Annotated in this window: 49 protein-coding genes (1 of these 49 only partly in view); 21 read left to right on the top strand and 28 right to left on the bottom strand. The window is 39.8% G+C overall.

The window, feature by feature from the left end; translation table 11 throughout:
* Window positions 1-264: the beginning of a 3'-5' exonuclease gene (locus H6G83_RS01820; RefSeq protein WP_190466081.1), read on the bottom strand. The gene continues 318 nt to the left of window position 1, outside the view; only the first 264 of its 582 coding nucleotides appear in the window; the start codon lies at window positions 262-264; the stop codon falls past the left edge of the window.
* Window positions 265-333: 69 nt separating this feature from the next.
* Window positions 334-792: a hypothetical protein gene (locus tag H6G83_RS01815; RefSeq protein WP_190466078.1), complete on the bottom strand. Its 459-nt coding sequence runs from the start codon at window positions 790-792 to the stop codon at window positions 334-336.
* Between the two features lie 269 nt (window positions 793-1,061).
* Here H6G83_RS01815 and petN point away from each other — a divergent pair, with 269 nt between their 5' ends.
* The 3 genes from petN (at window position 1,062) to H6G83_RS01800 (ending at window position 4,938) form a co-directional block, all read left to right on the top strand.
* The gene (gene petN, locus H6G83_RS01810) at window positions 1,062-1,151 is read left to right on the top strand and encodes a cytochrome b6-f complex subunit PetN (protein WP_010998401.1); all 90 of its coding nucleotides are present in this window, start codon (window positions 1,062-1,064) and stop codon (window positions 1,149-1,151) included.
* A gap of 7 nt (window positions 1,152-1,158) precedes the next feature.
* On the top strand, window positions 1,159-1,320 hold the full coding sequence (locus H6G83_RS01805; RefSeq protein WP_190466075.1) for a hypothetical protein: 162 nt from the start codon (window positions 1,159-1,161) through the stop codon (window positions 1,318-1,320).
* Window positions 1,321-1,857: 537 nt separating this feature from the next.
* On the top strand, window positions 1,858-4,938 hold the full coding sequence (locus tag H6G83_RS01800; protein WP_190466072.1) for a GAF domain-containing protein: 3,081 nt from the start codon (window positions 1,858-1,860) through the stop codon (window positions 4,936-4,938).
* Between the two features lie 210 nt (window positions 4,939-5,148).
* Here the strand turns inward: H6G83_RS01800 and H6G83_RS01795 are convergent, their stop codons facing one another.
* From H6G83_RS01795 to H6G83_RS01780, 4 genes are all read right to left on the bottom strand, one after another.
* Entirely contained in the window at window positions 5,149-6,735 is a 1,587-nt protein-coding gene (locus tag H6G83_RS01795; RefSeq protein ID WP_190466070.1) for a glucose-6-phosphate isomerase, read from the bottom strand.
* A gap of 104 nt (window positions 6,736-6,839) precedes the next feature.
* A complete protein-coding gene (locus H6G83_RS01790; RefSeq protein WP_190466067.1) occupies window positions 6,840-7,097 on the bottom strand; it encodes a cytotoxic translational repressor of toxin-antitoxin stability system in 258 nt (85 codons plus the stop codon).
* A 249-nt stretch (window positions 7,098-7,346) separates the two neighbouring features.
* Window positions 7,347-7,544 (bottom strand): hypothetical protein, encoded by a 198-nt coding sequence (locus tag H6G83_RS01785; RefSeq protein WP_190466064.1) that lies wholly within the window; start codon window positions 7,542-7,544, stop codon window positions 7,347-7,349.
* 80 nt (window positions 7,545-7,624) lie between these two features.
* Window positions 7,625-8,875 (bottom strand): RNA-guided endonuclease InsQ/TnpB family protein, encoded by a 1,251-nt coding sequence (locus H6G83_RS01780; RefSeq protein WP_190466062.1) that lies wholly within the window; start codon window positions 8,873-8,875, stop codon window positions 7,625-7,627.
* A 38-nt stretch (window positions 8,876-8,913) separates the two neighbouring features.
* Between H6G83_RS01780 and H6G83_RS01775 the strand changes: the two genes are divergently transcribed.
* The 10 genes from H6G83_RS01775 to H6G83_RS01730 all read left to right on the top strand — a co-directional run bounded on the left by H6G83_RS01775 (window position 8,914) and on the right by H6G83_RS01730 (window position 16,750).
* Window positions 8,914-9,063 (top strand): CopG family transcriptional regulator, encoded by a 150-nt coding sequence (locus tag H6G83_RS01775; RefSeq protein ID WP_190466059.1) that lies wholly within the window; start codon window positions 8,914-8,916, stop codon window positions 9,061-9,063.
* A gap of 232 nt (window positions 9,064-9,295) precedes the next feature.
* Window positions 9,296-10,432: a branched-chain amino acid ABC transporter permease gene (locus tag H6G83_RS01770; protein WP_190466054.1), complete on the top strand. Its 1,137-nt coding sequence runs from the start codon at window positions 9,296-9,298 to the stop codon at window positions 10,430-10,432.
* On the top strand, window positions 10,422-11,201 hold the full coding sequence (locus tag H6G83_RS01765) for an ABC transporter ATP-binding protein (RefSeq protein ID WP_190466051.1): 780 nt from the start codon (window positions 10,422-10,424) through the stop codon (window positions 11,199-11,201). The genes H6G83_RS01770 and H6G83_RS01765 overlap by 11 nt, the downstream gene beginning before the upstream one ends.
* A 264-nt stretch (window positions 11,202-11,465) precedes the next feature.
* Window positions 11,466-11,840, top strand: coding sequence for a tetratricopeptide repeat protein (locus tag H6G83_RS36200; RefSeq protein WP_190466047.1), 375 nt, complete (start codon window positions 11,466-11,468; stop codon window positions 11,838-11,840).
* A gap of 269 nt (window positions 11,841-12,109) precedes the next feature.
* Window positions 12,110-12,391 carry a hypothetical protein gene (locus tag H6G83_RS01755; RefSeq protein ID WP_190466044.1) on the top strand — a complete coding sequence of 94 codons (282 nt, stop codon included), beginning with the start codon at window positions 12,110-12,112 and terminating at the stop codon, window positions 12,389-12,391.
* 275 nt (window positions 12,392-12,666) lie between these two features.
* Entirely contained in the window at window positions 12,667-13,308 is a 642-nt protein-coding gene (locus H6G83_RS01750) for a MotA/TolQ/ExbB proton channel family protein (RefSeq protein WP_190466040.1), read from the top strand.
* A 136-nt stretch (window positions 13,309-13,444) separates the two neighbouring features.
* Window positions 13,445-13,651 (top strand): glycogen debranching protein, encoded by a 207-nt coding sequence (locus H6G83_RS01745; RefSeq protein ID WP_190466037.1) that lies wholly within the window; start codon window positions 13,445-13,447, stop codon window positions 13,649-13,651.
* Window positions 13,652-13,941: 290 nt separating this feature from the next.
* Window positions 13,942-14,526, top strand: a complete 585-nt coding sequence (locus H6G83_RS01740) for a methylmalonic aciduria and homocystinuria type D protein (RefSeq protein WP_190466034.1) — start codon at window positions 13,942-13,944, stop codon at window positions 14,524-14,526.
* Between the two features lie 89 nt (window positions 14,527-14,615).
* Window positions 14,616-15,614 carry a heme-dependent oxidative N-demethylase family protein gene (locus H6G83_RS01735; RefSeq protein ID WP_190466030.1) on the top strand — a complete coding sequence of 333 codons (999 nt, stop codon included), beginning with the start codon at window positions 14,616-14,618 and terminating at the stop codon, window positions 15,612-15,614.
* 530 nt (window positions 15,615-16,144) lie between these two features.
* Window positions 16,145-16,750, top strand: coding sequence for a GNAT family N-acetyltransferase (locus H6G83_RS01730; protein WP_190466027.1), 606 nt, complete (start codon window positions 16,145-16,147; stop codon window positions 16,748-16,750).
* A 12-nt stretch (window positions 16,751-16,762) separates the two neighbouring features.
* On the opposite strand, the gene H6G83_RS01725 is transcribed toward H6G83_RS01730, so the two are convergent.
* Window positions 16,763-17,827, bottom strand: coding sequence for a potassium channel family protein (locus tag H6G83_RS01725; RefSeq protein ID WP_277876270.1), 1,065 nt, complete (start codon window positions 17,825-17,827; stop codon window positions 16,763-16,765).
* A gap of 240 nt (window positions 17,828-18,067) precedes the next feature.
* Between H6G83_RS01725 and H6G83_RS01720 the strand changes: the two genes are divergently transcribed.
* Window positions 18,068-19,351, top strand: coding sequence for an aspartate aminotransferase family protein (locus H6G83_RS01720; RefSeq protein ID WP_190466022.1), 1,284 nt, complete (start codon window positions 18,068-18,070; stop codon window positions 19,349-19,351).
* Here H6G83_RS01720 and H6G83_RS01715 read toward each other — a convergent pair.
* From H6G83_RS01715 to tsaB, 6 genes are all read right to left on the bottom strand, one after another.
* On the bottom strand, window positions 19,331-19,471 hold the full coding sequence (locus H6G83_RS01715) for a hypothetical protein (protein ID WP_190466019.1): 141 nt from the start codon (window positions 19,469-19,471) through the stop codon (window positions 19,331-19,333). The genes H6G83_RS01720 and H6G83_RS01715 overlap by 21 nt on opposite strands.
* Window positions 19,472-19,529: 58 nt before the next feature.
* Window positions 19,530-24,182, bottom strand: coding sequence for a GAF domain-containing protein (locus H6G83_RS01710; protein ID WP_190466015.1), 4,653 nt, complete (start codon window positions 24,180-24,182; stop codon window positions 19,530-19,532).
* A 29-nt stretch (window positions 24,183-24,211) separates the two neighbouring features.
* Window positions 24,212-24,325, bottom strand: coding sequence for a DUF3131 domain-containing protein (locus H6G83_RS36335; RefSeq protein WP_206758976.1), 114 nt, complete (start codon window positions 24,323-24,325; stop codon window positions 24,212-24,214).
* A gap of 150 nt (window positions 24,326-24,475) precedes the next feature.
* Entirely contained in the window at window positions 24,476-24,946 is a 471-nt protein-coding gene (locus tag H6G83_RS01700) for a DUF3131 domain-containing protein (protein WP_242044384.1), read from the bottom strand.
* A 722-nt stretch (window positions 24,947-25,668) separates the two neighbouring features.
* Window positions 25,669-26,370, bottom strand: coding sequence for a Uma2 family endonuclease (locus H6G83_RS01695; protein WP_190466010.1), 702 nt, complete (start codon window positions 26,368-26,370; stop codon window positions 25,669-25,671).
* Between the two features lie 235 nt (window positions 26,371-26,605).
* Window positions 26,606-27,259 carry a tRNA (adenosine(37)-N6)-threonylcarbamoyltransferase complex dimerization subunit type 1 TsaB gene (gene tsaB / locus H6G83_RS01690; RefSeq protein WP_190466005.1) on the bottom strand — a complete coding sequence of 218 codons (654 nt, stop codon included), beginning with the start codon at window positions 27,257-27,259 and terminating at the stop codon, window positions 26,606-26,608.
* Between the two features lie 382 nt (window positions 27,260-27,641).
* On the opposite strand from tsaB, the gene H6G83_RS01685 reads away from it, so the two are divergent.
* Window positions 27,642-33,632, top strand: a complete 5,991-nt coding sequence (locus H6G83_RS01685) for a hybrid sensor histidine kinase/response regulator (RefSeq protein ID WP_190466002.1) — start codon at window positions 27,642-27,644, stop codon at window positions 33,630-33,632.
* Between the two features lie 21 nt (window positions 33,633-33,653).
* Entirely contained in the window at window positions 33,654-35,621 is a 1,968-nt protein-coding gene (locus H6G83_RS01680) for an ATP-binding response regulator (protein ID WP_390821110.1), read from the top strand.
* A 254-nt stretch (window positions 35,622-35,875) separates the two neighbouring features.
* On the opposite strand, the gene H6G83_RS01675 is transcribed toward H6G83_RS01680, so the two are convergent.
* The 5 genes from H6G83_RS01675 to H6G83_RS01655 all read right to left on the bottom strand — a co-directional run bounded on the left by H6G83_RS01675 (window position 35,876) and on the right by H6G83_RS01655 (window position 42,267).
* Window positions 35,876-36,625, bottom strand: coding sequence for a hypothetical protein (locus H6G83_RS01675; protein WP_190465995.1), 750 nt, complete (start codon window positions 36,623-36,625; stop codon window positions 35,876-35,878).
* A gap of 1,057 nt (window positions 36,626-37,682) precedes the next feature.
* Window positions 37,683-38,678 (bottom strand): alpha/beta hydrolase, encoded by a 996-nt coding sequence (locus H6G83_RS01670; protein WP_190465992.1) that lies wholly within the window; start codon window positions 38,676-38,678, stop codon window positions 37,683-37,685.
* Window positions 38,679-39,003: 325 nt separating this feature from the next.
* Window positions 39,004-39,840, bottom strand: coding sequence for an alpha/beta hydrolase (locus tag H6G83_RS01665; protein ID WP_190465991.1), 837 nt, complete (start codon window positions 39,838-39,840; stop codon window positions 39,004-39,006).
* 177 nt (window positions 39,841-40,017) lie between these two features.
* Window positions 40,018-41,601 (bottom strand): histidine kinase N-terminal 7TM domain-containing diguanylate cyclase, encoded by a 1,584-nt coding sequence (locus H6G83_RS01660; RefSeq protein WP_242044382.1) that lies wholly within the window; start codon window positions 41,599-41,601, stop codon window positions 40,018-40,020.
* 417 nt (window positions 41,602-42,018) lie between these two features.
* A complete protein-coding gene (locus H6G83_RS01655) occupies window positions 42,019-42,267 on the bottom strand; it encodes a Ycf34 family protein (RefSeq protein ID WP_190465988.1) in 249 nt (82 codons plus the stop codon).
* Window positions 42,268-42,354: 87 nt separating this feature from the next.
* Between H6G83_RS01655 and H6G83_RS01650 the strand changes: the two genes are divergently transcribed.
* Window positions 42,355-43,623, top strand: a complete 1,269-nt coding sequence (locus H6G83_RS01650; protein ID WP_190465986.1) for a tRNA nucleotidyltransferase/poly(A) polymerase family protein — start codon at window positions 42,355-42,357, stop codon at window positions 43,621-43,623.
* A 283-nt stretch (window positions 43,624-43,906) separates the two neighbouring features.
* The gene (locus H6G83_RS01645) at window positions 43,907-44,824 is read left to right on the top strand and encodes a polysaccharide pyruvyl transferase family protein (RefSeq protein ID WP_190465985.1); all 918 of its coding nucleotides are present in this window, start codon (window positions 43,907-43,909) and stop codon (window positions 44,822-44,824) included.
* 182 nt (window positions 44,825-45,006) lie between these two features.
* On the opposite strand, the gene H6G83_RS01640 is transcribed toward H6G83_RS01645, so the two are convergent.
* Entirely contained in the window at window positions 45,007-45,264 is a 258-nt protein-coding gene (locus H6G83_RS01640; protein WP_242044380.1) for a hypothetical protein, read from the bottom strand.
* Between the two features lie 1,089 nt (window positions 45,265-46,353).
* Between H6G83_RS01640 and H6G83_RS01635 the strand changes: the two genes are divergently transcribed.
* The gene (locus H6G83_RS01635; protein WP_190465983.1) at window positions 46,354-48,291 is read left to right on the top strand and encodes a transglycosylase domain-containing protein; all 1,938 of its coding nucleotides are present in this window, start codon (window positions 46,354-46,356) and stop codon (window positions 48,289-48,291) included.
* A 248-nt stretch (window positions 48,292-48,539) separates the two neighbouring features.
* On the opposite strand, the gene H6G83_RS01630 is transcribed toward H6G83_RS01635, so the two are convergent.
* The 8 genes from H6G83_RS01630 to H6G83_RS01595 all read right to left on the bottom strand — a co-directional run bounded on the left by H6G83_RS01630 (window position 48,540) and on the right by H6G83_RS01595 (window position 54,886).
* Entirely contained in the window at window positions 48,540-49,346 is an 807-nt protein-coding gene (locus H6G83_RS01630) for an alpha/beta fold hydrolase (RefSeq protein WP_190465981.1), read from the bottom strand.
* Window positions 49,347-49,520: 174 nt separating this feature from the next.
* Complete coding sequence (gene fdhD / locus H6G83_RS01625) at window positions 49,521-50,363, bottom strand: formate dehydrogenase accessory sulfurtransferase FdhD (RefSeq protein WP_190465980.1); 843 nt, start codon at window positions 50,361-50,363, stop codon at window positions 49,521-49,523.
* A gap of 15 nt (window positions 50,364-50,378) precedes the next feature.
* Window positions 50,379-50,672 (bottom strand): helix-turn-helix domain-containing transcriptional regulator, encoded by a 294-nt coding sequence (locus H6G83_RS01620; protein WP_190465978.1) that lies wholly within the window; start codon window positions 50,670-50,672, stop codon window positions 50,379-50,381.
* Between the two features lie 329 nt (window positions 50,673-51,001).
* A complete protein-coding gene (locus tag H6G83_RS01615; RefSeq protein WP_190466494.1) occupies window positions 51,002-51,151 on the bottom strand; it encodes a hypothetical protein in 150 nt (49 codons plus the stop codon).
* A 34-nt stretch (window positions 51,152-51,185) separates the two neighbouring features.
* Window positions 51,186-51,461, bottom strand: a complete 276-nt coding sequence (locus H6G83_RS01610; RefSeq protein ID WP_190465976.1) for a DUF5615 family PIN-like protein — start codon at window positions 51,459-51,461, stop codon at window positions 51,186-51,188.
* Complete coding sequence (locus tag H6G83_RS01605) at window positions 51,458-51,751, bottom strand: DUF433 domain-containing protein (RefSeq protein ID WP_190465974.1); 294 nt, start codon at window positions 51,749-51,751, stop codon at window positions 51,458-51,460. The genes H6G83_RS01610 and H6G83_RS01605 overlap by 4 nt, the downstream gene beginning before the upstream one ends.
* 99 nt (window positions 51,752-51,850) lie before the next feature.
* The gene (locus H6G83_RS01600; RefSeq protein ID WP_190465972.1) at window positions 51,851-52,639 is read right to left on the bottom strand and encodes an ADP-ribosylglycohydrolase family protein; all 789 of its coding nucleotides are present in this window, start codon (window positions 52,637-52,639) and stop codon (window positions 51,851-51,853) included.
* Between the two features lie 21 nt (window positions 52,640-52,660).
* Window positions 52,661-54,886: an FdhF/YdeP family oxidoreductase gene (locus H6G83_RS01595; protein ID WP_190465970.1), complete on the bottom strand. Its 2,226-nt coding sequence runs from the start codon at window positions 54,884-54,886 to the stop codon at window positions 52,661-52,663.
* A gap of 210 nt (window positions 54,887-55,096) precedes the next feature.
* On the opposite strand from H6G83_RS01595, the gene H6G83_RS01590 reads away from it, so the two are divergent.
* Window positions 55,097-55,483: a hypothetical protein gene (locus H6G83_RS01590; protein WP_190465968.1), complete on the top strand. Its 387-nt coding sequence runs from the start codon at window positions 55,097-55,099 to the stop codon at window positions 55,481-55,483.
* A 219-nt stretch (window positions 55,484-55,702) separates the two neighbouring features.
* Complete coding sequence (locus H6G83_RS01585; protein WP_190465966.1) at window positions 55,703-56,533, top strand: hypothetical protein; 831 nt, start codon at window positions 55,703-55,705, stop codon at window positions 56,531-56,533.
* A gap of 88 nt (window positions 56,534-56,621) precedes the next feature.
* On the opposite strand, the gene H6G83_RS01580 is transcribed toward H6G83_RS01585, so the two are convergent.
* Window positions 56,622-57,104 carry a HetP family heterocyst commitment protein gene (locus H6G83_RS01580; RefSeq protein ID WP_190465964.1) on the bottom strand — a complete coding sequence of 161 codons (483 nt, stop codon included), beginning with the start codon at window positions 57,102-57,104 and terminating at the stop codon, window positions 56,622-56,624.
* Window positions 57,105-57,671 lie beyond the last annotated feature (567 nt).

Genomic DNA, 57,671 nt, shown 5'->3' with positions numbered 1-57,671 from the left:
AGACATAGCCTCTGAAAATTGTGGCGCTTGGTCAACATCCTGTTGGCTAATGCTAGTTAATTCGGTACAAAATTTTGTCAGGCGTGGATGTCTGACTGGTTGAATAAATTGTTGAAATTCTGAATCAATTTCCCATGTTTTTCGATTGAGCATCACTGCACCAATTTCGATTATTTCCATTTCCTGACGCGGAATACTACCATCATCAGAGCAAGTCGCTTCTAAATCAACAATTAAAAAATATGATTTTTGTTTAGGCTGCATATTCTTGTGCAAAAAATTTTGAGGTTTTTATATTATTTATACTACATTGTAATATATTAACCTATGAATTTAGGTTGATGGGAAAGATTTCACCCAACCAAGTAGGATAGCGATATCAACTGCGATCGCCGCAATTGCAAACCACAATATACTTTCACCAGCTAGCACAAAAAAGGGTAAAACCGTACTACTGTTCAATCCCATTTCCACCAGAGTTAAACCCCGTACCAAAGCAAAAGCCATCACAGCACCAGTTTTCAGTTGGGGATTTTTGTCAGTGCGGATGATATAGCGGTAAGTGACACCAAATAGTAAACCAGAGAAGCCTGCAATCGCCCCACGGCACAACCAAAGCCAGTTAAAATCTATATGCAGGCTGACAAGTGTAGGAAAATACCTCGCCAATAATACAGTATTGAGCAAACTGGTAATGACAAAAGCCAAACCGAGAGAAAACCCGCCTATAATACCAGCCTTAAGGGACTCGACACGTTCAGCCATTAATTGCGGATCAGAAATTTCTTTCATAGTCAGGGACTGGGGAAATGAGGGAGTAACCCACCCCTAACCCCTAAGAGGAGGGGAACAGGGAGATGAGGGAGATGAGGGAGAGTAACCATAACTATGGACTATGGACTATAGACTGTTGACTCTGGACTATTGACTATGGACTATGGACTGTTGACTAATGACAACTGTCATATTTCTTAAGAATTGCCCAATACCCAATCCCCAGTACCCAGTCCCCAGTATGATAAATATTAGAGACATTTTGTAATAAATTCCAAAGAGAAACTATGGCGATTTTGACACTGGGTTGGGTATCACTGTTAGTTGTGTTTACTTGGTCGATTGCGATGGTAGTTTGGGGACGTAACGGACTGTAGGGGAATCGTGGAAAGTCCATTCCTGAGTATTCTGGCTTTAGTAGCCTTAGTGCTATTAGTCGCTGTTACAGGCGGCGTTGGTTATCTAACAGTAGCAGATTGGCGCGATCGCCGTCTGCGAGAAAACGAAAAGCGCGAACTCCGACGCAGCACAACCAAACGGCGCTAATGCTTGTCATTGTTAGGGTAGGTTCACCAAGATCATCATGAATCATGGTAGATATTGGTCAACCCGCCCCTACTCAATCACTAATGACCACTGACAAAAAATGCTTTTATTGGGGAGGCGATATCATCGTGTCCCTAAATTTTTTACCAGATGACTCATTTGTGTATTCAATTTAACTTAAAAATTACGCAGAAAAATGATTTGGGACTTTCAGAAATTAAACTATTCAATAAGTAAAAGTGAATAATTTTCTAAAATTCTTCCTCCTACGCTGTTTCGCCTCGCTATTGGATATATTTTTAGCTGCAAGTCTTTTTTGGCGGATGAGTGTAAGGGTTTTAAATACCTACACTTCATACCCCTAAACCCTTCTACCCTTGGCAAAAACATCAATTTTTATTGCTCATGCTTAATTCCTATTAAATGTATCATTTTCTATTGAATTTAGTATAATAATTGCTAATATATTGTCATATTTTCCTACCATTTGGGAACGATAAGATAGAAGACTTTTTTAAAATTTAAGTCGGAACGGGAATGGAACAATCTCATCATCAACAAACTCTACAAATAGTTACCGAGGGAGAACGCCAACTAGACATGAAAACAGCTTTGTCTATGGTAATCGCTCGGATTCGTCAGTCCCTGGATGTAGAAACGATATTTCAAATTACTGTGACAGAAGTACGACAACTATTACAGGCTGATCGAGTGGGAGTGTTACGGTTTTCTCCTGAGTTGGGATGGGAAGGTGAATTTATTTATGAGGATGTAGGTTGTGAATGGAGTTCTATTCTCACAGCTAAACTAGGCGATCGCTGTTTTGATGAGGAGTTTGCTAAACCCTATCAGCAAGGTCAAATAAATGTAATAGCTGACATTGGCGCAGCCGAAATCAGCGATTGTCAAATTCAGATATTCAAGAAATTCCAAGCACGTTCTATTGTCACTGCTCCCGTAATGAAAGGAAAAGATTTATGGGGATTACTATGTATTCATCAATGTGGTAGACCTAGAGATTGGGAGGCATCAGAAATTAAGTTCATACAATTAATTGCCGAACATTTGGGAGTCGCTTTACAACAAGCAGAATATTTAGAAAAATTTAAATTACAATCAGCACAATTAGCACAAGCACAAGCCAGAGAAAAAGCCGCACAATGGCAAAGAACAATTGCTATTACTATTGAGAAAATTCGCCAGTCCCTTGATTTAGAAAGTATTTTTCATACTACTACTACAGAAATCAGAAAACTCTTAAATGCTGATCGCGTAGCTATTTATCGCTTTAATCCAGATTGGAGTGGAGAATTTGTTTTTGAATCTGTAACTGAGGGTTGGATTTCCCTCATGAATAAACAGTTAGAGCAACCAGACTTAAAAGACAACGCTAGCGAATGTAGCATCAAAGATTTAGCCACTAGCCCAGTAGTAGATACTTACCTACAAGATACAGGAGGTGGTCGTTTTACTAAAGGAGAAGTGTACCGTGTCTGTAATGATATTTATAATTCAGGCTTTAGCGATTGCTACATTAAAGTATTAGAAAATTATCAAGCTAGAGCCTATGTAACTATTGCTATTTACCACGGTCAAAAACTGTGGGGCTTACTAGCCATCTATCAAAACACAGGCACACGCGAATGGCAAGAAGATGAAGTATACCTACTTACCCAAATTAGCACCCAACTGGGTGTAGCCTTGCAGCAAGCCGAATATTTACAACAAGTGCAAACTCAAGCCGCAGAACTTACCAAAGCGGCGGAAAGACAAAGGGCGTTAGCTAACACCGTAGAAAAAATTCGTCACTCCCTTGATATTGATACCATTTTTACAACTGCTACTCAAGAAGTTTTAGGTTTGTTAGAAGTAGAAAGAGTAGCAATTTATCGTTTTTATCCTGACTGGAGTGGTGAATTTGTCGCTGATTCCATTGTTGATGGTTGGACACCAATAGTTAAACCACAGCCTGTCACAGAAAGGCTACTGCTGCAACGAACTCAAGCAGGTAAATACGCACGTAATGAAGTTTTTGTGCCTATTTCCCAAGGTGATAAGTTGTGGGGTTTATTAGTAGCTTACCAAAACTCCCAACCTCGTTATTGGCAAGATGAAGAAATTAACCTACTCGCTCAAGTTGGGGTGCAGTTAGGAGTAGCCTTACAGCAAGCAGAAACATTAAAACAGGTTCAAGTACAAGCCGCACAATTAGCTAAAGCCGCAAAAAGAGAAAAAACATTAGCCGCCACAGTAGAAAAAATTCGCCGTTCCCTTGATTTAAATACTATCTTTGCTACAACTACCCAAGAAGTTCGGCGACTGTTGGAAGTAGATCGGGTGATTATATATCGTTTTCAGACTGACTGGAGTGGCGAATTTGTTGCAGAATCTTTAACTGAAGGTTGGACACCAGTTAAGCAACTTCAGCTTGTAATTACAGATGATTATCTACAAAAAACTCAAGGTGGATATTTTGTTAACGGCAAAACTCTCGTTGTTAAAGATATTTATGGCAATGATTATTCTCCATCTCACATTGCTTTTATTGAAGCAATGGAAGCAAGAGCATATATAGTTGTACCAATTTTTCAGGGTGATAAACTCTGGGGATTACTTGGTGCTTATCAAAATACTAAACCTCGCGATTGGCAAGAAGATGAAGTAGATTTATTAGTGCAGATTGGTACTCAATTAGGGGTAGGTATCCAGCAAGCCGAATTACTCCAACAAACACAACGCCAAAAAGAAGAAATTACTCAGACTCTAAAAGAATTACAAGCAACTCAAAGCCAGTTAATTCAAAGTGAAAAAATGGCAGGTTTAGGTCAATTAGTGGCTGGAGTAGCCCATGAAATTAATAATCCCATTAGTTTTATTTACGGGAACATTGCCTACGTTAACGAACATATCGATAATTTATTCAAATTACTAAACTTTTACCAGCAAAACTCCCAAAAATCAACAGTAGACATTCCAGAATTAAAAACAATTGATATAGATTACATTGCTGAGGATTTACCAAAAATTCTTGGTTCTATGATGACGGGTGCAAAAAGGATTTCTCAGTTAATCTTATCTTTACGCACTTTTTCCCGGCTTGATGAAGCGGAAATGAAGCCTGTTAGTTTGCATGAAGGTATAGATAGTACACTATTAATAGTACAACATCGTTTGCAAGAAAAGACCAACTATCCAGCAATAGAAGTAATTAAAGAATATGGTGATTTACCGGAAGTGACTTGTTATGCTGCTCAGATGAATCAAGTGTTTATGAACATTCTGAATAATGCCATTGATGCTATAGAGAAATCAATAAATTTGGGGACAATAATTGAAAAGCACCAAATTAAAATCCGCACAAAAATAGAGCAGCAGATAATTACTATTTCTATCATTGACAATGGTTGTGGGATTTCCGAAGAGATGCGATCGCGCATTTTTGAACCCTTCTTTACTACCAAACAACCTGGACAAGGTACTGGCTTAGGCTTATCTATTAGCTATCAGATTGTAGTAGAAAAACACTGCGGACAAATTAAATGTATTTCCGAACTAGGTAAAGGTTCTGAATTTTTAATAGAAATCCCCGTCAGAGGATGTTTGAAAAGTCCTTCATGATGTATCAAATACTTTTATAAACCCTAAATCCCCTTTTTAAGGGCAACCAAATTCAAAATTGTCCTAATTCTGCCAAATAAATTATGTAGAGACGTTGCACGCAACGTCTCTACATAAAAGAATCAAGACCTCTTGTAAAAATAACTTGCCTTTGCGTGAGCCTTTAATAATATGTTCGGCAACACCAAAGTATTCATGCAAGAGGTCTAATCAACCAAGAGAAACCTTCAAACTGCTTGGTTGTCCCAGATTTCCCTGAAAAACCACACCGCGTTGATTCGCTTGTAGATGGCGTAAAATCTTGTAAATTGCTTCAACTTGGTCGGCTGCGCCCACTTTATCAGCAATTTGCTCTAAAGATAAGGCTGTTTTCTCTTTTTGTAGTAATCCAACCACTTTGGTTTGCAAATCAAGAATAGCAGCAGCAGCTTTCTTACCTGCTTCTACACCCGGTTGATGGTAAGCATTAATGTTGACCAAACTAGCATAGAAACCCACAGCACGTTCATACAAAGCAATTAAAGCCCCTACTGTACGGGCGTTAACTTGGGAAATCGTGACTGTAATAGAATCACGTTGATTTTCATACAATGCTTGACGAGTTCCTTGCAGAAAACCGGATAGATAATCACCAGATGTTACACCAGGGTCGATTTCTGGCGATGGGCCGTTACGGTCTTCCAAAACTTCGATGAGGGTAGCAAAGAAATTAGGTACACCTTCGCGCAACTGCTGGACGTAAGCGTGTTGGTCTGTTGAGCCTTTGTTACCATAAACGGCAATACCCTGATAAACAGTTTTACCGTCTAAATCTTTTTCTTTACCTAAAGATTCCATGACTAGCTGCTGTAGGTAACGGCTAAATAACAGCAAGCTGTCCTTGTAAGGTAGGACTACCATATCTTTTTCGCCCTTACCGTTACCAGAGTAATACCAAGACAAAGCCAGTAACGCCGCCGGGTTCTTTTTCACATCTGGGACGCGGGTAGCGTCATCCATCTCTTTCGCACCTTCTAGCATGGCACGAATGTCGATGCCTTGTAATGCCGCAGGAACTAGCCCCACAGTAGACATTTCTGAGGTACGTCCACCCACCCAGTCATACATGGGAAATCTAGCTAGCCAGCCTTCTGATTTGGCTAATTTGTCTAGGTTGCTATCGGCGCTAGTAATAGCTACTGCATATTGGGCAAAGTCTAAGTTTTGTCCAGCATAGGCTTTTTTGACTTCAATCATACCGTTGCGGGGTTCTGGTGTACCTCCAGATTTGGAGATGACTAAAACCAAGGTGCTAGCGAGATGATTACGCAATTGGGTAAGAATGCGGTCAATACCTGCGGGGTCAGTATTGTCGATAAAGTGAATTTTGAGCGGGGGAAATTCCGGGGAGAGGGCTTCAGCGACAAACTGAGGGCCGAGGGCGGAACCACCAATACCAATGGAAATGATATCTGTGAAGCGGTTTGCTTTGGGAGGATGAATTGCACCCGTTTGCACTTTTTCTGCAAAGGCTTCGATTTGTTCTAGGGTTTGAACAATTTCCTGTGTAAGTTCTGGTGTAGGCGCTAAGTCTGGGTTGCGTAGCCAATAGTGTCCCACCATGCGGTTCTCGTCGGGATTGGCGATCGCACCCTTTTCTAATTCCGCCATATCCGCAAACGCTTTGTCAAATTTCGGCAGCAACGACTCTACGAAGGCATTATCAAAACGCATCCGACTGACATCTAGGTACAGTCCTAGTCCCTCGTGGAAATATAACCATTCTTGGTATCGTTGCCAAAGTGCCTTCGCATCCATAGGGAAATCTCTAGTAAAGTGTCCTTCAAAAACAAGTGTAATGTAAGGTTAGAGCCATCCCTGCTTAGTCTTATACAGTTTTAAGTGTTGAAAATTTCTTCACCTCAAACATCCGGCATAGGTATGACCCGTAGAAATTTTACAATCTCACCCCTGATTTCTATGCCAACTAAATAATTATCTATAGTAAACCGATGAAAGATCCCTTCTTCATCCAACTGACGCAATTCAGGCAGATAATGTAAAGGCCACTTTTGGGCAAACTCAAAAAACACAAAATCATATACTCGCTGATAAGCAACAGGTTCTAAACTTTTCAGGTCTATTAAAAACGACCTAGCATAACGTGTTTCTACACTCACTGGAGTCACCTTAATAGGGGTTGGGGACAGTTGACAGTTGACAGTTGTCAGTTGACTGGGACGCAAACTATATTATTTTCCCAATCTTTAACAGTGAACAGTGAACAGTTATCAGTTAAATACGTTGGTGAAACACCACACCAATTGGTGGAAGGCTTAGGGAGGCGCTTTTTTATCCCCCAGCATACGCCTTGGCTGACTGATAACTGATAACTGATAACTGATTCAATTCCCAGTACTCAATCACCTCTACACAAACATCAACATCCGTATTGCTTCTTCCTGAGTTAAGATGTCCCACGGTTGCTGCGATCGCTTAACTTGTTGTATGGCATCTAACATATAAAAGTCACAATGTAAAGCGTGAATATCATGCCATACACTTTCAAGTTCTTCATCGCTTAACTGCTCAATTAAGTGATGGATTCTAATTCTCAGTAAGTTCATAGTTCAGTTTTGTATAGTCAAATATAGTCAGACATGGCTTTCTATGGACTGCCACTTCGTTCACAAAACTTTTAAGGTATCTAAAATGGGGTCAAGCTTTTGGCTTTAAAACCAGATAGATTTACCCGAATTGGGTCAACTAAAACCTCTCTATTCCCTGTCTGGAAAGCATGGGGAAATTCTTTGACCAGTATGTTGTAACTGGCGTTGACATCAGCATTGCACAACCGTCCTGCTTTTGTCCTGTACAACCCCCTAAATATTCTCCTTCCAGATGGTTGCCAGTTTTTTGGTTTACTCCCATACTCAGGAATAAAATCCCCATCAAGAAAGCTGGATTGACTGGTGTAGGATTCTTCCCGAACAATCACTTCAATACCCACTTCTTTACCTTTATAAGTGAGCATATCAATTAGCTGTCCATGTGGGATGGAAACAAAGGACTGATTATTTTTGCCACCGATGTTAACACCACGCTTCCAATCAGGATTTTCACCGATAACTAACTTCGTCACTCCCAGGTGTTTAAGCAACTGGATCACATAACTAGATGCGCGGTGCAAATAATTTTTGACTTTCAAGTTACGTTTAGTCGTTAAATGCTGAATCCTTTGAGAAGTTATAACTTGGCTGCGGCGTTGCAATGTCGCACGTTTTTTGTTGAAGAATTGATTGATACTTTTTACTGGACGACCGTTAACGAGAACAGGTTGAAACCCTGGCACATTTGATGTCATCGCCATTAAGTTATCAATCCCCAAATCAATCGCGGCAATATTTTGTGTGTTTTGACTGGCTAATTCATGCTCATTTACCTCGTAAACTATTTCTAGAACATAATGGTCAATCTTGGGGACAATTCGAGATTGACAATACTGCGACTGTTCAATGTGAGTATCAAAACAGTAATCAATGTTGCTGAGTTTGATTTGCCCAGAATCCTGAAAAACTTTTTTTGAAGTTGACTGCTCACTGAAAATTAAAACACAGCGTCCATCTTTTGGCTTATATCCAGGGATTTTTGGTCTGCCTGTAAAACCAGTATTATCTGATTTATACAAGGCGATCGCTGCAAAGTACCCCTTCCAAGATTTATCTAACAATCTTAAGACTTGCTGCGCCACCTTTGCTGGCAATGCTTTGTATTGCTGTGTTGGTTGCATTAATTTGTCCATCTGATTGTCAGACGGCACACCATGTCCATACAAGAATGATTGCCGAATGCAGTAGTTAGCAGCGTTCCATAGGTTTTTCGCAGCAAATGACATTACATCTATCTGCTCCCACGCTTGATGGCTTTTCTTGATAATTCTCTGCTCTACTAACTGCATTGCGCTATGCTTAATGTCTGTACAAATGGTAACACACAATGAGAGACAAAAGGTTAGTTGTCAGAGTAACAGAATATGAATTGTTACAACTGCAACAGGAGGCAGATCGCCGAGGGGTTTCCAGTTCTGATGTAGTTAGAGCGTGGATTGCACAATTACCAAAGCCAAAAAAGACTACATCTGACTAGACTTGAATATATTTTCAGTAAAGTTTTTCAATACATTCTCTGTATTACCCAAAACACAAACATATTGTTCCCAAAAATTGGCGATACTTAACGGTAATATATTTCAGTCGCGTCGGGATAAAATGTCGGGGACTGGGGACTGGGGACTGGGAGATGGGGGAGATGAGGGAGTGGGGGGAGATGAGAGAGAATAACTTGTGACTGTGGACTATGGACTATTGACTAATGACCTATGATTGAATATCTAATTTTTCTAGCAATTTCTACAGCAACTTTTGCCCTGTTTAGTTTGGGACTCAACTTACAGTGGGGTTTTACAGGGTTAATTAACTTTGGTCACATCGCTTTTATGACGTTGGGTGCTTATACTACAGTTTTGTTAAGCCTCAAGGGTGTGCCTTTATTGATATCGGCTATTGTTGGCGCGGTTGCTGCGGCTTTGTTGGGGCTGGTGATTGGTTTTGCTACTTTGCGTCTGCGGGAAGACTATCTAGCCATTGTCACCATTGGGACGGGGGAACTAATTCGTTTGGTGGTGAATAACCAACAGTTACCTGTGGGTGATACTTGGGTAGATGGGGCTTTTGGGGTGCAAAGTTATCGTATCCCTTTCTTCACTCCACCAAGTTTATTTTTCCGCCTGTTGATGATTGGGCTTTTAACGTTGCTGTTTGCTGTGACAGTGTTTTCGTTGTGGCGTTGGATCAGTAGCGCCCGAAAATCACGTATTACTGATGCGGCGGTTTATAAGACTGGTAGTCAACAAGAGTTTGCCTCTCGTTTGGGTGTAGGTATTATTTTAGGGTTATTAGCAACGGCAATTTATATTTCTGGGGTCATCACACTTTATAATTACATCCCCAAAGCTGGTTTAATGCTTGTCTCGTTGTTGGTGTTAGCGTTTGTATTTTGGCGCTTGGAATATTTGGTGCGATCGCCTTGGGGTCGTGTACTCAAAGCTATCCGCGAAGATGAAGAAATACCTAGAGCGATGGGGAAAAATGTCTTTTGGTATAAGCTCCAGTCTCTCATGTTGGGTGGGGCGATCGCCGGGGTCGCCGGGGCTTTTTTTGCTTGGCAACTCAGCGCTATTTACCCTGATAATTTCCAACCACAACTCACTTTTGACTCTTGGATTATGGTGATTTTAGGGGGTTCTGGTAATAATATTGGCACTATTTTAGGTGCTGTAATATACTTCGCTTATGATGCAGTGACTCGTGAGCTTTTACCGCGAATTATTCCCCTAGATGAAGCGCGTTTAGGTGCATTCCGTATCATGGTAATTGGTTTAATTTTAATGGTGCTGATGATTTGGCGACCTCAAGGTATCTTAGGGAAAAAGGAGGAACTTACCCTTGGCAAATGATCAGTCATCCCCACTTCCATTATTAGCAGCTAGCGGACTTTGTAAAAGTTTTGGCGGAATTCAAGCTGTTAAAGAAGCCAGCATCGAAGTTAGACAAGGTAGTATCACGGGTTTAATTGGGCCTAATGGTGCTGGTAAAACTACTTTATTTAATCTTCTTTCAAACTTCATTCGCCCAGATAAAGGACGTGTGATTTTTGATGGTGAACCCATTCAGCATTTACAACCACATCAAATCGCCCAACAAGGGTTAGTACGTACTTTTCAGGTGGCGAGAACCCTTTCTAAGCTGTCGGTGTTAGAAAATATGTTACTAGCCGCCCAAAAACAAACAGGGGAGAATTTTTGGCAAGCACAGTTACAACCCCATGTGGTAGCGAAAGAAGAAAAGCAATTGCAAGAAAGAGCCATGTTTCTGCTAGAATCTGTAGGATTAGCGAAAAAAGCTGACGACTATGCTGGCGGTTTGTCTGGGGGACAACGCAAGCTGCTAGAAATGGGTAGGGCTTTGATGACTAATCCCAAGTTGATTTTGCTAGATGAACCAGCAGCCGGAGTTAACCCCAGATTAATCGATGATATTTGCGATCGCATCCAAGCCTGGAATCGGGAGGGTATGACCTTTCTGATTATCGAACATAATATGGATTTGGTCATGTCCTTGTGCGATCGCGTTTGGGTACTGGCTGAAGGACAGAATTTAGCTAACGGAACCCCGGCTGACATTCAAACTAATTCCAGAGTTTTAGAAGCCTACCTGGGAAAATGATTGATCTAATCAGCCAAGTTAAAGGTAAGGTAAATTACCGAAAATGGGAAAAATCACTCCAGTAGAAGTAGTTTTTTTCACAAAACTGTGAGAAATTCAATAAAAGTAAAAAATCTTGACTTATTTCTCCAAAAATACTGACGACTAAAAAAAATGCAGTTAACCTAAGAAGATAACAGCAATAAAGCAGTTGCCAGATAGATTATTTTCAGCCTGTTCTTTACTCTCTGCTGTAACTAACCCTCACTTGGGAACCTAAAAAAAGTGAATAGCGATCGCCAGTACCCCAGTTCAATAGAAATACCAGAAATCAACCGATATATTCAACAGGCTTATACTCGTTTTGCCCAAGGAGATATCGAAGGAGCGATCGCGCATTTTCATGCAGCAATATTTCTTCATCCCAACTGTGCAGAACTTTACACCGCAAGAGCGCAGTTTCGCAAGAAAAATTTAGGTGACTATCACGGGGCATTAGAAGATTATACTCAAGCAATTTATATAAATCCTCGTAACGCCTTCTATTATTATTGGCGCAGTCAAACTTATCAAGAACTGGGTAATCAGCAAAAAGCCATTGAAGATTACAACACCGCTATGAATTTAGCGCCAGAAGGTACTATATACCATATTTTTTGATGCTAGGGAAAGGGTAAAGGGGAAAGACTGTCTCCTCATATCCCTGTTCCCCTCCAGGGAGCAGGGTGGTTTCATAAAGAAAAAGAAAAATTTATAAGTTCTGATTTCTGGTGTTGTAGCAGAGATTTTGCTTTCAAGGGTAGGTTTTTTGAAGAATCAGATGTTAATATATATAGCTTCTTCCCTGAATCTTGGAGAAGCCCCACCGCTTTCTCTTCTGCTTAAACAAAAAACCTGCCCTTGAAAGTCACTCCCCACTCCCCACTTCCATGCTCTCCGAAGTTCATTACCTGATACGCTCAAAAGCTGATGGTCGTTATTTAACTGCTCGTCCTAGTGAGGACACATCAGGTTATTTGCTGTTGTTTAGAGAACATTTTGATGCTTTAAGCTATCTCAACACCCATGCAGCAGATTTAGCAAATCGCTTCACTGTCGAATCTCTTCCGGGTACACAGTTGGGAGGCTTGCTGAAACGCTGGGGTTTTACAGGTGTCGCTGTTGTTACAGATCCTTTAGTACCTAAAGTAGAGTTTTTGCAGCATAGTTAGAGGAAGAGGGGGAAAGGGGAATAATTTATTACCACGTCATGTGGAAAAGCTAACTTCAAACCTAACCCCCCCAGTTAGTAGGGTGCGTCAGGGTAAATATTTTTTTGGTGTAGCAAAGGTTTGTCAAACTGACACACCCTACATTTTGAATATTTTTGATCTGGAAGTCCCTAATTTCCGTTAACTAACCCTTTTTCCCTATACTTTCACTGTTGACTATGGACTATGGACTATGGACTAATGACTAATGACCAATGACCAATGACCAATGACCAATGACTATTACTAATCTATTTACAGCCGGTGGTGTGGTTATGTGGCCACTGCTGGCGTTTTCTTTATTAGCAGTGGCTCTAATTATAGAGCGTGTGATTTTCTGGTTGAGAGTTACGGGGAAGCAAAACCGTGTAGCGCAGGGAGTTATCAAGCTTTATCGTTTAGATGATGTAGTTAGCTCTGTAGAACTATTACGAAATAATGCAGATTTACCCATCGCTCGCATCTTTCTAGCCGCTTTAGAATTAGAGGAGCCAACGCCAGAGGAATTTCGATTAGCTTTAGAAAGTGAAGCTCAAGCGGAAATTCCTGTACTCAAACGCTTCCAAAATATTTTCGACACAATAATCGGTCTGTCACCGTTATTAGGTTTGTTAGGTACTGTTTTGGGTTTAATTAATTCCTTTGCTTCTCTCAATCTTGGTGATGTGGGAGGTACTAAGACTGCTGGTGTAACTGCTGGTATTAGCGAAGCTTTGGTGTCTACTGCAACTGGTTTGATTGTGGCTATTTTTACTCTGTTTTTTGCTAATAGTTTCCGAGGATTATACCAGCGTCAAATTGCCTGGATTCAGGAGTATGGGGGACAGTTGGAATTACTGTACCGCCGTCGTTATGAGCGCAAAGGTAAGCAGGGTTGAATGCCCACACAGAGCATTCTTGATTAGTAATTGTGTCTTATTGTTACTAATTACTAATGTTAACCTGGATGTTTGCTGTAAAATTTTTAATTCTATTAGTTTTTCAAAAATTAAATCGTTTTTGTAAGGTTAGTTTATGAATATCTGGGTAAATGAGCAGATTGATCCATCGGGAATGATTCATGCCTGTATTGCCAGTTGTAACGAATCCCAAGCTCAGGATTGTCATGAGTCTTTTCAGAAGAACTTGACTGAGAATCAAAAAGCATCTGGTTGGGTTGCACGCTTACGAATAGTCGATTCTTGGGAGCAAGTACCAGTTAATGCTTTGAAACTCGACTAGTTGGTAGTGTATAGCCATTAAATGGAAGAGTGTAAATGATTCAAGGTTCGTAGTCAGGACTTTAGTCCTAAAAGAAGGACTAAAGTCCTGACTACGAACTAAATCTTTACAGGGTGGGCAGTGTTCGCCACATCTAGAGTTAATGTGAGATGAGGTTAATGAACGATAAAAAATAGTTTAAAAATTAATAATTTATTGCTTTTTAGGGAAATTTTATAAGTTTTTGGAAGTATTAAGAGTTATCATCAATTCTAAAGAATAAATTAAAAACTTGCGAACACCGAATAAATGTGGTGAACTATCCCAGAATCTATACTGCGGAACAAAGCCGTCCCATTAATTTGGTTGGCAAAAAGGGACAAGCGGTTCAAATTTCTATTCATTCACCCAGTCAGTATATCTGTGCCAACTGCGAACGGATATTACCAGACTGGCAAGAAGAACCTTTATTTTGGGTGGTGATTGTTTTACAACAATCACAATATCCTTTGGTAATCACTACGGCGGAAATTGAGCGAGAAAAGGAACATTTACGAGAAAAGTTTATGCGGTTTGGTTGCGATTTAGCTTTTAATTTACGCGATCGCGGTTACTTAGCAGACCTGATAGATCCCCGCACTGGCTACCCTCTGCTTTCTCGTCCTGGGGAAATTCCCCATAACGATACAGCAGTTGTCAAAGCTTTACTTAATTACCCAGTCTTAAAAAATAAGTGTTGTGTGCTAGTTCATCCCACTTGGGGAACGGCTGTTTATCCCAGTATTTTTATCTGTGCCGCACCCCCTATGATTGTAGAGTGGGAGATTAAAAACATAGCATCTATGCACGGGTGGCAAGAAGTTACAGAAGGTTCAGTGGTCAGTAGTCAGGGCTAAAGACTAGTAAGCAAGTAAATTGATAAACTGATAATCAAATCTATTTCCTAACCTGTAACCTGTAACCTGTAACCTGTTACCTCTAACCAATGGAAGCTCAAACAATCGACATCTTTGATGGTGCTGCTGTTTACTTTCCTCTGATGAATGGGAGGTATGAAGTTAAACCAGGGATGCTACCTTTTGGCTGTGATTTAGGTAATGGTCAAGCAGATAAGCAGATATTTCAGATTGATGATAATTTTCATAATTACAGACAAGCTAAACTTTTAGCCCGTGGGGAAAGGTTGAGTAAATATTACCAGACTTGTAATTATAGTCAGGCTGTAGCAGGTGCGATCGCTCGTTTAATTATTCAGCGTCTCATTCACGAACACCCACAAAATTTTGAGTTTCAACAAACGGCTAACACCTGCAAATTCCACAGTCATTTGACTCAAGAAACTCTCTACCTTAATTCAGACTGGGAGTTAGAAAGGGTTTCGGCTGAAGATAATCCTGTATTCCCCAGTTATATCTCAACCCTTGACGCTTTAGCCGCACAGATACAAGAAGACTTAACGGTAATTTGTCGTCACGCTGATGGTAGCAACTGGCTAAGTGCAGTGCATCTATGTTATCCCAACCATTGGTCAGCCGAGGAAAAAATTGGCAGAGATTTTGCTGCAATTCATGCACCTGTCGCTGGGATGGAAAGAATTAATCGTCGATCTGAGGCGATCGTCAATACAATGATTGCTAGAGAGCCAACAGTACGCTTTGCTTGGGGTTTGAGTAAGGATACTCGCCTTAACCATCATCCTGAACCACCACCTCATGTATCAGCAAGTCAGTGGCAAGGTAGAAAATTTGATTTAAAATCTCCTAAACTTTATCTACGAATTGAACGCCAAGTTATTTGGGGATTACCAGAGTATAACACGGCAATATTCACAATTCGCACTTATTTCCGTGATTGTAGCGTTATTAAGCAAAACTTAGTTTTACGCTCTAAGCTGTATGCGGCTATTGAATCTATGACAGCAGAATCACTTATTTACAAAGGTTTGGTAGAGAGTCGGGACAGTATTTTGCAGTGGCTGAGGTAGGGGACAGGTGACAGGGGACAGGGGACAGGTTCAAAACCTGCTGAATATAAAGATTTTGTGATTCATCAATGTCCTAACCTATGTGGCTACTGCTATATCTGGCATTTTTTCATTAAGCCGATGGTGGGCAATTTCCACATATTTCTATCACCTGGTAGATAGGCTAAGAAAGGGGTGCGAGACAAAAGTTACATCATCAGGACTTACGCACCAAGGTTATCTGTTGAGACAGGGTGTAGGGGGGTAAGGGTGTAAGGGTGTAAGGGTTTTAAAGATTTACACCCCTATACCCCTCTCTTACAAAGTTCTGATCGCCGGAAACCGGCGCTCAGACTTTGCGCTATACCCCTATACCCTTGCCCAAACCCTTGATTTTTCGTTTTTATGCGTAAGTCCTAATCATGCTGCAAAATAGTTGCATAAGTATATTGACAAAATACAGTCATTTTTGGAAAGTCTTGCCAGATTCGAGTATGTTTAAATTTTAGTATCAAGTCAAATTTATCTCTTAAATAAAAACTCAGTTAATTATGCAGCCAAATTCTTCCACACAAATTCAGCAAGTCGCCAATATTTTAGCGGAATCTTTTATTGATGACCCTAGTTTCTCTTTTGTTTTCGGCGATAATCACCATAGAGTCGGTGTTTTAAATGCTTTCTTTGAGATGTTTGTCGCTGATGCAATGCAGCGAGGTAAAATCGTCATAGCACCAGATGAACAAGGTGCTTGTATTTGGTATCCGGCAGAAGTCGAAATTTTTAATGAGCAATTTGAAGAGATAGTCAGCAAAATTATTAATATCCTCTCAGAATTAGCTGGGAAAGAATCAGGGAAACGCTTTGAAAGTTTAATTGAAAAAGTCGGTAAAAGTGAACCAACGCAGAGGCATTGCGAGGTATTTTTTATTGGGGTGAAACCATCTGCACGAGGTAAAGGAATAGGCAAGAGTTTGATAAAACCTGTGATCGATTACGCTGATACAAATCAAGTAGATTGTTATCTTGTTTCTTCCAATCCTCGCAATATTTCATTTTACGAGCGACATGGGTTTCAGAAATATTGCCCAATTGAAATTAGTAGTTCTTATTCAATGACTGGGATGTGGCGCAATTTCGTGAATAGATCAGAAAGCTAGTCCCTAGTCTCCTCAAATATTTTTCGGTTTACGCAACTGCTGAGAACCAATAGGGCCGAGGAGTTGGTTGAGGTTTTGCAGTTGTTCGGCTGTTCCCATGCAAATGAGGGTATCTCCAGGCATTAGTATTGTATCTCCGGTGGGGCCGCCGATGAGAGTACCATCGAGGCGGCGAATGGCGAGAACTAAGGCTCCAGTTTGCGATCGCAATTTCGCTCTTTGTAAGCTCTGACCGACAAAGGGACAAAATGCCGGGTCAAGTAAAAATTCTTCCATGTACAGTTGCCGGTCTGCACCTGTGAGAATCCCATCTACAAAGTCTAAAACCTGTGGTCTGAGAGCAGCAGCCGCCATGCGCTTACCGCCAGTGATATAGGGGGAAATCACGGCATCAGCACCGCCGCGTTGTAATTTTTGTAGGGCTTCTTCCGTACTGGCTCTGGCGATCGCTCTAATTTTTGGGTTGAGTGTTTTCGCTGATAAAACTGTGTATAAATTCTCGGCATCTGAAGGCAAAGCAGCAACTAGACAAATTGCCCGCTCAATGCCCACCTTAAGCAAGGTATCATCAAGAGTTGCGTCACCTTGATAGACGACGTAGCCTTCATTTTGCGCCCTTTCTACTGAGTCTGTTTCGGAATCAATGACGACAAATGGTACACCTTCTGCCCGAAATTCCTTCGCAATTTGACGACCAGTTCGACTAAATCCGCAGATTATATAGTGTTCTGATAGGGATGCCATTAACCGCCTCTGTTGCCTTAAGCGTATTCCTTGTTGAAAGTAACCCTGAATAACCGCTTCCGTAAACCTGTTGACAATGTAACTGATATTGACTAGACCTAACAAAATTAGGGCAATAGTAAACAAACGTCCTCGACTACCAAGAGGGCGTGTCTCGCCAAAACCTACCGTAGCTAAGGTAATGACGGTCATATAAGCCGCATCTTCCCATGACCAACCCTCTACGAATATGTACCACAAAGTGCCAATGAGGAAAACACCACCGAGTGCGATCACCCCGGCCATTAACTCTTTTTGGATACGTTGGTATTTTTGCTCAAGAGTTGAATACAAAGTTATTTTCCATCACTAATATAATTACAACTGACGCAATAAGAGTCTGTGTTTTGACAGGGTGTGGGGGTGTAAGGGTGTAAGAACTTCAAAGCCCCATACCGTTATACCCCCAGATAGTGCTAATAATGTTAAGCTCAAGAGATAGTAGAAAACAAAATAAATAAAAAGTTATCTTTAAGAAACTCTAGGAAACTAGTTAAGTAAGTATACAATCATTAATTTGCAAAAGGAGCGTTAGTGAGCCTACAAACTCTACTTGAGCAAGCCACGAACTCCCCAGAGTCAGGTTCTGCTGCATCTAGCCCTTTTAGTACAGATAGCTTTGACGCATCTGTAATGTCTACCTATGCCCGGTTTCCCCTCGCCCTAGAACGGGGTGCAGGTTGCCGAGTCTGGGATACTCAAGGCAGAGAATACCTAGACTTTGTAGCGGGGATTGCCACTTGTACGTTAGGACACGCCCATCCAGCTATGGTGGAAGCGGTGAACCGCCAAATTCAGAAACTGCACCATGTTTCTAATTTGTATTACATTCCCGAACAAGGTGAATTAGCCCAATGGATTATTGAACACTCTTGTGCCGATCGCGTATTTTTCTGTAACTCTGGCGCGGAAGCCAACGAAGCAGCGATCAAACTAGCGCGTAAATATGCTCATACAGTTCTAGAGATTGACAAGCCTATTATCTTAACAGCTCATGCCAGCTTTCACGGTCGGACTTTGGCAACTATCACGGCTACTGGGCAAGCAAAATACCAGAAATATTTTGACCCCCTAGTACCCGGATTCCATTATGTACCTTACAACGATATTGGCGCAATAGAAACAGCCATTAGCGAGTTAGATGAGGGGGATTATCGCGTCGCCGCAATTCTGATCGAACCACTACAAGGGGAAGGCGGCGTTCGTCCAGGTGATGTGGAATATTTCCAAAAGCTGCGGCAAATTTGCAATGAAACTGGCATTTTGTTGATTTTCGATGAAGTGCAAGTGGGGATGGGACGCAGTGGTAAGTTATGGGGTTATGAACATCTGGGTGTAGAACCAGATATTTTCACCAGTGCTAAGGGTTTGGGTGGTGGTATCCCCATCGGGGCGATGATGAGTAAGAAATTTTGTGATGTGTTCCAACCTGGAGAACACGCCAGCACCTTTGGCGGGAATCCCTTTGCTTGTGGGGTGGCGTTGGCTGTGTGTCAAACCTTGGAAAGAGAGAATATTTTGCAGAATGTGCAAGATAGAGGGGAACAGTTGCGGAATGGATTAAGTGCGATCGCTGCTAAATATCCTCATCATTTTACCGAAGTGCGCGGTTGGGGTTTAATTAACGGTTTGGAATTACAAGCAGACATCCAGCTAACTGCTGCTGATGTAGTCAAAGCAGCCATCAATGAAGGCTTATTGCTAGTTCCCGCCGGGCCAAAGGTCATTCGCTTTGTACCGCCGTTAATTGTGACAGAGGCGGAAGTAAACACTGCTTTGCAAGCTTTGGAAAAAGCTTTAGCTAGTTTGACGGTGTAAGTTATGAATTAGTAATAATAACCGCCGATAAACGCCGATAAACGCCGATGAATTATCTGTGTGTATCGGCGTTTGACTTCTAATTATTGCTGTTACTTCCGCGCTGATTATTGGATACATTCCCTAATTTTTATTTACCTTTTTTACTATATTTTGGCATACCAGCTACTTAAGATACTTACCTATTTTGATTTGCTATTACAAAGCTTTTAATAGGGTAAAACAATGTTTTTATTTCTGTAAATAATTCAGTAGTACCTGTATGTTCTTGGTTGTAAGCTAATTTTTCTAGTTTGTCGGCTGCTAAATATATAGTTGTGGCTCCAATATTAGCACTAGCTCCTTTAATATGATGAGATTGTTGAGTTAGTAGTTGAAAATCATGAGCAGATATCGCGACTGCAATAAATTCTAGACGGGGTTCCACATCTTCCACAAACAATCCTAACAATTGCATTTCAAACTCAGCATCATTATCGGAAATTTGATGCAATTGATGCCAATCAATTGGTAGATTATACATATCAATTATTTCTGGTATATCACCTGTGTTTCCTAATGGAATATTTTCTCTTCCTGATAAGATAAATTTACTCCACTTATCTAATGTTGTTGCCAGATTTTCTTTAATGAGAGGCTTACTTAAATAGTCATTCATTCCTACATCTAGGCACATTTGTTTGTCTTCTTTCATAGCATTAGCAGTCATCGCAATGATTATAGGACGACGATGGTTAGCGAAGGAACTCTCTTGTCGAAGACAAATTTCTTGTGTAGTTTTCCATCCGTCGAGGACTGGCATTTGACAATCCATCAAAATTAAATCGTAAGGAATTATTTCTAATAGTTGTAAAACTTCCTGACCATTAGCGGCTACATCGGCATGATAGCCAAGATTTTGAAGTTGCTTCAAAGCTACTTTCTGATTTACTATATTATCCTCAGCTAGTAAGATTCTGATTTTATTAGAGTCGTTAGTAGAGTTTTCATATTCTTTACCTGCTTTTAAATTCTGATTCATAAATCTAAATTTTTCTTGTTTTAGTTCATTTCTAATTGTTAAAATATTCATGATAGTATCAAACAACCGTGATGCCTTAATGGGTTTGATTAGGTAAGCAGCAAATCCTATCTCTAGTGCTTGATGCACTTCATTTCTCTGATTAGAAGAAGTAAGTATAACTAAAGGCGTTTCGGCAATAGTTACATTAGATTTAATTTTTTCTCCTAATTCTAAGCCATCTGTTTGGGGCATCTGCATATCAATCAAAACAACATCATAAGGCTTATTTTGCTGATAGGCTGTGTGCATAGCTTTCAGGGCAGCATCAGCACTATCTGCTTGATCAACTTGGATTCCCCAACGAGTAGCTTGATGGTAAATAATTTTGCAATTAGTGGCATTGTCATCAACAACTAACAAACAGCAACCACTGAGTATTCCGTCCTCATTAATTTTAGGCATAGGCTCTTGTTGCTTGGCAAAAGGAATCTCAAACCAAAATTTAGTCCCCTTGCCTAACTGACTTTCCACCCCAATTTCTCCTGCCATCAAGGTGACAAGTTGCTTGCATATAGCCAACCCCAAACCAGTACCGCCATACTTGCGAGTAGTAGAAGCATCCACTTGTGTGAATGGGGTAAACAATTTGTGTTGATCTTCAGGACTAATGCCCAGTCCAGTATCTGTGATAGTAAAGCGAATATTGGCTGTAGTGGTAGTTTCCCACCGCAATTCTGCTCTTATTATCACTTCACCAATACTGGTGAACTTGATAGCATTACTAATCAAATTCATGAGAATTTGTTTTAGACGATTAGCATCTCCTTGTAAGTAAGTTGGCACATGACGATAAATCAAGGCGGCAATTTCTAATCCTTTTTTATGAGCTTGAGGAGCTAATAAATCTAATACCTCTTCTATACAAGTAGATAAATCAAAATTAAGGGTTTCTAGGGTCATTTCTCCAGCTTCAAGTTTGGATAGATCCAAAATCTCGTTAATCAAGCTTAAAAGAGCATCGCCACTAATCCGAATTGTCTCCATAAAATCTTGCTGTTCTGGGTTAAGAGGAGTTTCCAACATCAAACCAGTCATCCCCAATACAGCATTCATAGGAGTACGGATTTCATGACTCATATTAGCCAAAAAAGCACTTTTAGCTTGAGATGCTAACTCTGCCTGACGACGAGCCGCTTCTAATTCTTGTCGTTGTTGAGTTTCTACTTTTAGTAGTTGAGCTTGGGCTATGGCAATGCCTACTTGGTCAGCTATTTGCCGTAAAAGATGAGTTTCAAAACTTGACCATTGGCGCAAAGAGATACACTGATGAACAATCAATAAACCACGAAGTTCTTCTTTGACAAGAATAGGTATGACTAGATTGGCTTTAACCCCTAGTTTTTGCAATAATTCTAGATGACTTTGTTGAATACCGAGTAAATCTAATTGAGCGATCGCACTAATTTGTTTTTGTCGATACTGTTGTAAGCAGTATTGTTGTTGATATTCGGCTTGCAAGTAAGGATCAGCAATATTTTGTGCTTTAATTTCTGGCAAACCTGCAACTACTGCTTCTATCAAAATGCTTCCAGAATCATCTGGTGAGAGCTGATAAATTAACACTCGGTCAGTTTGGAGAATTTTTTGCACCTCTTTGACAGTAACTTGCAAAATTTCTTCAATTTGCAAAGACTGGCGAATCTTGAGGGTGATTTCTGTAAATAATTGCGATCGCAAGTTTTGGCGTTGCAATTCCTCTGTTGCTTGTTTGCGCTGAATAAACTGCCCTACTTGTTCGCCAATCGAGTCCATGATTTTGGCTAAATCTTGGTCATAATGCTGAATCTGACGGCTAAAACAAGTAATCACTCCCAGAATTTTGTTTTCACTGCGAATGGGAAAACCAAAAGCGCTATGCAGTCCTACTTTTTGAGCAAACTGGTTGCGTAAAAATTGGCGATCGCTCACGACATCAACTAGCCAAACAGGTTCACCACTAGCCCAAATATGACCAGGTAGCCCAACTCCAGGCGCAAATTTTATTTCCTGACTCAGTTTTTTAAACTCGTCTATCTCCAACGATGTACAATGCCACAAATCAAACAAACTGAGTATATTTGCTTGCTGATTTACCATCCAAATTTCACTCACATCCCATCCTAAACTTTCACAAATGGCTTGGAGTATTTGGGGTGTAGCTTCAATGATGGTAGTAGACTCTGCTAAGACACGAGTAATAGCATATTGTGCGGTAAGATGCTTTTGTGAACGTTTTCGCTCTGTAATATCTATACCTGTAGCAATAATATATTCCACAGAGCCTTCGGGGTCTTGAAGAATAGTATTTGACCAAGCAATTAATCGTAGGCTACCATCTTTAGTTCGCCAATAGTTTTCATAGTTGTGCGAGATGGGAGTAGTTTTACCTGCTCTTAACTGTTCAAAACTTGCTTTAACTGGCTCTACTTCTTCAGGAAGTAAAAATAAATTCCAAAAATATCTGCCCCTCACCTCATCGAAAAAATAACCAGTGATTTGCTCACAAGCTTGATTGAAGCGAACAATTTCTCCTTGTGGGTTAATGACTACAACTAAAGCGCTGACTGTATCTAGCACGGCGGAAATGAAATTACGTTCTTCTTGAAGCGTATCTTCTACAGTTCTTCGCTGAGTCAATTCACGATAAATTAAATGATAAATGACAGCTAAGATTAAGCCACTTGAGCAGATAGCGATCGCTATTAGCCAAATTGTATTTTTAGCACTGGCTTGGACAATTACTGATTGCTGTTGCAGTCTTTCCTTTTCCTTTTGTTCCATATCATAGATGACCTGGCGGATATCATCCATCAAATCTTTGCCCTGATGTGTCAGGACGATTTGCAATGCTGCATCAAATCCTTTCTGCTGACGCAACTCAATAGTTCGCTTGAGTTCACCAAGTTTAGCTATTAATAGAGGTTTGAGTACATCAATCTTTTTTTGTTGAGATTCATCAACTGTTAAATTTCTCAGCTTTTCAATTTTTTCTTCTACCTTTGCCTGCGCTGTTTGATAAGGTTGAAGATATCTTTCTTTTCCAGTCAAGATGTAACCATGTTGTCCTGTCTCAGCATCTTTTATTTGGGACAGTAAGGCTTCTAAAGTATTGATTGTCTCTTGAGTTTTTGTAACTTGATTACTGCTATTAATTAAAATTGTTGTGCTGCGGTAGGAAACTAAGCCAATCAATATTAAAATTAGTGATGCTAATCCAAAGCCACCAGCCACTTTTTGAAAAAAATGCTTACGCATCTTTTCTACTTGCTTGCGCCGATTACTTACTAATACTAAATTTGCCAAGTTGCGCCGTAGTTCCATTAGTTTAAGAACTTGACGACCTAAAATTTGTAAAGCTTCAACCTGTTCAGGAGTTAGTTTTCTGGGTACGTAGTCAACTACGCAAAGTGTTCCCAAAGCATAGCCCTCAGAATTAGTTAAAGGTACACCCGCGTAAAAACGAATATTAGGCTCAGAGGTAACAAATGGATTGGTTGCAAATCTTTCATCGGCTGTAGCATCGGGTATGATAAAAATATCAGATTGGAGAATAGCATGAGCGCAAAATGCTATATCTCTTGGTGTTTCTATTGCATCTACCCCAATTTTTGATTTAAACCATTGACGATGGCGATCAACCAAAGTGACTAACGCAATAGGTGTCCCACAAATATGCGATGCTAAACTTGTGAGGTCATCAAATCCAGCTTCAGATGGAGTATCAAGTATTTTGTATTCTAAAAGTGCTTCAAGTCTCTGTGCTTCGTTATTAGGTAATGGTGCAGTCAAGTCGCTTCGCTCCAATTAAAAATTAAACATTAAAAATTAAAAATTACAATGCCCTTAAGCCAATCATTATATTGCGGGTGACAAGTGCGAATCACATCAAACGCCGCTAGTATCCGACCGATATCTAAACAGGACTTACGCACCAAGGTTATCTGTTGAGACAGGGGGTAAGGGTGTAAGGGTGTAAGGGTTTTAAAGATTTACACCCCTATACCCCTCTCTTACAAAGTTCTGATCGGAGGAAGCCTCTCTACGAGACGCTACGCGAACCGCTCAGACTTTGCGCTATACCCCTACACCCTTGCCCAAACCCTTGATTTTTCGTTTTTATGCGTAAGTCCTACTAAAGCAGACCAACCAATCCCTTTCTCAGTGGGATTGTTATCATAATCAACCATCTGTGCGGTCACTGCGTTATAAACTTTATTTGGTAAGGCATCCTCAAATAGTTTCAAGTTAGCTAAAGTCGTCAAAAACTTATTGAGAAGAGCATCAAAGTCTGCTTGGTCAGTCAGATTCAACCATCGCGCCGCATTTAACGCCATCAAGTAATTACCCATATCCCAAAGCTTACCCGAAGGATAACCCCCAGTCGCATTGGTAAATCCTGTTGCTGGCTGATAATTTTTCACAAAATACTGCCAAGCCGCACGCACGTAAGTTTGTTCTTCAGACGTAAGCGGAGCAGTAATATTACTACAACTACTAGATTGGGATAAAACTGGTGTGGGGATGTAAAACAATAATTGCAGAAATTTTCCCATAAGGAACAATGCAATCCATCTCAGCAACTTTTGTTGATGGTGCTTGAATAGCATAAAAGAAAGAGTTAAGAGAGCTTTTGCGCGATCGCACAGATGATGCTAGTGCATGATATCCGAAAAAACTCGGAACATCAGGGTGAATTACACGGAAATTTTCTCTACTCTTTCTTTAAAGAAGGTATGTATACTTATATCTTGCACCAGCTTCTTATTGACAAAAAAACAGACTGAAAAGCTGATTATATCGTAGGGTGGGCAATGCCCACCAAGTAGTTATTGAGAAGGTGCAAGATTTGAGTATACGGAAGAAATTGATATTCTACCCAAATTAGAGAGTTTGAGTTGAAATTTTCTATATATTTATGACAATTTCGGTAAATAGACTGTTAAGGGTTAGTATATTTTAATCGCTTCTAAAGGCTGAACATCTTGCTATTTATAAAAATCCTCAATTCATGAAATTAACTGATAACCATAAACAATAGACAACAGAGACACCAGTAACAAGATTTATGACAAATAAGATATATCCTTTTATCAAGGAATATCAATTTCCAGTAAATTTTAATAGGTTTTTAGGTATTACATTTAGTCTTACTATACATTCAAGGATTTTCCACATCTGACGCACCCTACCCCAAGTGCCAGTTGCGTAAGTCCTGTTTAATATAAAATGATGTGGAGTAATAGCGATCGCTCAGTTACTTTTGAGTGATTTGTGCCTATATATCGCTTGCTGAAGCAGACAACCTTTCTACAAAACTCTGATGTTCGGCACTAGCTAAACCCTGTTGTAAAACCTCTAAAACCTTAGCTAAATTCCCTTCTATTAAAGCCGATTTATCTAACCATAAACCGGGAAATACCTGAGAACAAAACAAGCCATCAGCATTAGGTTCAAGCTGCACATACTCCCCTTCGCTTAACTTGAACCAGTCAAATTCACCGTCATAAACTCGCCATACTAAATATTCTTGTACTTGATTGCGACGGTAAACTTTCAACTTCTCATGCAAATCAATTGATACACTACTCGCCGCAACTTCCACAATTAACTCAGGCGCACCTTCAATATAGTCATCATCGCTGACAGTTGACTGTCCCCCTTCAAAAATCCTCAATAACGCATCTGGTTGAGGTTCATTATCTGCATCTAGGCGTACAGTTGGGTTATCACCCAACTCAACCCCTGGTGTAGCAGACTCATATACACCTAACCAAGTCATGACGTAAGCATGAGGTTTTCCATGACTTCTAAATCGTAACGGAGATGCCATATAAACAATTTTCTCAATTAGTTCTGCTTTTTTCACCTGCGGCATAGCATCGTAACGACGCTCAAATTCAGGTCTTGTGAGTTTATCGCCGTTTTCCAAAGGTGGAAGGGTTGATACGAGAGTAATAGGCGCATCAGTAAGTTTCATGATTTTCTCACAGCAATTTCACCATTAATCACATTTTGAATTAAATCAGTTATCAGTTACCAGTTATCAGTGAAGAGGCGTATGGTTGGGGATAAAGAAGCGCCAAAATAGGCCTTCCACCAATTGGTGTTGTGTTTCCCCATGAATTTAAGTCGGGGCGGGTTTAGCGGACATATCTGTTTTCCCCATGAATTTCTCAATCAACCCGTCCCTACTTACGGTTCACTGTTCACTGTTAAATATCTACCGGATGCTGCCCATAATAAGGTAAAGCTTCAGACCAATTAGGGCGCTTTCCTTGTTGCCATTCTAAATAGGCAAGTTGCAAAATACTTGTCACCGTTGCTGCTAAACTGGATTTAGCTTCTACTAACTCGTACTCATCTTGCCAGTTAGCTAAAGTTTCTTGCCATGCTTCTGGTGTAAATACTGTATCAACTAAAATAGGTATTAATTCAGTACCATCAGGAGAACGCTGATAAATAGCGGCAAATATCTGCCCTCTTTGTGCTGGCATTTCCACTGCGATCGCTTTCTTATGTTGATTTTTACATATTTCCTGCCAAGCAACGGCTGCCAAAGTAGAAATCCCAAATACAGGAATATTTAATTGTTGTCCTAAAGTCCTGGCAATGACAACACCAATGCGAGTTCCCGTATAACCCCCAGGCCCTTTGGCGACTGCAATAAAAGCCAAATCTGCCCAAGTTTGCGGGGCGATAAACTCAAGTAAATATTGATGTATGTAAGAAGATAAGTCACGCCCTAAATTCCACACTTGAGAGCGAGTTTCGCCAGCAAAATTACTTATTGATAAACCCAATTCAGGGGTAGTAGTATGCAGGGATAAACCGTATGTTTGTGATTTGGTTTCCAATTGGGTAGTCAAAGTAATTACACTATTAATTTTTATATAGGTTACATAATTTATTTATTCAATCACACAATAGCAAATTTGACACTACCTCATCAAAAACAAGATAAATCAGCTCTCACGAGTCTAAGTTGCACATTTTTGTGTATTGGCGGTTATCATAATCAAACTAACTTTAGGGTGCGTCAGCCCCAATAATTTCGTACATATTCAAGGATTTTCCACATCTGACGCACCCTACAATTGTGCCAGTTGCGTAAGTCCTGTTCAATAAAATCATTGAGTCAATCTTCAAAATCTATGTAAACAATTAATTAAGATTGCTAAAGTCAAATAGGAGCAAGAACTATAACCATTACTTAATGGAATGCTCTATTTTATACCAGTGAGATAAAAAATGGGTATTGCGATCGTTGGTTACACTCCTAATGAACTGCTTTATGAAGGAGTAAATACCAGTATATATCGTGCTTATAAAGAGCAAGGACAAATATCAGTCATTATAAAAACTATTAAAAAGGATTATCCGAATGTAGAAGAGATTGCACAATTAATACATCAATATAAAATTCTGCAAAATTTAGAAATAGAAGGAGTTATTAAACCGATTGGGTTGGAAAGCTATCAAAATGGATTAGCACTAGTTTTTGCTGATTTTAATGGAGAAACTTTAACCAAAATTATTAAAGCTAAAAATTTAGATTTAATCAAATTCCTGAGAATTGCTATTCAACTATCTACCACATTAGAGCAGTTACATAAAAACAATATTCTGCATAAAGATGTAAACTCTCAAGGTATTTTAGTAAATCTAACATCATGCAAAATTAAATTTATAGATTTTAGCATTTCCACTTGTTTACCGCAGGAAAGCTTTAATATTAGTAATCCCAACTTTTTGGAAGGGACTCTCCCTTATATGTCCCCAGAACAAACTGGGAGAATGAATCGAGCAATTGACTATCGAACTGACTTTTATTCTTTGGGTGTTACCTTATATGAAATGCTTACAGGACAACTACCATTTATAACTACTGACCCTTTAGAATTAATTCATTGTCATATTGCCAAAACACCACTATCACCAAAAGAAGTCAACTCAGAAATTCCTCAAGCGGTTTCTGATATTGTGATGAAGCTTTTAGCAAAGACGGCTGAAGATAGATATCAAAATGCTTTGGGAATTAAGGCAGATTTAGAAAAATGCCTTAATAATTTAGAGTCTACTGGTGAAATACCAAACTTCATTATTGGACAAATTGATTTTTCTAGTCAACTACTGATTCCACAAAAATTATATGGTCGGGAAACAGAAGTTAAAACGCTGATAAATGCCTTTGAGCGTGTCAGTCTTGGGGCGGTAGAATTAATGTTGGTTAGCGGTTACTCAGGTATTGGTAAATCTTCTTTAGTGCAAGAAGTTCATAAGCCTATAACTGCTCGGAATGGTTATTTTATTACAGGTAAGTTTGACCAATTTAAACGCAACATTCCTTATACGACTTTTATTCAAGCTTTTCAAGAGTTAATTCAACAATTGTTAACAGAGTCCGCAGCCAAAATTGCCAAATGGCAGGCTAAAATCTTAGCGGCGGTCGGTGTTAATGGACAAATTATTATTGATGTAATACCCGAAGTAGAACAAATTATTGGTACTCAGCCATCTGTGGCTCAGTTAGGGATAAATGAAGCTCAAAACAGATTTCAAAGGGTATTCCAACAATTCATTCATGTATTTTGTCAACCTGAGCATCCATTAATAATTTTTCTGGATGATTTACAATGGGCAGATTTAGATTCTCTCAAGTTAATTCAACTATTGTTAAATAACTCAAATAGCCAATATTTATTATTAATAGGCGCTTATCGGGATAATGAGGTCACTTCTAATCATCCATTAATGTTGGTTGTAGATGAAATACAAAAATCTGGTGCGATATGCTCCCCCCCACCGGAGGCGATCGCCAACAATATCATACTCCAACCTTTACAGCTTGTTCATGTTAATCAATTAATCAGTGATACCATCCACACAGACATAAATGATTCTAGAGCCTTAGCAGAATTATTATTTAAGAAAACTCAAGGTAATCCCTTTTTTATCACTCAATTACTCAAATCAATTCATCAAGAAAAATTATTAACATTTAATTTTGATAGGGCTTCTTGGCAATGGGATATTACAGCAATTAAAAATATCAATATTACTGACAACGTTATAGATTTAATGATTAATCAGATACAGAAGCTACCTTTACAAACACAAAATGTGTTAAAGTTAGCCGCCTGTATTGGCAATAAATTTACCTTAGATGTATTAAGTATTGTCAACCAGAAAACCTTTTCAGAAACAGCCAGAGAACTTTGGGCGGCTTTAAAAGCTGGTTTAGTTTTCCCCTTAGATGCTGCTTATAAAATCCCACTAGTTATTGACGAGCAGCTAAATCATAAACCAATTATCTATCAATTTTTACATGACCGTGTACAGCAAGCTGCTTATGCGTTAATTCCTAACTCCCAAAAGCAAAACACTCATTTTATTATTGGTAAGCTGCTATTACAAAATACTAAACCTGACGAACGAGAAGAGAATATTTTTGCTTTAGTTAATCATCTCAATTATGGAGTAGATTTACTAAAATCAGAGTCGGAAAAGAACGAGCTAGCTGAACTAAATCTTATAGCTGGACAAAAAGCGAAAATCGCCACAGCGTATGAGTCAGCGATGCGTTACCTCAAAGTAGGTTTGGCATTATTAACAGCAAATAGTTGGCAGCATCAGTATAATCTTACCTTGGCGCTGTATGAGTCAGCCGTAGAAACAGCCTATCTCAACGGCGATTTTGCACAGATGGATGAATGGGTTGATGTTGTTTTACAACAAGCAAAAACCCCTATCGAGAAAATGAAAATTTATGAAGTGAAAATTCAAGCTTGTATGGTGCAAGTCAGACAACTTGAAGCCTTCAAAATAGGGTGGGAAGCAATGGAATTACTAGGGCTTAAATTACCAAATTCACCTAGTGTATCTGATATTGAACAAACTATTAATCAAACAGCCACAAACTTAGCGCTTAAGAATATCGAAGATTTAATTAATCTACCGTTAATGACTCAGGTGGATAAACTAGCAGCAGTCAGGATGCTGACAAGTTTAGGTTCCCCGACGTATCAATCTGCACCTGCATTGTTTCCATTGGTTGTGTGTGAACAGGTGAATTTATCTATTAAATATGGAAATTCGCCCTTCTCTGCTTACGGTTACGTTTGTTATGGTGTTATTTTAAACGGGATAGTTGAGGATATTGAGTCAGCTTACCGATTTGGTAAATTGGCTTTAAGTTTAGTTGAACAGTTTAATGCGATAGAAATTAAGACTAGTGTATTTTTCGTAGCTGGTTCTTGTACGATACATGGAAAAGTACACGTGAGGGAGACATTACCAATTCTCCAAGCTGGTTATTTAAGTGGTTTGGAAAATGGACATTTGGAATATGGCTATTATGCGATCGCTCAACGTTGTCATCATTTATACTTCATGGGTCAAGAATTGACAAAACTAGAGCAAGAAATAGCTTCAGTTAATCAAGCACTAACTCAATTCAAGCAAGAAAATGCTTTAAGTTGGAATCAAATCTATCGTCAGTCGATTCTCAATTTACTCAATCCTAGCGAAATTTCCTGTCATTTACTAGGGGAAGTTTATAACGAGGATGAATCTTTACCAGCTTTGCAAGCAGCTAATGCTAGAACTGTACTTTTCTATTTTTATCTCAATAAACTAATTCTTTGCTACTTGTTTGGAGAATACAATCAAGCTTGGGAAAATGCAACTCAAGGCGAACAATATTTAGATGGCGTAAAAGCATTCTTAGTTGTCCCAGTTTTCCATTTCTACGATTCCTTAGCCCAAATTGCCTTATATTCATCAGCGTCAAACCCCAAACCAGAACAACTGCTAAACCGGGTAGAAAATAATCAAGAAAAGATGAAAAGATGGGCAGATAATGCTCCTATGAATTTTCAGCACAAGTATGAACTTATAGAAGCAGAGAAAGCAAGAATATTGGGTAATTATTGGCTAGCTATGGAAAGTTATGATAGAGCTATAGCTGGAGCTAAAGAACATGGATATATTCAAGAAGAAGCTTTAGCTAATGAATTAGCAGCCAAGTTTTATTTCCAATGTGGTAAAGACAAGATAGCCTTAACTTATATAAATGAGGCTTATTATGGTTATATTCATTGGGGTGCTAGAGCGAAAGTTAGAGATTTAGAAGTCCAATATCCACAAATTTTCTCCCGTATAGCAGAACAAAAAGAAACAATTAACCTAGTAACTCCAGGTAATTATGAAATTTTTGATTTAGCTACAGTTATCAAAGCATCACAAGCGCTTTCTGGTGAAATAGTTTTAGAAAAGCTATTAACTAAATTAATGCAAATCGTGCTAGAAAATGCTGGCGCAGAAACAGGAGCTTTGATTTTGGAGAAAGCAGGTAAGTTATATATAGAAGCATCAGGTAGCTATAACCAAGATGAAATTACCCTTAACCAACAAACCCCTGTAGAGTCATTTCACAAATTACCGATATCGGTAATAAATTATGTTTATCGGACTCAAGAAAATATTGTCATTAACGATGCTACTCATGAGGGAGCTTTTACAACAGACGGCTATATAATCCAACATCAGCCAAAGTCTATTTTATGTACGCCTATAGTTAATCAAGGTAAATTGATTGGTATTCTTTATTTAGAAAATAATCTGACAAAAGGAGCGTTTACAAATGAGCGGGTAGAAATATTACAACTTTTATCTTCCCAAGCCGCAATTTCCCTTGAAAATGCTAGACTATATAATGATTTAGAGGAATATAACCGCACATTAGCAGCCAAAGTAGAAGAACGAACGCTAGAATTACAAGATAATAACTTACAATTACAAATAGAGATTGATGAACGCCAACGAGCCGAAGAAATCGCTGAAGCTGCTAACAGGGCGAAAAGCGAATTTTTAGCTAACATGAGTCATGAACTGCGGACTCCCCTTAATGGGATTTTAGGTTATAGTCAAATATTTAAAAAAGATAAAACATTAACTGAGCAGCAAAAAAATGGTGTAGATATTATCCATCAATGCGGCGAACACCTTTTAACACTGATCAATGATATTTTAGATATTTCCAAAATAGAAGCTCGAAAAATGGAACTGTACCCGCAGGAGTTGCATTTTTCCCAGTTTCTAGAAGGTATCATACAAATGTGCCGTATTCGTGCCGAACAGAAAGGAATTACGTTATTGTACCAACAACTTTCTGCTTTACCTAAAGTTATTTTGGCTGACGAAAAACGGTTACGTCAGGTTTTAATTAATTTATTAAGTAATGCAGTTAAATTTACTGAAAAAGGTTGTATTACTTTCAAGGTGGGTTATATATTAGCAGAAGCCAATGGTGGCAAAATTCGGTTTGCGGTGGAAGATACAGGGATTGGTATTGCACCACCACAATTAGAAGAAATATTTTTGCCTTTTAAGCAGGTGGGTGAAAATAGTCGGAAAACAGAAGGAACAGGCTTAGGTTTAGCAATTAGCCGTCAATTAGTGGAGATGATGGGTGGAGAAATTAAGGTTGAAAGTAAGTTAGGTCAAGGCAGCATTTTTTGGCTAGACTTAGATTTACCAGAGGTAGTATCACCTGATGAAGTTAAAAGTGCTGATAAAGGTAATATTGTCACTTTTGTCGGCTCAAAACGTAAAATCTTGGTAGTAGATGATAAATGGGAAAATCGCTCTGTTTTGGTAAATTTGCTGCAACCATTGGGTTTTGATGTCTGGGAAGCGACAGATGGTTTAGATTGTGTGAACAAAGCGCGTCAATTCAAGCCAGATTTAATTTTCATGGATTTAGTTATGAATGTGATGGATGGCTTTGAAGCTACTCGTCGCCTGAGAATGTTACCAGAACTTAATAAAACTGTAGTAGTCGCTATCTCAGCCAGCGTGTTTGATTTTGAGAAACAGCAGAGTCTGGATGTGGGTTGTGATGACTTTCTTCCTAAACCAATTCAAGTAAACGATCTTTTAGAAAAATTACAGTTTCATCTAGGATTGCAATGGATTTATCAAGATGGAAGAAACTATAAACAACAGCCAAAAGATGTTCATCCATACCCAACACAAAATTTACAATTAATTGCTCCGCCAGCAGAGGACTTGGCAATTTTACTGGATTTGGCGATGCGGGGAAACCTCAGAGGTATTACACAGGTAATTACCAAACTAGAGGAGGCGGATGACAAGTTAGCGCCTTTTGCGTCTCATTTACGTCAACTGGTGAAAGGCTTTAAAGGTAAGCAAATTTTAGAATTTCTGCAACAATTTTAAAAAACTTTAAAAAATATGAATATGAATACAATTGATCAGGATGTCATCTTGATTGTGGATGATAATCCGACAAATTTAGAACTGCTGTTTGATTTTTTGGCTAATGCTGGCTATACGGTGTTGGTTGCGGAAGATGGGGAAAGTGCGATCGCCAGAGCTGAATATGCCCCACCAGACTTAATATTATTAGATATTCTCATGCCAGGGATAAACGGTTTTGACACTTGCCAACATCTAAAAAATAATCCCCTTACACAAGATATTCCCGTCATCTTCATGACAGCCTTAGCTGACACCGTAGATAAGGTTAAAGGCTTAAATTTAGGTGCAGTCGATTACATCACCAAACCACTGCAACATGAAGAAGTTTTAGCCCGTGTCAAACTCCATTTGAGATTACGCCAACTCACAAAAACCCTCAAAGCACAAAATCAACTTCTCGAAGCAGAGATTTTAGAACGCCAGCGAGTCGAAGAAAAACTACGTGAACAAGCCGCCTTACTTGACATCACCACCGATGCTATTATCGTCCGGGATTTAAACAACTGCATCCGTTTTTGGAACCACGGCGCGGAATATTTATATGGGTGGCACTCACATGAAATTATCGGTCAGGATGCCAATAAACTTTTATATAAAGCGCAAACCCTATCTCAACTGCAAGTAGTCCAGAAAAGCTTGGCTGATTGTGGTTATTGGCAAGGTGAATTACAGCAAATTACCAAAAATGGTAAAACTATTATTGTTGCCAGTCGTTGGAATTTAATGTGCGATCAGGATGGACAACCTAGATCAATTTTGACGGTTAACACTGATATAACAGAGAAAAAAGAATTAGAAAGTCAGTTTCTCCGCGCTCAAAGATTGGAAAGTGTAGGAACTCTAGCTGGTGGTATTGCCCATGATTTAAATAATATCCTGACACCAATTCTTACCGCATCTCAACTGCTGCAACTCAAACTCCCCAACGTTGACGAACGCAGTCAGCAAATGTTTAAAACTATCGAATCAAATACTAAACGTGGGGCGGCTTTAGTTAAACAGGTATTACAATTTACTCGTGGAGTAGAAGGTAAGCGGACTATTGTTCAAATTAGCCACTTGTTTTCCGAAATTAAGCAAATTATCCAAGAAACATTTCCTAAATCAATTGAGTGTGAAACCCAAATTGAGCCAGAACTTTGGACAGTTATTGGTGATGCTACAAACTTACATCAAGTGCTGATGAATCTTGTAGTCAACGCCCGCGATGCTATGCCTAATGGGGGTAATTTGACTATCTCTGCCAGAAACTTGTTTATTGATGAATATTACGCAAGGATGAATATTCATGCTTGCGTTGGGCCTTATATAGTGATTTCCGTGACTGATACGGGGATGGGGATAGAACAAGAAACACTTGATAGAATTTTTGAGCCATTCTTCACGACAAAAGAAGTTGGTAAGGGTACAGGGCTAGGATTGTCAACCGTACAAGGTATTATTAAAAGCCACAATGGTTTTGTGAATGTGTATAGTGAAGTCGGGCGAGGGACAGAGTTTAAAGTATTTATACCTGCCGTTGAAGCCACAGCCACAGCTTTTACGGAAGACTTGGAACTACTCAAAGGTAACGGAGAGTTGGTTTTGGTTGTGGATGACGAAGCCAAAATCTTGGAAATGACGAGAATTTCCTTAGAAACTTATAACTACCGGGTGCTGACAGCCTCTGATGGTGTGGAGGCGATCGCACTTTACGCCCAGCACAAAGATAAAATTAGCGTAGTCCTCATGGATATGATGATGCCGTCAATGGACGGTATTAGTGCCATCCGCGCCTTACAAAAAATTAATTCTCAGGTGAAAATGATAGCTGTTAGCGGTTTAGTAACCAACCAAAAACTAGCCTCATCTGTGGTGGTGAAAAAGTTTCTCGCCAAACCCTACACCACCAAGGAATTACTAGAAACTTTGCATAGCACACTTGCATCTGTGGAGGTTAGTCATTAGTTAACCTAAGAGATGATTTATAAAGTAAACCTTAAATTGTAGTGGACTGGCAAGGCTAAAATGTAGCAATAGATTTGAAAAAAACTTGAACGCAGATAAACGCAGATAAACGCAGATGAGTAGGGGCGCACATCTGTGCGCCCCTACTGATAATGGATGTGTTGCAAAGATTTTTTGAATTGGTATTAGATTTTTCGCTAACCAACTAACCCCGGTTGTGAGTTAGCAGTTATTTTAAATCCTCCACCACAAGCTTATGACTTGTTGTCACGAAACCGTTCCAAGAAAATAGATACCATACGTTTCTGTTCTTCAACGCTAAGGTCATTTATCTGTTGAACCAGAGGGTCGTTAGTGAGATTACTAAGGACAGATGGATTTGCTTCAATCTCTCTGAAGATACGTTCCCGACTTGGTAAAGAAAGTGCAGATACTAAACCAACACTCTCAGGGGTTAGGGTAACTTCAGAACCCCCATTTGCTAATGGGAGGCTGTATGCAAGCTGATCGTAATCACCAATTGCTGGAGGGTTTAAATCCCCTTGAGGTAAGAAAGTACCTCTCTGTTGCGCTGAGAGCAACAAAGTTACTGTTCCACTTTGAGAAGCTGAAACGAGCCTTAGTCTAACGTAGCCTCTAAGTTCAATATTTCGATTAGCGATTACTCCACGTTGTGTAATATCTGGTTGCAGTAGAAATAGACCTGTATCTAGCGCTGGCAGGTTAAAAGTATAACTACGCAGGCATACGAGTCCGCCAGGGTCGGCTGCTAGTGGGGTTAGTGAGCCGGCTGAATTATCAACATCCCAGAATGCAAGTACCGGAGTAGAGGCAATGTCAGGAGTACGACCTTTAAATGTAAGTTGAATTTGCAAGTTCCTCAAGGTAGGGTTCGAGATTGTCAAAAAATAGCCTTGAATAACAGTGCGATTTGGTGCTGCGGCACCAGTAATAATAGGCTTGACTAGTAGTTCGTAATTGGAAACATTGATATTGGAAACCATTGTGACACCTCATAAACAAGATTGTAATTAGTCAACACAAGAAGCAAATTTTGCTGAATTTTCAGCAAAGTCTTCAATATTTTCCCTAGCTAAAACTGATATTTAGCTAATTCATGCGCCCAACTGTATAGCGATTAAGTAGTGAAGATTCAAAGTATTCACTCATTTGAGGCTGCAATTGTCTTGGCTCAATGCCAGAAAGATTACGTGTAGCGACTGCAATGCTAATCGCTAAAATCAGCAATCATGGTTGTAGCCAAGATTATTTACAACTATAAAAATAAGAGAAACGGATGTTTGATTCACTGCATCACTGATAAGCCTTAGATAAAATTAACCGTTGGTTTTCAGTAAGCAGAACGCTAAAAAATTCCAAGTTTATTTACCAAATTCTGAAATCAGTTATTTAACCAATTCTGGTCAATACTGAAAATTCAGTTTTGGTAAAGTGTTGAGCTTATCTGCGAATAAATACCTTTTTTAGTTGGACAGCTTTAAGCTGGTATTTAACTAACTGAGATAACTTAAAGTTTTATGCAACTTATTAAAAGAATTCTATAAAACCCACTTGACACTGGTCTACAAAATGGTACATAAAATTGTCCGCTACAAGTTGAATGCCAAATTAAAAGTACCACGTCCACGCTGTACCAATGCCAAACCACAAGTACCAGAAGCTTTTAAAAAAACTCAGAGAAATAATCACAGTATTGTTGCGTCACCTTGGAGGGGATCAACCAATACCATACTGGTGTCAAGATGAAGCAACTTTATACAAATCAGTAAGTAGACATAATTAAATCTAAAATAAAGTTTTGTTTGTAGTCAGCGATTTATCGCTCTGTTGCCTGATTTTCAATTGCTATAGCCTCTGACTACGAACTTATATTTATCGTAAATAAAAGGGTTTAAGACCCCTACATCTATACGTAGTATCAGTTTCAGTCGGGTTTAAATCCCCGACTGTTCGCGTAGCGTGCCGTAGGCAAAATGTCTTTAATGCGCGAATGCGTGAATGCGTGAATTGTTAATACGTCCTTCTACTTACAGTCAACAGTTAACCGTGATGCGGATTGATACATTTGAGATTATCACAACCAAAACTTTGAGTCATCATTGCCGATAGGTATTGAGAAGTTTGAGCATCAAGGTGCAATTCTTGTTGAATTTTTTCATAAGCTTCTCCCTGCACTATCCTAATTGCCATGTCTTGAAATTGTTTCCAAGTCAAATCACTACCGATAAATGCTTTGGCTAAGGTAATTACTAATTCCTCATAATCATTATCTTCCAATTTAGTCATCATACGGTGTTCGATTTCTAAGGAATCATCAAAGCAGTAGTACCAAGATTTAGGTTGCTGCTTGACTACCCTTTTGAAAAAATCCTGCTGTTTAGAACGACTAACTGCGCGATCGCTCTCACTACATACCATTAAAATAGGTGCAGAAGGATGATTTTGTGCCTGTTTTAAAACCTGTTCTCCCAATTCCAAGAATATCCTTAATGCAGGAACCCGAAAACCTTTATAACCAAAATTACCAGAAGCATCTTTGTTGAACCACTCAAAGTAAATTGGCAAAATTTTTATTAATATATCAAATAGGAAATTTTGATTACCCAAATAAGGCGTAAACAATAAGGCGCGGTCAATTTCCTGGGGAGACTGTAACGCCAACCAAGCCGCCAAAGTTCCCCCAGAAGATAATCCCCCGACCACAACTTTTTCACCCAGTGTTTTAGCAATCTTCACCCACTCCAAAACAAACTCTAGATAAGTTTTAATATCTGTTGGTAATGGCGGGGGGTTGTGGCTATGCCAATCTCCTGCTAGTCCGTGACCTGGTTGTAAGGGAACTAGAACATTGTACCCTTGTTTAAATAAAGCTTTCCCCAGTGGCTCAAATTGATAAGGCCCGGCTGTAAAACCATGCAGGAACAGACAAACTTTTGCTGTCGTCTTGGGATGAACAAAAAATCGAGAACGACAGGCTGTATTTCTCAGTCCAGTTTCTAACTCTAATTGCTGAACTTTCTCAAGGATATCTATCATCTTCTGATTATTTACTCCATCGCTAGATTTAGGTACGTTATCAGGACTTACGCTATTAGCACTTGGGGTAGGGTGCGTTAGATGTGGAAAATCCTTGAATATGTACGAAATTATTAGGACTGACGCACCCTACAGTTAATCTGACTTTTCACGGGATATGAAAAACCCCACTTCCATTCCTCTCTCCTTGTAGGAGAGAGGCTTTAACTGCTCCCCCTTCCCTTGTAGGGAAGGGGGCTGGGGGGTTAGGTCTGTCGTTATCTTTTCCACATGACGTGAAAAGTCAGTACAGTTAATTTGATTATGACACTTACGTAAATCCTAGTTATGAGGAAGACTTTTGAGAGCTTGATACTAAATTAGCAAACTCTCTTAGGATATTTTGATATCTTTGACCAGCCACCCAGAAAACATCATTATGGCTGGCGTTTTCCACCCATAAAGATAACTTTGGCGACGGTGCAGCTGCATACAACTTTTGTCCATGAGTGACAGAAATTATCTCATCAGCCTGACCGTGTATAATTAATACTGGACAGCGAACTGCTTTGATTTTTTGTAAATTATTGAATTTATCAAATGGCAAAATCTTGATTGGGACTACGACTCGAAAAGCCGAAGTAAAGGTACTTTCTAGAATCAGACCACCAATTGGCTGTCGAGCCGCCAAATCTACTGCTGAACCACCTCCTACTGAACGTCCAAAAACGATAATATTCTTGGGTGGGATTTTTAAATCTTTGATTAAATAATTATAAGCAGCATCAATATCTTGATAAGCGTGATTTTCCGTAGGTGTCCCTTCGCTTGTACCATAACCACGATAATCATAAGCCAGAACATTAAAACCTAAGTCGCGTAACTGTTCTAGAAATTGTTTAATTTCACCTAAATCTTCTGCATTTCCATGAGCATAAAGAATTGTATACTTAGCAGTAGGATTCACTAAATAAACTGCTGATATTTTCGTTTCTCCCCCGCTCTTGAGCTTGAAGATTGCTTGAGTATCTTGATAGCTAGATGGTTGAGGTAAGAAAATCATACTATCAGCTCGCAAATAAACATACACAGCAAAAAATAGATAAATAAAAATTATTGATTTTAACAATCTTCTCCAGGTAAAATCACCAATTAAAATTTTTCGGAGACGCTGGTTATTCATTAATCTGTATATTGCTAGATTTCATCAATTAAATGCTACACATTTAATATAGTCATAATCAAACTAACTGTAGGGTGCGTCAGAACCAATGATTTCGTAAACATTCAAGGATTTTCCACATCTGACGCACCCTAACCCAATTGCTGTCCCTTATCACCTGTCACCTGCTATATCTCATCAATTAGATGCTACACATTTAATACAGTTGCGTCCATCTAATTTAGCAGCATATAAGGCCATATCGACTGCACTTAATAGCTCATCTTTGGTGTTTCCATGCTTTGGGAACACACCCACTCCACCGGAAACTGTCGTAGATATTTCTTTACCTGCAAATTCCCACCGCATCATTTCAAATGATGACCTAATTTGTTCTGCTCGTTCCACTGCTTTTTCTAGTTCCACCCCAGGTAAAGCCAAGACGAACTCTTCACCACCATATCGGCAAGCCATATCTTGAGAGTTGCTATACTTGTGCAGTATCTCGGCAAATCCCTGAATTACCATATCCCCAGCTTGATGACCAAATGTATCATTAATATGTTTGAAATAGTCGATATCCATGATCATTAAAGCCACTGGTGCAGCATTTTGGGTTGCTTGTAACAATCTTTTGGGGAAGACCTCATCAAAATAACGGCGATTAAACAAGCCCGTCAGCCCGTCCTTTGTAGCCTGTTCCCGTAGCTGGGCTTGCAGGGTTTGAATTTCGAGTACCTGTTTTTGCAAACGTTGATTTGCTTGTCGCAGTTCTAATTCCGCCTGATAACGTTGAGTAATGTCATGCAAAACTAATAGCCGCCCTGTTAACTGCTGGCGATCGCTGTGTAATGGAGTAATTAGTAACTCCAAATACATGACAGTTCCTGAATCCATCACGATCTCTGTTTTAAAACTTTCATGAGGATGGTATGATTTGATAATATCACTCCATTTTCCCAGAACTTCAGCCAGAGGTTGTCCAATATGCTGGTGTTTTGCGCCAATTAAGTATCTCGCCGCCGGATTCATATCAATAATACGGTTTTGGGCATCTAACACAATTACACCATCACTCATTCTTTCAATCAGCGTTTCTCTGGCTACAGGAACTAAGTCAAACATCCGAAAGCGAAAAACACTCACAAAAAAGCATACTCCAGTCAGCATAAAGCTCATCGGCGTAACATTTAAACCCACCGGAGTCAGTCTTAGCATATACAATGTGGCTCCCAGTAGGGGGCATACTACAGCCGCTAATGTCATGCTTGACTGTCGGCGATACAGCGCTGATGGCAATAAGGCTTTTTGAACTAGCATGAGTGTGCCTATAAGTGTGTAGGTGTAAACACATCCCATTACCCAAAAAAAACCTACATTATGTTGATAAATCACAAAATTAGTTCCTTGGGGGTCTGGCAAAAAGCCTGACCAGACTAAACCATGCCATTCATTTGTTGCTACCAAAGCCATATTGAAGATAGGAATTACCCATAGCTTGGCAAGATTGCTGATTGTTAGCCAATGCAGCTTGTTTGTGAAGTGCATTGCAAATATGAGAAAGAATGTAATTACAGTCCCTGAGCCGACATACTCCAATTTTGACCAAAATATTTTATCTCTCAGTAGAGTTGCGGATGCCTCCATTGCGGCTACTGTAGCGTATCCGGCGATCGCCAACATCATGGCGATGAAAGGCTTGCTAGCCGAACATCTTGACCTTCTCTGCCATGCTGCATAGGCAACAGTAGCTGAAATTACCGCCGTTACGCTCAGAATCATAAAGTAGAGATTATACTCAACATACATGGTGATGCAGCACTCAATAGTTTTTCTCAACTTTATGAGATCAGTTTGCCCTCGTCATGATCTTTTGTGTAATCTTTATCGGCAGACTATCGCTAGTTTTGGTATGGGTTTGTCACAATATGGGGAATTTTTACCTACTGGTAAGGCTTGGCTAAAATATGGCAATAGGGTTTGCGGAAAATTGAACGCAGATAAACGCAGATAAACGCAGATGATATAATCGATGTGTTGCCAAGATTTTTTGAATTGGTATTGGGTTTTTCGCTAATGCACTTTAGCCTTGCCAGTCTAGTAGTGAGGCAAGGCTAAAATGTTCATAGATTTGGGATAAATTAACCGCTTAAATGCCGACGGTCTTATAGCCAAACATCGGCAAAACATTTTGAATTTTCAAGTCGGGACTAACTCACCTGGACGCAACTTCGACCATTTACCCATTTCTGGCTTAAAGCTGAGACAACCAACAACATCCCATTCCATTTCAATCACATCATCTTTGGTGCGAATGTTAACGTTAATGGAGGGTTCATTTGGATCGAAATCTGGGGTTTGGGTCAAATGGGGTTGCTGGTGTTGTGTTTCTACGGCATTATAAGTAACACAACGGTCTACATAGTGGCAGTTTACGCAAATACACATAATAGAACCAACTCCATTCTTCCTTTATTGATAATCTAGCTTAAGCCAAGGCGTTAAGCACCACTTACTGGTTAGAGTTTTATTACAATGTTTGGATCTGTTCCTTCTAGCCTATCTCCTGAAAATTGGCCTTTTAGCCTGGAATTGTTACCACAGCCAGCTTATATGGTTGGTGGGGCGGTGCGGGATGCGCTGCTGGGAAGAAGTCGCGAATATCTGGATCTAGATTTTGTGATACCATCCAAGGCGGTGAAGGTAGCTAGAGCGATCGCTCATCATTATCAGGCTGGTTTTGTCTTACTCGACCCAGTGCGACAAATTGCACGGGTGGTATTTCCCCAAGCTACAGCCGATTTTGCCCAACAGGAAGGCGACAGTTTAGAGACTGACCTGCATAGAAGAGATTTTACAATTAATGCGATCGCCTACAATCCCCATACCCAAGAAATCATCGACCCCCTCAATGGATATGCTGATTTACAGGCGGGTGTATTGCGGATGGTCGCCAAAGCTAACTTAGAAGATGATCCTTTACGTTTATTACGCGCCTATCGCCAAGCCGCTCAACTAGGCTTTACCATCGAACCAGCCACCCAAGCCACAATTCGAGATTTAGCATCACATTTAACTCAAGTAGCAGCCGAACGAGTCCGGGTAGAGATTGGCTATTTACTTGCAACTCCTTTAGGAAATCCTTGGATAACCACGGCGTTTACAGATGGTTTACTCCCACAATTCTTCCCACACACCACAGATGAAAGTTTGCGTAAATTAACAGTCGTCGATGAAATAGCGGCTATGCTGGCTCAACATTGGCCGCAGTTGGGTGTAGAACTAAAACAATACCTCCGTGACACAGTAAAAACCACTTGGCTGGGTATTACCAAACTCGCTTGTCTTGTTCACCCAGATCCCACAGTTGCAGAAATTGAGTTACAACAACTCACCTACAGCCGCGCCGAGGTTCGCGGTGTAACTACGGCATTAAGACTCTATTCTCAACTAAAAACAGCAACTACCTTGCGTGAACAGTATTTTCTGTTCCAAGAAGCAGGTACGACATTTGCAGCTACGGCTGTTTTAGCTTTAGTACACGATACTCTGGTAGAGGCGATACCCGGCGACAATCGGCTATCCGTTTACTCACCATTGATCACCCGCTACCTGAACCCTGATGATCTGGTCGCTCATCCCACTCAGCTAGTAAGTGGTAAAAATCTAATGATAGCACTCAATCTTCCTGCCTCGCCACTTGTCGGTGAACTGCTCACAGAGATTGCTATAGCCAGAATTGAGGGGAAAGTTACCACACAAGAAGATGCGATCGCCTTTGCTAGAGGGTTAGTTGCAGGTTAAACAGTTGCTTTCATGGAGTAATTTTGGCAAAGTGAGAAGTTTTCTCAAGTTTATAAATCTTTACCTCTGGATTTTATATTTGCCGCATGATTTATCTACCAGATCAACTACATCGCTTTCACCTCTAGCCTCTCCTCCCTGTATGTCAAATCTTATGCTATCCTAAGCCAGAACAAATGCTGAGGTAGTGGGTAACATCATTACTGTATGTCCTCAGCAAAATCAAACAAAACAAGCTCTAGTCTTGAGTCCTCATATTCATAAAAGTTATACTTAGTCAGTCATGAAACTTTACTATTGCAAGTATCCAGAGGGTAGACAAAATTTTGGAGATGCGTTGAATCCTTGGTTGTGGGAGCAACTGCTTCCAGGGATTTTGGATGATGATCCCGATTGTGCTTTTGTTGGGATTGGTACTTTAATTAACGATGCACTTCCAAGACGTACACCCAAGGCAAAATTGCGAGTAATTTTTAGCACAGGTGCAGGTTATGAAAAAGCTATGCCTGTAATTGATGAATCTTACAAAATATACTGTGTACGTGGCCCAATCTCAGCACAAACACTGGGTTTAAATAGTGATTTAGCCGTCACCGATGGCGCATTGTTACTTCGTAAGGTAATAGAGCAAAATCCTCTACCCAAGAAGTATAAATTCTCCTATATGCCACACTATAATTTTGCGGGAGATGGCTGGCAGAGAGTTTGTGATCAATTGGGTTTTGGTTATATCAGTCCAGCCTGGGAAATTGAAGATATTTTGATACGCATTCGTCAAACAGAAGTGCTAATTTGTGAAGCTATGCACGGTGCGATCGTTGCAGATACGCTAAGAACACCTTGGATTGCAGTTACAACTCATCCTTCAATTCTTCCCACAAAGTGGCAAGATTGGTGTGCTTCTATGACACTGGAATATCAACCATATTCCTTAAGTTACTATTATCAACCCCGTGCTTCTAAAGGCGGATGGGCTAATAGCCAGACTTCTGCTAATAAATTAGATCATCTCCTAACCCCAGCACGTAAGTTACAAGACTGGTTTCGACAACAAAAAGCAGCGCGGGAACTATCTAACTTAGTGAAAATCGCCCAGCCTTGTCTTAGTAGCGATAATCGCATGGAAGAAATGTTATCCCGATTAGAAGGCTGTTTGGAACAATTTAAACTTGATTTTGCTCAAGGAAAATTCAAGGTGTAATCGCAATTCAAAACTATATAATACTTACGCAAGTGTCATCATTAAACTAACTGTAGGGTGCGTCAGCCCCAATAATGCCGTACAAATTCAAGGATTTTCCACATCTGACGCACCCCACCCCATGTGTCAGTTGCGTAAGTCCTTTTATGGTAAGGGCGCACAGCTAGCTGTTGCGCCCTGACTTATTCTGCATCATCGTTACCGAAAGTCACACAGGGGCTATCAATTTCTTGAGATGGTTGAAAAGAATTACAGAAAACCACGGTAGCACAGTTGACATCTAATTCTTCAGGATGGATACAAACGCTCTCATCTGCTACCTCAACGCGAAAAGCGCAATCACAGCATATAGTCTGACTCAAATTGTGGGGGGGTTTGGCAATAGGGTAAATTTCTCCTTCTCCCTGATTTTTTTGGTCAATGTCTGTTTGTATATACATTTGATTTTTTCTGGTTATATCATGTCCGCTTAAATACTTATCATATATTGGAGGCTGGTAATAGGTAATAGGTAATCGGTAATGGCTCACAACAATTACCTATTAGCTATTACTAATTACCGACCAAAACAACCATATTATAAGTAATTAGCCGAACTTGATATTACTTGTTGTCTTAGCACAATAGGTATCAACCCTATTCTGGCTTTTTTATATTAGAGGTCATTTATAAAGTAAATATTAAGTAGGGTGTGTTACGGCTATGTAAGGATTTGAGCGTCGGCGAAATGAGGAATTAGCCGTAACGCACCAGCAAATACGGTGCGTTAAGCGCTACTTTAACGCACCCGACAATTTAAGGTTTACTTTATAAATCATCTCTTAGGACTTACGCAAGTGTCATAATCAAACTAACTTTAGGGTGCGTCAGCCCCAATAATGTCGTACAGATTCAAGGATTTTCCACATCTGACGCACCCTACCCCATGTGCCAGTCGCGTAAGTCCTGTATATCTTTGCTTAATACTAGTCTGCATTGGTTTAGGAAACTAGCCAAATCATAACTATTCTATAGATTGATATGTCCTCTTGATAAATTACGTCTAAGGATAGAGAAAATTAAAATAAGAGCTTTAATATCTTACCTTTGATTTATTTTTTTCTAACTTATGTCAGATAATCATCCTTTTAGAACGTTCATAATAAGTAATTATCTTTTAAAATAAAAAATAATTCAATAACTAATAGCAATGTGATTACTACTTTGTATTAATGATAATTTAGGACTTATTCTAAGTATATCAATAGTACAAATTGTTTCTATATCAATAAAAATGTAGTTGTTAAATCTGTGTTTTTAAACTAAAATGCAGACCAATTTTACTATTAATTCTTTATTCATTTTTAAATGTTAAATATTTTTGAATTACTCCATTAATGCGATCGCCATGAATAAATAGTCATATTCAGACCTGAAAATAGAAAATATTATATTTAAAAAAATCAAAATCTCAAGGTTTTAACACCGCTAATATATGTGCTGGATTAAAAATATTTAATTCTACTTACTATAAAGGAAATATACTTATCATGTCATCATCACAAACTTTTGAGGAAGAGAGTAAACTAATTCAGACTTCAGCTAATTTTGAATTTTGGAGAAAAGTAGGACTAATTACAGGTGGTACTCTTTTATCAATTAATATGCTAGCTATTTCTGTTGTGACTGGAGGATTATTAGGTTTATTTGTCAGCTTTCGGAATTTGCCACAGCTGAGACAAATACGCAACTTTGTACCAGCAGAAACAACATATATATATGACATCAAAGGTAAACTTTTGGTAGGGCTACATGGAGAAGCCAACAGAAAATTTGTTTCCTTAGATAAAATTTCTCCACATCTAAAAAGAGCAGTATTAGCCAGTGAAGACAATTATTTTTACTCCCATCCCGGTATTGACCCTGGAGGTATTGGACGTGCGGCGCTAGTTAATTGGTCAGCAGGTTCTGTGCAAGAGGGTGGTTCTACCATCACTATGCAGTTAGTAAAAAATTTGTTTTTGTCTCGCGAACGTGCTTTGAGCCGCAAAATAGCGGAAGCTGTATTAGCAATTCGCTTAGAGCATATTCTCAGTAAAGACAAAATTTTAGAGATGTATCTCAATCAGGTCTACTGGGGTCATAATAACTATGGTGCGGAAACATCTGCACAGTCTTACTTTAATAAATCAGCCCAGAATTTAACTTTGGCTGAGTCAGCAATGATGGCTGGTTTAATTCAAGCTCCAGAAAAATTTAGTCCTTTTGTAGACAAGAATTTAGCGATACAAAAGCAAAGACAAGTACTAAAACGAATGCTCGAATTGAAATGGATTACCAAACAAGAATATGATGATGCTCTCCAGCAACCGATTAAATTAGGTAGAATTAAATCTTTTGCAGCTAGTGTTTTTCCTGATGTTACTAATGCTGTATCACAAGAATTAATCCAAAAGTTTGGGCGTGATGCTGTACTTAAAGGTGGAATGAGGGTACAGACAACGGTAAATAGCGACTTACAAACAATTGCCGAAGGAACTATTAAAAAATGGCATAAAACTCTTAAAGGTCAAGGTCTGAATAACAATCAAATTGCTTTAGTCGCAATTGACCCACGTACCCAATTTGTCAAAACTTTAGTAGGTGGTGTAGACGCGAAAAAGAGCGAATTTAACCGTGCAACTCAAGCCCTGCGTCAGCCTGGGTCTGCTTTTAAGCCCTTTGTTTACTATACTGCCTTTGCAAGCGGCAAGTTTACACCAAATACAACAGTGCTTGATTCTCCAGTTACCTACCCTGATGGGGACAAATCTTATTCTCCGCGTAACTACGATAATAGCTTTAAGGGTGCAATGCCAATTCGGACTGCTTTAGCACTTTCTCGTAATGTTCCTGCGGTGAGGCTTGGTAAAGCTGTAGGCATGAATAATGTGATCAAAACTTGCCGTATCTTGGGAATTACTAGTCCTATGGAACCTGTAAGTTCTTTACCATTGGGTGCTATTGGCGTTACACCAATGGAGATGGCTAGTGCTTATGCGACTTTTGCTAATTATGGTTGGCGGTCTTCCCCAACCCTGATTAGCCGTGTGACTAATAGTAGTGGTGATTTATTATTAGATAATACCCCTAAACCTCGTTTAGTTCTTGATTCTTGGGCATCAGCTACAATTTTAGATGTGTTGCAATCAGCAGTTAAAGAGGGAACGGGTAGGGGTGCGGCTTTAAACCGTCCAGTTGCTGGCAAAACTGGTACAACTACCGCAGAAAAAGATATTTGGTTTATTGGTACTGTACCACAGTTAACCACTGCGATTTGGGTCGGTAGGGATGATAACGGACAATTAGCTGATGGTGCGACAGGTGGAGGTATGGTGAGTCCTATTTGGCGAGATTTTATGCAGAAGGCGCTTAAGAATGTACCAGTGGAGAATTTTAAATCAGCTTCTCAGTTTGCTCGACCTAAGCCTGGGAAGAAACAGAAATAGGACTTACGCAAGTGTCATGATCAAACTAACTGTAGGGTGCGTCAGCCTCAATAATTTCGTACACATTCAAATATTTTCCACATCTGACGCACCCTACCCCAAGTACGAGTTGCGTAAGTCCTAAGAAAAATAAAAAGGCGGAAGATTCCGCCGCCTTGTCAATCTACAGTGTGCTTTATTGAGAACTATTATCTTCGCTAATTTTGAAGAAGGTGTGACGCGCTTGTGGCGATCGCTTGACTAATTGACTAATATATAATTTGTCTTGATGCCAAAAACTTCAGCATAGCCTTAACCACAGCATCCGGTGACTCTATCAAGAAACCATGACCACCTTGAGCTAAAACTATCAGTTCCGCCTGGGGAATTGCTTGCGCTAATTGCTGGGAAAATTTTACTGGGGTGAGAATATCCTGCTGACCAACTAAAACTAAAGTGGGACAGAGTATATTTTGTAGTCGGTTTGTGGTGTCGCAGTCTACAATAGCTCGACTATGATGATATATACTATGGCTCTTTGGGGGGAAGGGATAATGTACAGCAAATTCAATTAACTGGTCTATCATCCCCGGAATTGAATAGAAAGTATTTGTAAAAATCCAAGGTAATACGACCTGTTCATATAACCGCAAGTCTACATGAGCGAGAAGGTTGCCCCAAGTGGTAATAATACTATTAAATAGTCCGTCACCCTTGGCTAAAGAAGAAAGTAATATCAAACTTTGGGCTTTTTGGGGGTATGCTAAGACAAATTCTTGTGCAATTTGACCCCCCATTGAATGACCGCCTATGTGTACTTGATCAATGCTGATATGATCAAGCAATGCAGCAACATCATCTGCCATTTGCCTAAGAGTATAGGGGCTATCTGGGGCAGAACTGCGTCCCATTCCTCGGTTATCTAGACGAATTACTTGATATTGGGAAGTCAGGGATGGCATAATGAGCGACCAATAAGCATGGTCACACAGTAAACCAGAAATTAAAACCAAAGGTTCTCCTGTACCTTTGATGTCGTAAAACAAATCAATTCCATTTACATGAACCTTTGGCATAGTTAGTTATTAGTCAATAGTCAATAGTCAATAGTCAATAGTCAATAGTCAACAGTCAATAGTCAATAGTCAATAGTCAATAGTCAATAGTCAATAGTCAATAGTCAACAGTCAATAGTCAATAGTCAACTGATAACTGATAACTGATAACTGATAACTGTCAACTGTCAACTGTCAACTGTCAACTGCAATTCTTTCCATACCAGAGTAAATATTAAACCTTTCCCCACGTAGAAAACCAATTAAGGTAATACCAAATTCTTGGGCGAGGGACACTGCTAAACTACTGGGGGCGGAAACGGAACAAACAATGGGTACGCCAGCAGCTACAGATTTTTGTAGAATTTCAAAGCTGGAGCGTCCACTTACCATGAGGATATGATGATTGAAGGGTAACTCGTCACTCAACAACGCCGCACCAATTAATTTATCTAGCGCATTATGTCTACCAACATCTTCTTGCAACTTGAGAAGTTGTCCTTGGGAGTTAAATATCGCCGCAGCGTGTAAACCTCCAGTAGTGGAGAATAGGCTTTGAGCAGCCCGGAGTTGATCTGGTAGAGTGTAAATTAACTCTGGTGTTACCATGAGCTGGGAAGAAATGATAGGATAATCCCGCAGACGCAGAGCTTCGATGCTGGCTTTACCACAAACTCCACAGGCGCTGTTGGTGTAAAAATGACGTTCTAAAGGTTGTAAGTCTGCAATTAACCCTGAGCGTAATTCTACATTGACGATGTTGTAACGCTGTTCGCCATCGATAGATTTATCAACACAGTAACTAATACGTTGAATATCTTGCTGACAATTAATTACACCTTCACTATAGAGAAAACCAGCCGCTAGTTCAAAATCAGCCCCTGGGGTTCGCATAGTCACGGCTACGGTACGCTTGGGGGATACTAGGCGAATTTCTAACGGTTCTTCGGTGGTGAGATGGTCTTGTCTTAGTCGCTTTTTTCCCTTCTCAACTACCCAAACGGGGGTTTTGATTTTACTTCTTGTTAGGGGTTTCATTAATGGCTTTGATGATTATGGTTTTACTGTTACTGCTAACCGTAACCCCAAAGCATCTAATAATGAATTTAGGCGGTAAAATTCAATTTCACCTTTCTCTGATAAGATTTGTTCAAGTTGATGGTAGACTTGCTGAACTTGTGTAGAAAGCTGATCAATTCCCCCGTAAGCTTCTATGACATTTTTTAGTGCCTTACTTAACATCCTTGGGTCGCTTTCTTCTAAGACAACTTCGATATACGCTGCTGCTTCTAATGGATCTTTAAGGTCTTGAATCAGTTTTTCGTGATAGCTTGTACTTCTAGGCATCATCTCTACTCCTGTAGTAGGGTGGGCTATGCTCACTAAAACCAGGACTTACGCAACTGGCACATGGGGTAGGGTGCGTCAGATGTGGAAAATCCTTAAATGTATACAAAATTATTGGGGCTGACGCACCCTACAGTTAGTTTGATTATGACACTTGCGTAAGTCCTAAAAACCATGATACATTGGGTAATTTATACTAAGTATATTTCAACAGTTAAGTATGAATTATTAACCACCGTACCCGTTGGGAACCGTTGGCGCAGCCTCTTGTGGAGAAGGAATGAAAACTACTTATGCAAGAGGTCTAATTATTTTTAGCTATTGTTGCGCTAGACATACAATAACTGATTAGCAATTTCGTCTGCTGTCAAAGTATCAAGAAGGATAGCAACTCGTTCAGCAATTTCATAGGGACTTCTACGTTTAGCAATCAAAATACCAGCATGAAATTGATTATTATCTAAACTGACATCTTGCACCTTCTCAATAAGCTAGTGGTGGGCAATGCCCACCCTACGAAATCATAAGGGTTTCAGACTGCGATTTTCGCAATAACAGAGTGGTACAAGATATAAGTAAATAATCTGTGTATAATTTTTCAAAATCAAGTCTATTATGAGTTAAGATACAACGTCCAATGGATGCAGCAAAAGTAAGTTGTGCATTATCTGGCTGTCCTAACATTTGTTGTTCTCTTGCTGTCGTTGCATCTAAACCTCTTGCTGAGAGTAAATTAGCTACTATAACGTCTACATCTTCGTCAATATAAATTTGTGCGAAAATCGTCATTTTTGATTTAATCTAGCTTTAATAGCAGGATGCACTAATTCATCAGGAACATGATTGCGCTCAATATATTCGTTGATTTCTACTTGATTGTCCAAGTAAAAACTTAAAGCATCAAATACTTGAGCTAAAGTTAAATGAGGTAAATGTAAAGGTATCTCCTCTGGTCTGATACCTAAACGCCAATTTTCCACAATCGCTCTCACGGGCGTTCTAGTTCCTTGAATGATTGGTTCACCTGATAAAATATCAGGATGTCGAGTGACATAGCGAGAGTTTGTTGTGGCTGTCATATTGATGGAATAATTTGCAGTATTTTTGGTTAATTTAACATATCAAATGCGGATAATTACTTGACTATTGGCAATCCCAAAATTTATTTTATTTAGTAACTATACACAATATTTATACATAAATTTCTCAGTGATGGTATGTAAATGATCATTTAATTGAGATAGGGCTTGTTCGGCGATCGCTTTTGGTACACCTCCATAGTATGCTTGAGCGATCGCACCTGCAATACAAGCTATGGTATCGCTATCACCACCCAAGGAAATGGCGTTGCGAATGGCATCTTCAAAGCTGGTAGATTCTAAAAAGGCGATAATGGCTGGGGGTACGGAACCTGGACAGGTTGCATCGTATTGGTAGTTAGGTCTGATTTGGTCTAGAGTTTGGTCTAGGTTGTAATTAAAGGTATTGTGTATGTAGGATTTAATCTCGGCTTTATCATGACCTGTTCTCGCGAGAAAGATGGCTGAGGCGGTGGCTTGTGCGCCTTTGATCCCTTCTGGGTGGTTATGGGTGACGACTGCACTACATTTAGCTTGTTGTAATACAGTTTTCAAGTCTGAGAAAGCAAAGCCTATAGGACTAACTCGCATGGCTGCACCGTTGCCAAAACTATTGTATGGTTGATTGCTGTTAGATTTCGCCCAGTTGCTGAAGTTCCGCCCATAGCCTGCGTATTGGTAGCGGCGATAGTACCACTTGAATTGGTCGATGTATTTACTAATTTGGGGTAATTCGTCACTGCTGAGAATTACATCAGCCACCGCCACAGTTAGCACGGTATCATCAGTGAAACGGCACTGCCTGCTAAATAGGGGAAAGTCCTTAGTTTTGATACTGTATCCTTCATAGACTGAACCAATGATGTCACCTGCGATCGCACCCAGCATATAATCTTCTACATGGTAGTCTTAGGCTTGTTTTTCCAGGCTCACTACCGCATTATAGTCAGGTACACCTTCAAGCGATCGCTTGCTTTTATCTAGCAGTACATTTCCTTCGGGCCAATGTACTTGCAAGTTACCTGACTGAATAGGTGCAATGTAGACTCGCCCTGTAAATTCACCTAAGTGATTCCTCAGAATTACTTTATCACCATCTTTCAACCCCAAACTTGCTGCATCATGAGGATTCATTAAAACCGCCTCGCGCAACGCCCCAGTAATAGCATCTTTTCGTTCCTGCACCATACTGTTAAATTGTTTACCCCTGCGAGTCGCCACCCAAAAATGCCCTTCTGGTAATTCTTTTTGGGGAGGAGTTAAAGTGGTAAAATGGGCTTTACCATCGGCGGTAGGGAAGTTCCAACCAAAGCACAGATGAGAACCACTGTATTGAAATTGGTCGCCTGCTTGCTGTAAATGTTGAATCCCCGCATACAAGGGGACGACCTGAGCAATTTCTTCACGTATACTGGCTGTATCAGCAAACCTTAACTTATCGGCTAAATCTGGTTTAACTCGCCTAGCCAATTCTAGAAAAACTTCCCATTCTGGACGCGCTTCCCCAATGCGTGGGCCTGGTATTTCTGGGCTGAAAATGACTCGGCGTTCGGTGTTGGTTTCGGTGACTCCCCCTGGAATTTCGTAGCGCGTGGTGGCGGGTAAGAGGACGACTGTATCTGCTGGTTCTACCAACATCTGACTCGACAGCACAATATCCATATGTACCCGCAAAGGTATCTGTTTTAATGCGCCTTCTACATAATCTGGTTCCGGTAATACTTCGAGAAAATTACCACCCACAGAAAACAATACATCTAATTGTCCCCGATAGGCGGCATCAATCATTTCCGGGGCAATTAAACCTTTAGTTTCCGGGACGGGAAAGCCCCAATGTTGACTTAGTTGGGCAGCATTTTCGGCGTTGATGGGTTTACCACCAGGAAATACTGTGGCGTAACATCCCATTTCCGCCCCACCTTGCACCCCAGAGTGACCACGAATAGGCATCAAACCGCAGCCTTCCCGTCCGACAAAACCTTTAGTTAGGGCGAGGTTGATAATACTTTTGACATTATCTTCGCCGCATTCGTGTTGGGTAATGCCCATACTCCAAACAAACACGGCTTTTTTGGCTTCCCCCACCATTTTGGCAAAGGCGTACATCTCATCGCGGGATGCACCGGAAATTCTTGCTAATTCTGACCAAGGTTGATTGTCTAATGCTGCTTTCAGTTCGGTAAAACCAGAGGTGTAGTTATTAACAAAAGACTCATCTACCCAGCCGTTAGCAATCATATGCTTGATTGTACCATTTAAAAAAGCCATGTCTCCGCCCAAGTTCACCAAGAAAAAGTCCTCGGCAAACTTAGTACCAAATACAGCACTTTCCACAATTGAGGGAACCCAATAGCGTTCCATCCCAGGTTCCCGATAGGTATTAATGACAACAATCTTTGTCCCGGCTTTTTTGGCATAGTGGAGATATTTAACCGTGACTGGTTGATTATTGGCGACGTTGGAACCGATAAATACTAATAAATCAGTACCTATCCAGTCTTTATAGGAACAAGTGGTAGCCCCTGCACCCAAGGCAGCTTTTAAGCCGGCTGTGCTGGGGGAGTGACAGATACGGGCAGCATTATCTATATTATTTGTGCCTATCGCCCGGACGGCTTTTTGGGTGGCGTAATAAGTTTCGTTGACAGTGCCGCGACTGGTAACATAAAAACTGAGACGGTTGGGTGTGGTGGTACGGATGCGATCGCTAATTACATCTAAAGCTGCATCCCAACTCACAAGACTAAAACCTTTCTCTCCCCTGCGCCGCATCATCGGGTAAGGTAGCCTTCCCAACTCGCGTAATTCGCTGCTTTTGTGCTGGCGTAACTGGGAAACATCAGCTAAAATTTGCTCATCAAAAGCTGGCATAGTATTCATGCGTAATAGCCGCAAGCGCACATTGCATACATGAATACCATCCACCGTCCAATCTTTCATCCCGGTTGTTCCTAAAGCACAACCATCACAAACACCTTTATTTAAAATTTCCCAAGCATAAGGCAACCTATCACGGGATAACCACATAGCGCGAAACACTTCCCAGTAATTGTTGGGGTACTGTTCACCAATGCCAAACGGTTTCCAACTTGCCCAGTGCTGAGGAGTCCATCCTTTCTTGGGTTTACGCAGCATAATGTCTTATAAAGGCTAGTTAACTATCACTTTTAGACTAGCCCTTTTGATGAGAAATTGAGTAGGGGCGCACAACTGTGCGCCCCTACAGCCAATTCATTTGTTATAAATATTTTTGGAACAAATTTCAAAATAAATACGGGTATCCTCTGTTGCTCTTACCCGGAAAATAACCGCATGGTGGATAGAGATAGTTTTCCATCCCATCTTATGCAAACCTTAACAGATGTTCAACAGAAATTGCTCAGGCTAAGAGACATACAGTCTCAGCTACAGAAACAAAAATCAGACCTAGCCAAGAAAAAGGCAGAACTAGCAAAACAATTGCAGCAACTTCAACAAAAGGAAACCGAATTAAACAATCTTCTTTCTCAATCAAAGCAGAAGGAAATGGAACTACAACTACAGATAGAGGAAGAACTGCAACCAATACCCCAACCTAGCCCAGAACTACAAAACGAGTTGTTAAGCCTACTACGCGGCGATGCTATAGCCGCACTGCGACTCCTCAAGTCTCAACAACAGAGGAATCCCGGTCGGTCTGCTGATTGGTGTCTTGAGAAAGTGATTTGGGATTTAAAACGCGATCGCCACTAATTACTATTAATACAACCTATTAGCGGTGGCTGGTGCTGGTCTGTCGCCGCTATTGTTTGCCGTGCTACATCAATCAACAATCTCAACTTTTGTGATTGACAAAATCTATCGATGGCGCTGGAAAACTCATCACTAGGGTTGACGCAAAAACTTCAGAAAGTTTGAATAATCTTTCATATATGAACTTGAGGATTAGTCACCCTAAATGGAGCTATTTATATGTTTAACTTTGGTCGGGATAACGTCAAGAGTAATAACAATTCTCAAGGCGCTAGCTTATTAGATGGGTTGCGTAAGGCATGGCTATTAATTTTCTTAGTAATGATGGCTATGTTCATCAGAGGTGGTAACTTGTTTGGAGAAAGGGCAAATGTTACTAATCTGGCGGAAATTTCTGATAACACCGATGAATTTATGGGTAAATCTGTCACGATTAACAGTGAGGCGACTGGCAAAGTTGGCTCAACTGCTTTCACTGTCAGCGATCAAAAATTCTTAGCTGGTCAACCTCTTGTAGTTATTAATGCTTCCGGTAAGCCTTTTGATTTACTACCTAATCAAAATACACCAATTCAAGTTACTGGTGAGGTGCGTAATTTGGTGATCCCCGAAATTGAGCAAGAATATAACCTCAACATACAGGATCAAAACTATACAGATTACGTTAATAAGCCAGCAATTATTGCTCGACACCTCGCACTAGCACCCCAACTGACGCAAATAAACCAAAACCCGGAACAATATTATGGTCGTCAGGTTGTAGTTACAGGAAAGGTAGGAAATATTAATATTAACAGTCCTGTTATATTAACGCTCAATCAAGGTCAATTGTTTGGTGAGCAAGATTTGGTAGTCTTACTAAAAGCGCCAGCTACCATTGCTATCAATCAAGGACAGTCTGTATCAGTAGTAGGTGAAGTTCGTCCCTTTGTTGTTGCTGATATTGAGCGAGACTATAACTTTACTTGGGATGATAATGTGAGAAGACAGTTGCAAGCAGAGTATGGTAACAGAAATGTTTTAATTGCTGATACTGTATACCCTTATTAGCGGTTAGTGGTTGTTCTCAGACAAATGATTGACAAAATCTCACATCCGAAATAGTAATGATGGTGTGTGAGGATAAATCTCAGTCAAATTAGTTGCGAATTGTTAGCAAATCTATGTCAGACAATTTGAAGGAAATGTCTTGAGTAGATATAGCTTGCGGTTCCAACTGCATATCTTGAAACTCATGCACTTGCGCTGTTAACCAGCGTTCCATGTTACCACCTTGAATTTCTGTTTTTTGCTTACCAACTACTTCCATATAAGCTAAGTCTTTGATTTTGCTCAAGCAACTAGATGGCATATTGTTATTAGTCCTAGCTACAGTAGCGGACTGATTAATCTTGACATTATCTTGTTGTTGCTGTACTTTACTAGCTTCTGAGTTCTCTTTGAGTAAGCGGTTATATGTGCGATAAGGTATGTAGTGTAAAGGATTATATCCAGCAAAGCGTAGCATTAAAACACAAGCCCAAGAATATTTACCTGCAAGAATTGCTTCAACTACTTTGTCGAATTGTTGAGGATTGATGGCTTTATTGTAGTTGGTTATGCCTGCGGTGTTTTGGTTCATAATGGTTTTCCTTGGATAAAAGTATTTCAGATTTTGGTTAAGTTATTATTTTGTGTGGAGAGGAAAGACAAGTAAAATTGTTACCTTGTTAACTATCACTGGGATAGTTTTGCTCCTCGTAAAGAGTTATGAGAAATAGTTGATGATACCACACTGTTAACATCAACTAAGTCTAGTTTTAAAATTAAATTTATATCAGTATTGTCATCTTGCAGCTTCATCTCTTCCCTAACCCTTACCATTCAATATGATGCCCGACAAAAGTCTGTTTTTACCCTTGTATAGATTTCGCCTAGTGCTATTCATCAGGTAAAACTTGTAATTTCTTCTTGATAACTTTATTAATTATAGCCTTACTTAAGTATAGAAGAAGTTGCCGGGGTGTATGTCTTTCTTTCTTGAACATCATTATTACTTCTCCATACTCTCTTCAGAGTTATCTTCGTATTTATACTATCTCTCTTCATGAATGTCACCTGTTATCAGAATTTTATTCCTCAATTTTACTGAATATTTTTAATGTTGACTTATACGCTGTACGCTAGAGCTTTTGAGCATTTTTTACTA

This window comes from Anabaena azotica FACHB-119 (assembly GCF_014697625.1).
Classification (GTDB): domain Bacteria; phylum Cyanobacteriota; class Cyanobacteriia; order Cyanobacteriales; family Nostocaceae; genus Trichormus; species Trichormus azoticus_A.
This window is presented reverse-complemented; position numbering and strand designations above follow the sequence as displayed.

Coding starts and splice junctions, on each gene's coding strand:
- fdhD (WP_190465980.1), bottom strand. CDS start 50,363: ATGAAACCCCTAACAAGAAGTAAAATCAAAACCCCCGTTTGGGTAGTT.
- H6G83_RS01630 (WP_190465981.1), bottom strand. CDS start 49,346: ATGCCAAAGGTTCATGTAAATGGAATTGATTTGTTTTACGACATCAAA.
- H6G83_RS01670 (WP_190465992.1), bottom strand. CDS start 38,678: ATGATAGATATCCTTGAGAAAGTTCAGCAATTAGAGTTAGAAACTGGA.
- H6G83_RS01680 (WP_390821110.1), top strand. CDS start 33,654: ATGAATACAATTGATCAGGATGTCATCTTGATTGTGGATGATAATCCG.
- H6G83_RS01695 (WP_190466010.1), bottom strand. CDS start 26,370: ATGAAACTTACTGATGCGCCTATTACTCTCGTATCAACCCTTCCACCT.
- H6G83_RS01700 (WP_242044384.1), bottom strand. CDS start 24,946: ATGGGAAAATTTCTGCAATTATTGTTTTACATCCCCACACCAGTTTTA.
- H6G83_RS01590 (WP_190465968.1), top strand. CDS start 55,097: ATGCAAACCTTAACAGATGTTCAACAGAAATTGCTCAGGCTAAGAGAC.
- H6G83_RS01580 (WP_190465964.1), bottom strand. CDS start 57,104: ATGAACCAAAACACCGCAGGCATAACCAACTACAATAAAGCCATCAAT.
- H6G83_RS01635 (WP_190465983.1), top strand. CDS start 46,354: ATGTCATCATCACAAACTTTTGAGGAAGAGAGTAAACTAATTCAGACT.
- H6G83_RS01620 (WP_190465978.1), bottom strand. CDS start 50,672: ATGCCTAGAAGTACAAGCTATCACGAAAAACTGATTCAAGACCTTAAA.
- H6G83_RS01750 (WP_190466040.1), top strand. CDS start 12,667: ATGACTATTACTAATCTATTTACAGCCGGTGGTGTGGTTATGTGGCCA.
- H6G83_RS01655 (WP_190465988.1), bottom strand. CDS start 42,267: ATGTGTATTTGCGTAAACTGCCACTATGTAGACCGTTGTGTTACTTAT.
- H6G83_RS01715 (WP_190466019.1), bottom strand. CDS start 19,471: ATGTATCCAATAATCAGCGCGGAAGTAACAGCAATAATTAGAAGTCAA.
- H6G83_RS01800 (WP_190466072.1), top strand. CDS start 1,858: ATGGAACAATCTCATCATCAACAAACTCTACAAATAGTTACCGAGGGA.
- H6G83_RS01665 (WP_190465991.1), bottom strand. CDS start 39,840: ATGAATAACCAGCGTCTCCGAAAAATTTTAATTGGTGATTTTACCTGG.
- H6G83_RS01735 (WP_190466030.1), top strand. CDS start 14,616: ATGGAAGCTCAAACAATCGACATCTTTGATGGTGCTGCTGTTTACTTT.
- H6G83_RS01785 (WP_190466064.1), bottom strand. CDS start 7,544: ATGAACTTACTGAGAATTAGAATCCATCACTTAATTGAGCAGTTAAGC.
- H6G83_RS01600 (WP_190465972.1), bottom strand. CDS start 52,639: ATGCTGGGTGCGATCGCAGGTGACATCATTGGTTCAGTCTATGAAGGA.
- H6G83_RS01595 (WP_190465970.1), bottom strand. CDS start 54,886: ATGCTGCGTAAACCCAAGAAAGGATGGACTCCTCAGCACTGGGCAAGT.
- H6G83_RS01650 (WP_190465986.1), top strand. CDS start 42,355: ATGTTTGGATCTGTTCCTTCTAGCCTATCTCCTGAAAATTGGCCTTTT.
- H6G83_RS01755 (WP_190466044.1), top strand. CDS start 12,110: ATGCTCTCCGAAGTTCATTACCTGATACGCTCAAAAGCTGATGGTCGT.
- H6G83_RS01795 (WP_190466070.1), bottom strand. CDS start 6,735: ATGGATGCGAAGGCACTTTGGCAACGATACCAAGAATGGTTATATTTC.
- H6G83_RS01605 (WP_190465974.1), bottom strand. CDS start 51,751: ATGACAGCCACAACAAACTCTCGCTATGTCACTCGACATCCTGATATT.
- H6G83_RS01745 (WP_190466037.1), top strand. CDS start 13,445: ATGAATATCTGGGTAAATGAGCAGATTGATCCATCGGGAATGATTCAT.
- H6G83_RS01775 (WP_190466059.1), top strand. CDS start 8,914: ATGAGAGACAAAAGGTTAGTTGTCAGAGTAACAGAATATGAATTGTTA.
- petN (WP_010998401.1), top strand. CDS start 1,062: ATGGCGATTTTGACACTGGGTTGGGTATCACTGTTAGTTGTGTTTACT.
- H6G83_RS01660 (WP_242044382.1), bottom strand. CDS start 41,601: ATGATTCTGAGCGTAACGGCGGTAATTTCAGCTACTGTTGCCTATGCA.
- H6G83_RS01640 (WP_242044380.1), bottom strand. CDS start 45,264: ATGTATATACAAACAGACATTGACCAAAAAAATCAGGGAGAAGGAGAA.
- H6G83_RS01730 (WP_190466027.1), top strand. CDS start 16,145: ATGCAGCCAAATTCTTCCACACAAATTCAGCAAGTCGCCAATATTTTA.
- H6G83_RS01770 (WP_190466054.1), top strand. CDS start 9,296: ATGATTGAATATCTAATTTTTCTAGCAATTTCTACAGCAACTTTTGCC.
- H6G83_RS01780 (WP_190466062.1), bottom strand. CDS start 8,875: ATGCAGTTAGTAGAGCAGAGAATTATCAAGAAAAGCCATCAAGCGTGG.
- H6G83_RS01610 (WP_190465976.1), bottom strand. CDS start 51,461: ATGACGATTTTCGCACAAATTTATATTGACGAAGATGTAGACGTTATA.
- H6G83_RS01685 (WP_190466002.1), top strand. CDS start 27,642: ATGGGTATTGCGATCGTTGGTTACACTCCTAATGAACTGCTTTATGAA.
- H6G83_RS01815 (WP_190466078.1), bottom strand. CDS start 792: ATGAAAGAAATTTCTGATCCGCAATTAATGGCTGAACGTGTCGAGTCC.
- H6G83_RS01675 (WP_190465995.1), bottom strand. CDS start 36,625: ATGGTTTCCAATATCAATGTTTCCAATTACGAACTACTAGTCAAGCCT.
- H6G83_RS01645 (WP_190465985.1), top strand. CDS start 43,907: ATGAAACTTTACTATTGCAAGTATCCAGAGGGTAGACAAAATTTTGGA.
- H6G83_RS01585 (WP_190465966.1), top strand. CDS start 55,703: ATGTTTAACTTTGGTCGGGATAACGTCAAGAGTAATAACAATTCTCAA.